At 62.3% G+C, this 57,671-nt stretch carries 48 protein-coding genes and 2 pseudogenes (1 of these 50 running past the window's edge); 17 read left to right on the top strand and 33 right to left on the bottom strand.

The window, feature by feature from the left end; all coding sequences use genetic code 11:
- Positions 1-62 precede the first annotated feature (62 nt).
- Genes AC4FWB_RS21790 through AC4FWB_RS21810 form a run of 5 tightly spaced genes read right to left on the bottom strand, consistent with a single transcriptional unit; the run spans position 63 to position 4,535 of the window.
- Positions 63-431, bottom strand: a complete 369-nt coding sequence (locus AC4FWB_RS21790) for an MmoB/DmpM family protein (protein ID WP_040968968.1) — start codon at positions 429-431, stop codon at positions 63-65.
- Between the two features lie 17 nt (positions 432-448).
- Complete coding sequence (locus AC4FWB_RS21795) at positions 449-1,507, bottom strand: aromatic/alkene monooxygenase hydroxylase subunit beta (protein ID WP_491028314.1); 1,059 nt, start codon at positions 1,505-1,507, stop codon at positions 449-451.
- A 53-nt stretch (positions 1,508-1,560) separates the two neighbouring features.
- Positions 1,561-2,619, bottom strand: coding sequence for an NADH:ubiquinone reductase (Na(+)-transporting) subunit F (locus AC4FWB_RS21800; protein ID WP_491028315.1), 1,059 nt, complete (start codon positions 2,617-2,619; stop codon positions 1,561-1,563).
- On the bottom strand, positions 2,620-2,811 hold the full coding sequence (locus AC4FWB_RS21805) for a hypothetical protein (protein ID WP_491028316.1): 192 nt from the start codon (positions 2,809-2,811) through the stop codon (positions 2,620-2,622). It abuts the gene before it with no gap.
- 50 nt (positions 2,812-2,861) lie between these two features.
- Positions 2,862-4,535 carry an aromatic/alkene/methane monooxygenase hydroxylase/oxygenase subunit alpha gene (locus AC4FWB_RS21810; RefSeq protein ID WP_210201452.1) on the bottom strand — a complete coding sequence of 558 codons (1,674 nt, stop codon included), beginning with the start codon at positions 4,533-4,535 and terminating at the stop codon, positions 2,862-2,864.
- Between the two features lie 561 nt (positions 4,536-5,096).
- Between AC4FWB_RS21810 and AC4FWB_RS21815 the strand changes: the two genes are divergently transcribed.
- From AC4FWB_RS21815 to AC4FWB_RS21830, 4 genes are read left to right on the top strand one after another with little or no spacing between them, the layout of a single operon-like run.
- Positions 5,097-5,555, top strand: a complete 459-nt coding sequence (locus AC4FWB_RS21815) for a hypothetical protein (RefSeq protein ID WP_491028317.1) — start codon at positions 5,097-5,099, stop codon at positions 5,553-5,555.
- The gene (locus AC4FWB_RS21820) at positions 5,552-5,878 is read left to right on the top strand and encodes a hypothetical protein (protein WP_491028318.1); all 327 of its coding nucleotides are present in this window, start codon (positions 5,552-5,554) and stop codon (positions 5,876-5,878) included. Before AC4FWB_RS21815 ends, AC4FWB_RS21820 begins: the two co-directional genes overlap by 4 nt.
- A gap of 12 nt (positions 5,879-5,890) precedes the next feature.
- The gene (locus tag AC4FWB_RS21825; RefSeq protein WP_491028319.1) at positions 5,891-7,018 is read left to right on the top strand and encodes a WD40 repeat domain-containing protein; all 1,128 of its coding nucleotides are present in this window, start codon (positions 5,891-5,893) and stop codon (positions 7,016-7,018) included.
- Between the two features lie 32 nt (positions 7,019-7,050).
- Positions 7,051-7,224 (top strand): hypothetical protein, encoded by a 174-nt coding sequence (locus AC4FWB_RS21830; protein WP_491028320.1) that lies wholly within the window; start codon positions 7,051-7,053, stop codon positions 7,222-7,224.
- Positions 7,225-7,781: 557 nt separating this feature from the next.
- Here AC4FWB_RS21830 and AC4FWB_RS21835 read toward each other — a convergent pair.
- The 14 genes and pseudogenes from AC4FWB_RS21835 to AC4FWB_RS21900 all read right to left on the bottom strand — a co-directional run.
- Positions 7,782-8,849 (bottom strand): annotated as a pseudogene (locus AC4FWB_RS21835) (IS91 family transposase); the annotation flags it as partial.
- Between the two features lie 110 nt (positions 8,850-8,959).
- Positions 8,960-9,232, bottom strand: a pseudogene (locus AC4FWB_RS21840) (phage integrase N-terminal SAM-like domain-containing protein); the annotation flags it as partial.
- 466 nt (positions 9,233-9,698) lie between these two features.
- The gene (locus AC4FWB_RS21845; RefSeq protein ID WP_491028321.1) at positions 9,699-10,511 is read right to left on the bottom strand and encodes a D-glutamate cyclase family protein; all 813 of its coding nucleotides are present in this window, start codon (positions 10,509-10,511) and stop codon (positions 9,699-9,701) included.
- 162 nt (positions 10,512-10,673) lie between these two features.
- The gene (sctT, locus tag AC4FWB_RS21850; protein ID WP_491028322.1) at positions 10,674-11,489 is read right to left on the bottom strand and encodes a type III secretion system export apparatus subunit SctT; all 816 of its coding nucleotides are present in this window, start codon (positions 11,487-11,489) and stop codon (positions 10,674-10,676) included.
- Positions 11,490-11,498: 9 nt separating this feature from the next.
- Positions 11,499-11,768 (bottom strand): EscS/YscS/HrcS family type III secretion system export apparatus protein, encoded by a 270-nt coding sequence (locus AC4FWB_RS21855; protein ID WP_491028323.1) that lies wholly within the window; start codon positions 11,766-11,768, stop codon positions 11,499-11,501.
- 18 nt (positions 11,769-11,786) lie between these two features.
- Positions 11,787-12,440 carry a type III secretion system export apparatus subunit SctR gene (sctR, locus tag AC4FWB_RS21860; RefSeq protein ID WP_320229837.1) on the bottom strand — a complete coding sequence of 218 codons (654 nt, stop codon included), beginning with the start codon at positions 12,438-12,440 and terminating at the stop codon, positions 11,787-11,789.
- A complete protein-coding gene (gene sctQ / locus AC4FWB_RS21865) occupies positions 12,433-13,491 on the bottom strand; it encodes a type III secretion system cytoplasmic ring protein SctQ (RefSeq protein WP_491028324.1) in 1,059 nt (352 codons plus the stop codon). The genes sctR and sctQ overlap by 8 nt, the downstream gene beginning before the upstream one ends.
- Before the next feature lie 79 nt (positions 13,492-13,570).
- Positions 13,571-14,059: a hypothetical protein gene (locus AC4FWB_RS21870; protein WP_491028325.1), complete on the bottom strand. Its 489-nt coding sequence runs from the start codon at positions 14,057-14,059 to the stop codon at positions 13,571-13,573.
- Entirely contained in the window at positions 14,046-15,404 is a 1,359-nt protein-coding gene (locus AC4FWB_RS21875) for a FliI/YscN family ATPase (protein ID WP_491028326.1), read from the bottom strand. Before AC4FWB_RS21875 ends, AC4FWB_RS21870 begins: the two co-directional genes overlap by 14 nt.
- Positions 15,401-16,021, bottom strand: a complete 621-nt coding sequence (sctL, locus tag AC4FWB_RS21880; RefSeq protein WP_491028327.1) for a type III secretion system stator protein SctL — start codon at positions 16,019-16,021, stop codon at positions 15,401-15,403. The genes AC4FWB_RS21875 and sctL overlap by 4 nt, the downstream gene beginning before the upstream one ends.
- 4 nt (positions 16,022-16,025) lie before the next feature.
- Positions 16,026-16,646: a SctK family type III secretion system sorting platform protein gene (locus AC4FWB_RS21885; protein ID WP_491028328.1), complete on the bottom strand. Its 621-nt coding sequence runs from the start codon at positions 16,644-16,646 to the stop codon at positions 16,026-16,028.
- The gene (gene sctJ, locus AC4FWB_RS21890; protein ID WP_491028329.1) at positions 16,643-17,413 is read right to left on the bottom strand and encodes a type III secretion system inner membrane ring lipoprotein SctJ; all 771 of its coding nucleotides are present in this window, start codon (positions 17,411-17,413) and stop codon (positions 16,643-16,645) included. Before sctJ ends, AC4FWB_RS21885 begins: the two co-directional genes overlap by 4 nt.
- Positions 17,414-17,493: 80 nt before the next feature.
- Positions 17,494-18,120 (bottom strand): hypothetical protein, encoded by a 627-nt coding sequence (locus AC4FWB_RS21895; protein ID WP_491028330.1) that lies wholly within the window; start codon positions 18,118-18,120, stop codon positions 17,494-17,496.
- A 20-nt stretch (positions 18,121-18,140) separates the two neighbouring features.
- A complete protein-coding gene (locus AC4FWB_RS21900; protein ID WP_491028331.1) occupies positions 18,141-18,788 on the bottom strand; it encodes a type III secretion protein in 648 nt (215 codons plus the stop codon).
- A gap of 281 nt (positions 18,789-19,069) precedes the next feature.
- On the opposite strand from AC4FWB_RS21900, the gene AC4FWB_RS21905 reads away from it, so the two are divergent.
- Both AC4FWB_RS21905 and AC4FWB_RS21910 read left to right on the top strand, forming a co-directional pair.
- Positions 19,070-19,699, top strand: a complete 630-nt coding sequence (locus AC4FWB_RS21905) for a L,D-transpeptidase (RefSeq protein WP_491028332.1) — start codon at positions 19,070-19,072, stop codon at positions 19,697-19,699.
- Positions 19,700-19,733: 34 nt separating this feature from the next.
- Positions 19,734-20,669, top strand: coding sequence for a LysR family transcriptional regulator (locus AC4FWB_RS21910; protein WP_491028333.1), 936 nt, complete (start codon positions 19,734-19,736; stop codon positions 20,667-20,669).
- Between the two features lie 29 nt (positions 20,670-20,698).
- Here AC4FWB_RS21910 and AC4FWB_RS21915 read toward each other — a convergent pair whose 3' ends face one another.
- Both AC4FWB_RS21915 and AC4FWB_RS21920 read right to left on the bottom strand, forming a co-directional pair.
- Complete coding sequence (locus AC4FWB_RS21915; RefSeq protein WP_491028334.1) at positions 20,699-30,346, bottom strand: LysM peptidoglycan-binding domain-containing protein; 9,648 nt, start codon at positions 30,344-30,346, stop codon at positions 20,699-20,701.
- 76 nt (positions 30,347-30,422) lie between these two features.
- A complete protein-coding gene (locus AC4FWB_RS21920) occupies positions 30,423-31,298 on the bottom strand; it encodes a MurR/RpiR family transcriptional regulator (RefSeq protein ID WP_491028335.1) in 876 nt (291 codons plus the stop codon).
- A 197-nt stretch (positions 31,299-31,495) separates the two neighbouring features.
- Between AC4FWB_RS21920 and AC4FWB_RS21925 the strand changes: the two genes are divergently transcribed.
- The 7 genes from AC4FWB_RS21925 to AC4FWB_RS21955 all read left to right on the top strand — a co-directional run bounded on the left by AC4FWB_RS21925 (position 31,496) and on the right by AC4FWB_RS21955 (position 37,603).
- A complete protein-coding gene (locus AC4FWB_RS21925) occupies positions 31,496-31,678 on the top strand; it encodes a hypothetical protein (RefSeq protein ID WP_126092905.1) in 183 nt (60 codons plus the stop codon).
- Positions 31,679-31,849: 171 nt separating this feature from the next.
- Positions 31,850-32,791: a SctD/MshK family protein gene (locus tag AC4FWB_RS21930; protein WP_491028336.1), complete on the top strand. Its 942-nt coding sequence runs from the start codon at positions 31,850-31,852 to the stop codon at positions 32,789-32,791.
- Positions 32,788-33,231, top strand: coding sequence for a hypothetical protein (locus AC4FWB_RS21935; RefSeq protein WP_491028337.1), 444 nt, complete (start codon positions 32,788-32,790; stop codon positions 33,229-33,231). The genes AC4FWB_RS21930 and AC4FWB_RS21935 overlap by 4 nt, the downstream gene beginning before the upstream one ends.
- Positions 33,232-33,248: 17 nt before the next feature.
- Positions 33,249-33,560 carry a tetratricopeptide repeat protein gene (locus AC4FWB_RS21940; RefSeq protein WP_245464636.1) on the top strand — a complete coding sequence of 104 codons (312 nt, stop codon included), beginning with the start codon at positions 33,249-33,251 and terminating at the stop codon, positions 33,558-33,560.
- Positions 33,557-35,725 carry a type III secretion system export apparatus subunit SctV gene (sctV, locus tag AC4FWB_RS21945; protein ID WP_491028338.1) on the top strand — a complete coding sequence of 723 codons (2,169 nt, stop codon included), beginning with the start codon at positions 33,557-33,559 and terminating at the stop codon, positions 35,723-35,725. The genes AC4FWB_RS21940 and sctV overlap by 4 nt, the downstream gene beginning before the upstream one ends.
- Positions 35,726-35,782: 57 nt before the next feature.
- Positions 35,783-37,141 carry a type II and III secretion system protein family protein gene (locus AC4FWB_RS21950; protein WP_491028339.1) on the top strand — a complete coding sequence of 453 codons (1,359 nt, stop codon included), beginning with the start codon at positions 35,783-35,785 and terminating at the stop codon, positions 37,139-37,141.
- Positions 37,142-37,153: 12 nt separating this feature from the next.
- Positions 37,154-37,603: a hypothetical protein gene (locus AC4FWB_RS21955; protein ID WP_491028340.1), complete on the top strand. Its 450-nt coding sequence runs from the start codon at positions 37,154-37,156 to the stop codon at positions 37,601-37,603.
- Between the two features lie 96 nt (positions 37,604-37,699).
- Here AC4FWB_RS21955 and AC4FWB_RS21960 read toward each other — a convergent pair whose 3' ends face one another.
- Positions 37,700-38,503: a tetratricopeptide repeat protein gene (locus AC4FWB_RS21960; RefSeq protein WP_491028341.1), complete on the bottom strand. Its 804-nt coding sequence runs from the start codon at positions 38,501-38,503 to the stop codon at positions 37,700-37,702.
- An 84-nt stretch (positions 38,504-38,587) separates the two neighbouring features.
- On the opposite strand from AC4FWB_RS21960, the gene AC4FWB_RS21965 reads away from it, so the two are divergent.
- Positions 38,588-39,628, top strand: coding sequence for an EscU/YscU/HrcU family type III secretion system export apparatus switch protein (locus AC4FWB_RS21965; RefSeq protein WP_491028342.1), 1,041 nt, complete (start codon positions 38,588-38,590; stop codon positions 39,626-39,628).
- Between the two features lie 336 nt (positions 39,629-39,964).
- Here the strand turns inward: AC4FWB_RS21965 and AC4FWB_RS21970 are convergent, their stop codons facing one another.
- Both AC4FWB_RS21970 and AC4FWB_RS21975 read right to left on the bottom strand, forming a co-directional pair.
- The gene (locus AC4FWB_RS21970; RefSeq protein ID WP_491028343.1) at positions 39,965-41,308 is read right to left on the bottom strand and encodes a cytochrome P450; all 1,344 of its coding nucleotides are present in this window, start codon (positions 41,306-41,308) and stop codon (positions 39,965-39,967) included.
- A gap of 276 nt (positions 41,309-41,584) precedes the next feature.
- A complete protein-coding gene (locus AC4FWB_RS21975) occupies positions 41,585-42,784 on the bottom strand; it encodes an NAD-dependent formate dehydrogenase (protein ID WP_491028344.1) in 1,200 nt (399 codons plus the stop codon).
- Positions 42,785-43,095: 311 nt separating this feature from the next.
- On the opposite strand from AC4FWB_RS21975, the gene AC4FWB_RS21980 reads away from it, so the two are divergent.
- Together AC4FWB_RS21980 and AC4FWB_RS21985 are read left to right on the top strand one after the other, a co-directional pair.
- Positions 43,096-43,689, top strand: a complete 594-nt coding sequence (locus AC4FWB_RS21980; RefSeq protein ID WP_491028345.1) for an NAD(P)H-dependent oxidoreductase — start codon at positions 43,096-43,098, stop codon at positions 43,687-43,689.
- Positions 43,690-44,312: 623 nt separating this feature from the next.
- On the top strand, positions 44,313-46,508 hold the full coding sequence (locus AC4FWB_RS21985; RefSeq protein ID WP_491028346.1) for an adenylate/guanylate cyclase domain-containing protein: 2,196 nt from the start codon (positions 44,313-44,315) through the stop codon (positions 46,506-46,508).
- A gap of 37 nt (positions 46,509-46,545) precedes the next feature.
- Here the strand turns inward: AC4FWB_RS21985 and AC4FWB_RS21990 are convergent, their stop codons facing one another.
- The 9 genes from AC4FWB_RS21990 to AC4FWB_RS22030 all read right to left on the bottom strand — a co-directional run bounded on the left by AC4FWB_RS21990 (position 46,546) and on the right by AC4FWB_RS22030 (position 57,045).
- Complete coding sequence (locus AC4FWB_RS21990) at positions 46,546-47,034, bottom strand: YHS domain-containing (seleno)protein (RefSeq protein ID WP_491028347.1); 489 nt, start codon at positions 47,032-47,034, stop codon at positions 46,546-46,548.
- An 875-nt stretch (positions 47,035-47,909) separates the two neighbouring features.
- Entirely contained in the window at positions 47,910-48,596 is a 687-nt protein-coding gene (locus tag AC4FWB_RS21995; RefSeq protein WP_491028348.1) for an ABC transporter permease, read from the bottom strand.
- 4 nt (positions 48,597-48,600) lie between these two features.
- Positions 48,601-49,308, bottom strand: coding sequence for an ABC transporter permease (locus AC4FWB_RS22000; RefSeq protein WP_491028349.1), 708 nt, complete (start codon positions 49,306-49,308; stop codon positions 48,601-48,603).
- 104 nt (positions 49,309-49,412) lie between these two features.
- The gene (locus AC4FWB_RS22005) at positions 49,413-50,207 is read right to left on the bottom strand and encodes a transporter substrate-binding domain-containing protein (RefSeq protein ID WP_491028350.1); all 795 of its coding nucleotides are present in this window, start codon (positions 50,205-50,207) and stop codon (positions 49,413-49,415) included.
- A 72-nt stretch (positions 50,208-50,279) separates the two neighbouring features.
- A complete protein-coding gene (locus tag AC4FWB_RS22010; RefSeq protein ID WP_491028351.1) occupies positions 50,280-52,238 on the bottom strand; it encodes a DUF2817 domain-containing protein in 1,959 nt (652 codons plus the stop codon).
- Entirely contained in the window at positions 52,231-53,718 is a 1,488-nt protein-coding gene (locus AC4FWB_RS22015; RefSeq protein WP_491028352.1) for an FAD-binding oxidoreductase, read from the bottom strand. The genes AC4FWB_RS22010 and AC4FWB_RS22015 overlap by 8 nt, the downstream gene beginning before the upstream one ends.
- On the bottom strand, positions 53,715-54,842 hold the full coding sequence (gene hisC / locus AC4FWB_RS22020) for a histidinol-phosphate transaminase (protein ID WP_491028353.1): 1,128 nt from the start codon (positions 54,840-54,842) through the stop codon (positions 53,715-53,717). The genes AC4FWB_RS22015 and hisC overlap by 4 nt, the downstream gene beginning before the upstream one ends.
- 53 nt (positions 54,843-54,895) lie before the next feature.
- Positions 54,896-56,008 carry a 2Fe-2S iron-sulfur cluster-binding protein gene (locus AC4FWB_RS22025; protein WP_491028354.1) on the bottom strand — a complete coding sequence of 371 codons (1,113 nt, stop codon included), beginning with the start codon at positions 56,006-56,008 and terminating at the stop codon, positions 54,896-54,898.
- Positions 56,005-57,045, bottom strand: a complete 1,041-nt coding sequence (locus AC4FWB_RS22030) for an aromatic ring-hydroxylating dioxygenase subunit alpha (RefSeq protein WP_491028355.1) — start codon at positions 57,043-57,045, stop codon at positions 56,005-56,007. Before AC4FWB_RS22030 ends, AC4FWB_RS22025 begins: the two co-directional genes overlap by 4 nt.
- Positions 57,046-57,172: 127 nt before the next feature.
- Between AC4FWB_RS22030 and AC4FWB_RS22035 the strand changes: the two genes are divergently transcribed.
- Positions 57,173-57,671 carry the 5' portion of a LysR family transcriptional regulator gene (locus AC4FWB_RS22035; protein WP_491028356.1) on the top strand. It continues 431 nt past the right edge of the window, so 499 of the gene's 930 nt are visible here — the first part of the coding sequence; it begins with the start codon at positions 57,173-57,175; its stop codon lies off the right edge, out of view.

The raw sequence follows: 57,671 nt of genomic DNA on the forward strand, positions 1-57,671 counted from the left end.
GGCCGAAATCGTCGTGTTGTGGGGGCCGGCGCGGTGCGTCCTGGCTGCGCGCCGGGGCTTGCTCAGATGTATTCGAAGACCTCGTCCATGTTGCCGAACAGGATCACGGTGTTGTCGTCGATGCGCACCATGCGGCCGTAGTGGGTGGAGGTGTTGACCTCGAAGATCTCCGCTGTCATCTCGCGGCCGAGATATTCGCTGATCTCGTCCATCTTGAAGATCAGCTTGCCGTTGCCGTCGATGCGGATCATGGCCGGCTGATAGGTGACGATGACCCCCGGCTTCTTGCCCATGAATTCGGCGATGGCGCGGGCCTCGACCGAGTCGTTCATGGTGACGCCGCACTGGTGCGAAATCGTCTGCTCGAAAGTGATGTCCTTCATCGACTTGAAAATGTTGGACTGCGAGGCGTCGCGTGCTGCTACTGACATGATGTTTTCTCCCCTGTTCAGCGCTTCAGGCCGAGTTCGCCGAGTATCTTGCCGATCCGTTCCTCGGATTGGGTGCGAACGTCGGTGAAGGCGACCGGCTTGGAATGCGGCATCGACCAGATCGGCTGAAGGCCGGTGGCCGCCTTGTCGGCGAGCGCGCCATGCTTGTTCACCCAGCCCTGGAAGAGCTTCCTGTTGGCCGCCCCGTGCTTCTCGTCGTGGGCGAGCAGGTAGATCAGGTCGATGGTATTGGCGAGATTGCGCTCGTAGTCGGCTTCCGCCGCCGAAATCACCGGCGGCGTAATGAAGTCGTGGTTGGCTGCCGCCGCCTGCATGAGGAAGCCGGAGCGGAACAATTCGCCGACCAGCGGCTCGAACACGATGTTGATGGCGAAGTACTGCTCGAGATAGTCGGTCGTGCCCATGATGTTCTCGACCGCCTCGCGGGTGCCCTGCCACACGCCGTCCTCGAGCCAGTGCTTCTTGCCGAGCTCGTCGTCCCAGCCGGCGATGTCCATGCCGATCTCGGCGAGGTAGAGCGTAATGTCCTGGGCGAGCCGAAGCTTGTAGGAGGAGTTGGTCAACGTCGCATTGTTGATCATCTGCGTGTAGCCGTAGCGCTGCGCCTGCATGAGCGACGTGCCGAGGCCGAACTCGGCGTGCTTCCATGCCCCGAGATGTGCCTGCAGTAGCTTGGCCCAGACCTTGTCGAACGTCTTCGGAGCGCCGGCCCGACGGGCATTGGTGATGACGCTCTGCACCATCGTCTCGATCTTCGACTGGCGCTGATAGTGCGTGCGCTCCCATTCCTGGTCAGGGGCTCGGAACGCATGCCAGTTCGAGCTTCTGGCGGCCGTGTTGTCCTTGACGTAGGCGCCCTTGCCGTTCGAGAAGTTGATGATCCAGTCCTGGATCAGGTAGCGCTCGGGGTCAGGCTGCACGTCGACCGTGACATCCTCGTAATGTGTGGCGCGCTGACCTTTCGGATCGAAGTACCGATACTTGCGGCTATCCGAATCGGCGAAGATCGCGGCTCCCGCGGCTCCCGATCCTACTGAACTCGACGTCGCTACCATTGTCTTCACTCCCTTTGTTGCAGTTGCTCTGATGTCGTCGGCTCCGGCCCGCCTCAATGGGCCGGGGTGGCGTTGGACGATGTGGTGAACCTGTCGAAGAAGATGCGTTCGGTCTCGAAGCCGTTCATGAACAGCACCGGCTGCAGCGCATCGATCATTGGCGGCGGACCGCATGCGTAGACGTCGCCCTGCCCGTCGACCGCGAGCTGCTTGAGCTTGGCGTCTACGCTCTGGTGCACGAAGCCGCGCTCGCCGTCCCAGGCCTCGCCGTTGACGTGCGACAGGACCGGGATGAAGTTCAGCTCCGGGTGGCGGCCGGCGAGCTCGGCTATCCTGTCGAGATAGAACAGGTCGCCCGGCGTGCGCGCGCCGTAGAAGAAATAGATGTCCCGCTTCTCGCCGCTCTTCAGGTGATCGTTGAGGATCGACCATACCGGCGACATGCCGGAGCCGGCGCCGACCAGGATCAGGGGACCTTGCCGTTCTTCGCGGCGGAAACAGGTTCCATAGGGTCCGACGACGGTGACCTCGGCTCCGACGCGGATTCCTCCCGAGTCGAGCTCTCCGGAGAACTTTCCTTCTGGGTATTTCTTGATGATGAAAGAGAGTTTTTGGGTTTCGTCCGGCGTATTTGCCATGGAGAACGAGCGCGTAATCGTCTCCCCTTTTTGCGTGGTGACTGTGATGTCGACATATTGGCCAGCCCAGAATTTTATCGGCGAGCCGAGCTCGATCTCGATGCCGCGGATGTCGTGGGTCAGATGCTCGACCTTCGAGATCCGGCCCTTGAACGTCTTCACCGCGATTGATTTCGCCAGTACCTCCTCGTCGTAGTTGAGGAGCTCGACCTGCATGTCGGAATAGGCGATCGACCGGCACAACAGGACGTGGCCGCTCTCTTTCTCCATGTCGTTGAGCGCGAAGGTCGAGTATTTCAACATGTCGACCTCGCCTTCGAGCAGCACGCATTTGCAGGCCGAGCACTGCCCTTCCTTGCAGCCATGCGGCAGCGCGATGCCCTGGCGGAAAGCCGCGTTCAGGACCGTTTCGCCGTTTTCGACCTCGAACTCGACGCCGACCGGCTCCAGGCGCACTGTGTGAGCGTCACTCATTTAGATAAGCCTCCCGATAGCCAGTATCTTCACTGGTGCTCTTGGTTTCTGGCCGAGCGAGCCCTTGTAGCCGGCCGTTACTTTCCTCCAGTCGTCGGCAGGTGCATGAGCGCCTGTGACGGTGAAGACGGTTGCGGCAATTGCAGCCCAAGCCGCGATGGCTATGGGCAAGGTGAAACGGGCACGTGTCATGTCGACCACCTAGCGGAACGCGGGCCGGCGGTAGCCGGCCCGCAAGACCGTCAATTGAACGGAGTAATGGTGAAGCCCGCGCGATACTCGGCGAGGTGCTTTTCCCGATCGGCCGGCGACATGGCGCGGAGCGCCTTGAGCGGCGAGCCCAGCACGTTGCCGCGCACGTCGTCGAGCGTCCACTGATCGTCGGCGCCGAAGCGCAGGTGCGGCTGCGGGATCAGGGTCTTGCCGTCGGAACGGACAAAGTTGAGGTCCTTGATCGCGTCGGCGAGGTCCCAGCCGTCATAGAGCGTCTCCCACTCGCGCTTGCCGCTAAAGCGGCCCATCGCGGGCGTCGGACGGCCCTGGTATTCGTCGGCAAAGGCTTCGACGGCGGTCCAGCGGTCGAGCTCGTGGGCGAAGGTGTGCAATTCGCCGTCGATCTCGTCGACCACGATGTCCTCGCGGATCAGGCAAGGCACCAGGCACGACCAGCAGCGGTGCGGATAGACGTAGCCGACATCGCTGTTGAACAGCAGCACCTTCTCACCCTTGTGGCTGAGCTTGGCGTACCATTTCCAGAAGTCGCCGAACTCGGCGTACCAGCCCGGATATTTGTGCTCGAACCATTCGAAGTCCTTGTCGGTCTGGGCTTCGATGCGCCAGAAGTTGACCGGCCAGCCGACCGCGAAGAACTGGCCGACCTTGTGGACATAGTTCTTCTTGGTGATGCGCTCCCAAGCCGCCTGGACGTCGTCGTGGTGAACCTTGATGCCGTATTTCTCGAGCGGCAGCATGTAGGTGCGGTAGTAGTCCTCATAGATCCAGCGGTGCCACATCTCCGCGTAAGACTCCTTGTTCTTGTCGCGGTTGGTGGTGCCGTATTCGATGAAAGTGCCGATGGCGGCGTCGACGATGGCGTGGTTCTGCCAGAAGGCGTAGCGCAGGTCGCGCTCAAGCAGGAGATGGTTCTCCGGCTCCTTCAGCGCGGCCATCAGCAGCGAGTGGCCGTTGCCGATGTGGCGGCTCTCGTCGGACTGCACCGACAGGAAGACCGTCGGCAGCGCGTAATCGCCGTTGCGGGCAGCTTCTGAGGGCATGGCGACGAAGAGCGTGTTGGTGAACGCCGTTTCGGCGACGACGGTCAGATACATGCACGCGGCCGTCATCGTGTCACCGGTGATGAAGCCTTCACCGAACTGGCGGCCGATCGTGGTCGCGTAGCACTTGCCGAAGGCTTCCTCGGTGATATCGAACCCTGCCGGGTCGATGTAGTTCTCCATGTACCACTTCTTCAGATTCATCTGGATGGTCGAGTGACGGAACTCGTCGACCATCTGCATCGTGAAGCCGGTCCTGAGGTCCTCGCCGGGCGCCAGGCGCGCCACCATCGCCATCGAGCGGGCGGCGGAAATTTCCGGGAACGGAATGATGGCGAGGAAGAGCTTCATCCACTCCACCCAGCGCGGCTCGACATTGCGGAACATATCGCCGCGAAGAGCGGCATCGAGCGCGCCGTAGACGCGATTGTCCTTTTCCTCCTGCATGGGGAAATAGGAGCGCAGCACCTGCTTCATCGGATCGCGCGGCGCCTTGGCGATCTTGTAGTCGGTCGGAAACGTCATCGCTTCCTGGACATAGGTCGGGTTCCAACCGAGGTCGGAAATCTTCTTGGTCGCCTCGCCCACGGAAATACCGCGCTGCGAGGTAATCTTGTTAAGTGTCAACGACGACATCGTCATAAGCCTCCACTAGGTTAAGCCATGGATCCCTCGATCCAGGGCATGAGACGGCACACAACGCCGCCAGTGAGTTTGCGAACGGCATGACAAAGGGTTGCGCCTTCGGGCGCGACACAAGGTCCAGCCATTCAAGTGGATCGCGGCAAAGGTTCTCGAGGTGGGCGGCGGGGCACTGCGACACCCCAGTCGCATCTTGCGATGGGCGTATCGAAGCGCGTGTGCTGCGGCTTCCTCCGGTCCTTCGTTCTTTTGGCACCGCGTCGGAACGCGATGGGCTTCTTATGCCAATAGTAAAGCAAGCGCCGTGCCAGTTTGAATTTTGAGCCCCTGGGCAGCCTTTGGCGGAGGTCGTTACTGGTTTGGTCAGCAAATTCCCGAACGACTGTAACGATATTTTACAGTTGTATATTACACATGTAATATTTGTACGTCTCTTGTGCGTTGCAATATATACTCTTAGCGACTGCGATATAAATAAAATAACCTGCGCCTATTCATTTCAGCCATTTCATACATTATTTGACGATCGATCTCGGGCGGGAGGCAATGCCGAGAAAGACGATGCCGAGCGACAATGACAGCCCAAGCCTTCCCCGGCCCAACCAGCCGGACGACGTCACCACCGAGCTCGTCAGGCTGATGCCGCGCGACCTGGTTTTTGTCATGCGTTTCATGGGTGAGAGCCAGCACCGTTTACAAAGCCATTTCCAGGATTTCATCGGGGCCGAACTTACCGCCAGCGGCGTTACCGCGGAGACGCATCCGATGATCCATCTGTTCATCGAGAGCCACGCGATCCTGCTGCGCGACTTCGTGTTTTCCGGGGTTTCGCTGTCGCGCCAGTTTCGCATCGCCGAGATCGAGCATCTCACCGGCGACACCACGTCCATGATCCGCGTCGACATATGGGATCAACTCAAGAGCCATATCGAAACCGCCGAAAAGCAGTTCCGAACACAGGTTGATGGTCTCCCAGCATTGCTGTCCGCGTTCGAAAAACCAACAGAGAAAAAGCGATGAGCCGCAGCACGAGACACGACGCAGGACTGGCCGCGCTGGTCGCTCAACGATTGGCTATCGTTGTCGATGTCTCGGCGCTCACCGCCGAAGCACAGCGGCTCAATCAAAAGCTCTCCGGTATCGAGATGGAGGTGCTGCGCCTGCAGCTCGAAATCGGGAAGCACGGCGGCAGGGCTGAACTGGTGCAGGATTTGCATGACTCTGAACAGAGTGCCGAGGCCATGAGGCATGGTATGCATCGAGAGCGAGGACCGCATTGCGGCGATCGAGGACAAGGTCGCGGATGTCGACCGCGCAATTGCCAAAGCAACGAGCGACATTAAGGGAGACAAGCCGTGAACCAGCAAACGATGCAGAATTTGGCGCTGTTCGACCTGCTGGCGCGAAGCTGGCGCCGTCCGGCCGCGATTGCCGATGCGTGCTTCAGCATCGATGGCTCCGCCGTCGCATTCACGTCCGTGGACGGATCCGTGGCAATCGGCCAAGTGGCGGATCAGGAACCGCCGGAGTCAAGGATCAGGGTCAGCGGCGATCTCGGACAGACGACGATCCGGCCCCGCGAGAGGCCGCCGGCACCCTTGATCACCTCCGCATCGCTTGGGGACGGCGACGTCCCAATCGTCGCTTATCGGAGTTCCGGCTTCCTCGTCAGCACGAGTGGCGGGGAAGCTACGCATTTGGCACCCGACGGCGAGATGGCGCCAACGCCGATCAAGATCGACGGACCGATCCTCGCTATCGCCCATAGTGCCCTGAAAGCCATGACAGCCGTCAGCGATGGACATGATGTCTTCCTGTCGCGCGCCAACGATGAAGTGGCAAGGCTGCAGCAGGCGGCGTCCTCATCGACGCATGCAATCGCTTTCTCGCCGGACGCGAAACGGCTCGCGTTCGATTCCGGCAATGGACTGTCGATCTGGGAGGTCGACGGCGGTCCCGAGCTGATAAACGAATTTTCAACTCCCTCACGCCCGGCTTCCATCCGCTGGAGCTACGACGGCTCATGGCTGGCCTGCGGGCTTGAAACAGGAGGCTTCGGCCTGATGCACCTGCCAGATGGCCGGTCGGGCGTGGTCGGCGGCTTTCCCTCGCCCGTGCGCACGGTGTGCTGGAGTGCGCAAGAAAACACGCTGTTTGCATCGGGCGCCTTCCGTATTGCTGGCTGGTCAATGGCTGCCCCGCCATTTGAGCACGCAGCTTCCGGCGCGCTGGAAACGGGTCGTGCAGCACCTGTTCCTGTTGAAACAATGGCGGCGCATCCGGTGAGAAACCTTATCGCCGCAGGCTACGCCAATGGCCGGATCACGGTTGCCCAGATCGGGTCGCGTGAGGAGCTCGTCGTGAAGTTTTCCGGCAGCGCGATCACAGCGCTGACCTGGTCCGGCGATGGACAGCACCTAGCTGTGGGCATGGTGGATGGTACCGCTGCGATCGTCACCTTCCCGGCAATGCTTTTCAAATAGCCGAAATGAACCGCATGAAGCAGGAGGATGGAATGCAGACCGAACTGACAGCCGAAGAAAAGAGCAAGGACGAATTTTTCGAACGCCTTGCCAAGTTGTCGCAAGAGATGGTGGCCAAGCATGGCAAGGATTTCAGTATGGGCGCCCTGGTGCTGGCTGCACGGTGGGTCGCCGAAAACCGGGCGGGTCCTTTGAAGACCAGTTGATAGCCGGGGCGCTCGTAACGGGTCGCCTCACAAGTCGTGCACTGGCAGCGCTCGGCGAATGTTTCCTCTTGAGCACCACCAGCGCTCGGGCATTCAGGTGAACGGCGCCAAAATCGTCAAAGCGATCAAAGATCGTCACGAGAGTTATGTGACGCTCACGCTTTCTGGCACCTGTTTTGGCGCGACCACGACCGGCAGCATCGTCATCCCTATGTCTGCTTTCCGGCGGAGGTAAGGTTTGCCTTTACGGCCGACATGCTGAAGGGTTTCGGGTGCCGTCAGGCGTACGAAAGCCTCTCATGCAGGAACCCGCGGGCAGCAGGCGGTGAGCTATGGGGATTTGTGTTTCGGGGTGTGCCAGCGTCTGTCGCGGACGTCTGCATAGAGCGCTGGTGGCTGGTCGAGCATGCGGCTTCTGGGCCAGATCGGAGAGCTTCTTGCGGTGATACCGACGGGCTTCACGTGCCTGACGACCGGCGCCATAGCGATGCGCGCATACCTTCCCATTGAGCCGCGCCGACGTGGCGCGGTCGTGCGAGGAAGCGGGCCATGCCGGGTCATGGAGTGTTCTCCCGGTTTGTTGCTGTTTGGCTCGGCGGGCCGCGTGGCTGCCTGCACCGTTCGAACACCTCGATGACGATCATACGCCCGCCGCAGCACGGGCACGGCGGGCGGAAGTCGTCCGGTTCCGTCGCAGGATCGTTCGTGACGGGAGGCGCGGCCGCGAGCAGGTGGCGGGCGAGCGCGAGGCAGTCCTTGCGAGAGCCGCCTGCGAGCAGGCCGTAGTGGCGGATGCGATGGAAGCCGCGCGGCAGGACATGGAGCAGGAAGCGGCGGATGAACTCGTCTGTGGCGAGCGTCATGACCTGCTGGCGGTCGGTGCCGTCGCGGCGATAGTTCTTGTAGCGGAAGGTGACGCTAGCCTCGTCGAAGGCGATCAGGCGGCGGTTCGAGATCGCGACCCGGTGGGTATAGCGCGACAGATAGGCGAGCACCGCCTCCGGCCCGGCGAAGGGCGGCTTGGCGTAGACCACCCAGCGCTTCTTCCTGACGGGAGCGAGGTGGCGTAGGAAGGCCCGTCGCTCGGCGAGGTGCGCTATCGATCCGAAGAAGGCGAGCCGCCCAGCGTCGTGCAGCGTGAGCAGCCGGGTGAGGAACAGACGGCGGAACAGCTTGCCGAGCACGCGCACCGGAAGCAGGAAGGTCGGGCGCGAGGAGACCCAGCGCTTCCCGTCGAGCGCGATGCCACCGCCCGGCACGATCATGTGGACATGGGGATGGTGCGTCATTGCCGAGCCCCATGTGTGGAGCACGGCGGTGATGCCGATGCGTGCACCGAGATGCTGGGCGTCCGCTGCTATCGTCACCATCGTCTCCGATGCCGCGCGCAACAGCAGGTCGTAGACCATCGCCTTGTTCTGGAAGGCGATGTCGGCGACCTCGGCCGGCAGCGTGAACACGACATGGAAGTAGCCGACCGGCAGCAGGTCGGCTTCCCGCTCGGCAAGCCAGGTCCGCGCCGCCGCGCCCTGGCACTTCGGACAGTGCCGGTTGCGGCAGCTGTTGTAGGCGATGCGCCACTGGCCGCAGTCCTCGCAAGCCTCGACATGCCCGCCAAGGGCTGCGGCACAGCTTCGTCCACGCTCAGCACGTCCGGCAGCTTGCGTGGATAGCGCATGATCACCAGCACACGGGCCAGATCCCGCCGCTTCAGCGTCACCAGGAACAGGAACCGCAACGCCGAGACCGCGCCGTTGATGGTCGCAGGCCCGACGCCGTTCTCATGCTGATACAATTGGAAGCGGCGGATGTCCTTGGGCGTCGCAGTATCGGGAGAGCGTCGGAGGAAGGCTGCGAAGCGCCGGACGTGACGAACGTAGTCCTGCTGGGTATGGGAGCCTAGGCCCCGCATCAGCATGTCTTGCTGCATGCGCTGGCGAAGCGGCGAAATCGGTGCATCGGTCGACAGGGTATCCATGGCAAGTTCCTCTCGTTGAAGGAACTCCATGGTCGGATCGCAGCTTCTACCCGCTCAAGACCAATGCCTGTCGCGCCATCTCAGAACGAGGCGCCCCTCCCGCGAAGCGGGTTCGTGCATGAGGCGCGAAGCTGTCGTGATTGAACTCGTTTGGAGCCGTTAATCAGAGCGGCCCTTGAGAATGCGGACGCTCTGAAGTCGTCGATCGCCCAACTTCAACTCTGGCTTGGTCCGCCTTTTAATTTTGGCAGCCGTGTAACGAACTGCGTAACAAGTGAAGAGAAAAGAGCAATGTTTTCAATGATATAAGGGGAGAATCGAAAGACGCTCCCTCCGCCAGCAATGTTTCTAATAATTATTTTATTTCAATGACTTAGGCGGCTTCGGCCAGTGCTCCGCAGCTGAAACAGCTCCTATCTGTGTAACAATCTGTCAGCAACTCATTCTCACGCCATGCCGTGACGCATACGGCCCCAAGACCATGTCGGGCGCGCTTTCACCCATGGAGAGCTCGTGCGTCCACGTCCGTAATCAGCATGTGACCTGGCGATACGGTGATCGAGATCGCCAGCTCTGCGCGAGCAAGGGCTTCCTGGGCGGTTATGCTGCTAGCCCAGAACACAGGAACCTCCCCGCCCATCAGATCGGCCGCATCGCCCCAGTCTGGAGCCATCATATCGTTAATTCCGAGGATCGAAGGCTCTCCGACATGGACGGGAGAGCCGTGGGCATGCCGGAAGCGTGCCGTGAGCGCGCGAACCTTGTCGACGTCGCAGCGTCTTACGGCACGCATCGAGACGACCATCGCGCCACCAAACGGGCCGACGCGGCAAGTCTCGACCCTGGTTCGGAATTTGGGCAACGCCTTGCCGCAACCGATGCGGCGAAGTTTTACGCCCTTTTCGGCCAACGCAGCCTCGACGGTAAGCGAGCTCCCGAACGCGAAAGCCGCGAAATCATCCTGCCATAGGTCGATGATGTCCGTCTTCTGACCGGTCAATTCCCCGAAGCGATAGATGTTGTATTGGGGGGCATCGGTGCGGATATCGATATCGCCCAGCGCCGGGATCAATGGACTGCCGGCTCGGCTCAGGCCCACCAGTGGACAGGGTTTTGGGTTGCGGACGCAGAACTGGTGGAAATCACTGGCAAAGCTGCGGGGCAGTATCACGACGTTGACCTGGAGCTTGCCGCGCGCAAGCCCGCCCGTATGACCCTCATAGACGCCCGTTCTGACAAGTCTGCGCAGCTTGTTCGCGTCGACTCTTCGCAAATCCTCGTAGATTGGTGAAATGGTCTGGCGAGGCATGGTGTCCGATGGATATGCACTTTTCAGAGGCACGTCGGGAAGGCGTAAGATCGTTGGCAGTTTGGCCGCTTGTCAAATTATGATAATCTTTCCAGCGCGATAAAATGCATTTATTAGTCAGCCAAGATTGGCTTATATTCTAATAATCTAATCTTCTCACTTTTATTGGCAGGCGCGGCAGCCGATCGCTTCTATTTGTCGAGCCGCCTCGCGCAGGAAGCCGAGGTCCCGGTTCATATAGAAGAGCAAAAAACTCGAATAGAGGACGAACACGAGGCTGAACACGGCTGTTTTCACGACCAGCGACAGCGCAAAAACATTGAGGTGCGGCGAGGCCCGCGCCAGGAAGGCGAGCACGATGTCGGACAGCAGCATGCTGATGATGAGCGGGAAGACCATGGTCAGCGCCATGACCAGAATGCGGTTCAGCAACCCGAGGAATATCGCAGCAGCGTCCTTGCTGAATACCGGCAGAAGCTGATCGATTGGCCAGAGACCATAGCTGTCGTAAAGACTGGTCAGGGAAAGCTGCAGGCCCCCGGCGGCAAGGTAGATTGTAACCATGATGACGGCGAGCAGGGTGCCGGTGGCACTGGTCTCATGGGTCATCATCGGATCGATCAGCGTCCCCATCGTGGAACCGCGCTGAAGGTCCAGGATATCGCCAGCAGCCTCGGCAGCCCAGAAGGGTATGCCCATCGCCAGCCCGAGCGTCACCCCGACCACCACCTCCTTCAGGATGTAGACTGCAGTCATCGCGGTCGCGATGTCAGCATTTGTCAGCTTGCTCACGATCATCGGAAAGACCGGAACCGCCAGCGCCAGGGCAACGCCGTTGCGCAGCAGCCCAGGCAGCGGCACACGCGAAAAGAGCGGCATCAGCAGCATAAATCCGGTCATGCGCGCGAGCGCGAAAGCTGCCGCCAACAGATAGAACTGAAGCTCCTTGACCGACGCGAAGAGTGGTTCGACCGCCATCCGCGGTCCTCAACGCGTGACGACGGGGAATTCGTCCAGCACCGTCGAGGCCTGCTGTGCGATTTGCTGGCCAAGCAGCGGGCCGAATACGATGATGACAAGGAGAATCACCACGAGCTTTATCGTCTGCGGCAACGACTGGTCCTGAATTTGCGTCAGCGCCTGCGCAAGTCCGACGAGAATGCCCACTGCCAGAGCCGCAATGATTGCCGGGCTTGACGCGAACAGCACCGTCAGAAGCGCGCTTTGGACTTTCGCCGCGATGAAGTCGTTGTCCATTCAGGGCCTCGGGCGGCGTCAGCCGTAACTCAGGATCAGGCCGTGCATCAGCCGCGACCAGCCATCGATGGCGACGAAAAGGAACAGTTTCAGCGGGATCGAGATGAGCACGGGCGAGACCATGATCATGCCGAGCGTCATCAGGACGTTCGCAACAACGATGTCGATGATGAGGAAAGGAAGGTAGAGCAGAAAGCCGATCTCGAACGCTCGCTTGAGTTCCGAGGCGACAAAAGCGGGAACAAGGATCGAGAGATCGTCGTCTCTGAGATTCTGGCGTGCCTGCTCCGGCCACAAGCGGTTGGTCCCGTCAAGAAAGAACTGCCGCTCTTCCGGCTGGGTGAATTTGATCAGGTGCTGCTGCAATGGTTCCCTGACCAGTTGCGCCGCCCTGGCGAGGTCGTCCGTCGTCTGGAACTGAACCTGCCCCTCCTGAAGTCGGCTCGACATCTCGCTCAGCAACGGTGTCGTGACGTAGACGGTGAGCACGAGCGCGATGCCGTAGAGCACCAGATTGGGCGGCATCTGCTGGACGCCGAGCGCGTTGCGGACGAGGAAAAGCACGACCGAGATTTTCAGGAAACCGGTCATCGTAACCACGGCCAGCGGTAACAGCCCGACGAAGCCGACCGCAATCAGGATCCCGAGGAGATTGGGCGAATTGTCAAGCATTATCGAACATGCGCTCGATCCTGACGCCCAGGCTTTCGCCAATGCGCACGATTTCCCCCCGGCCGACGCGTTTGCCGTTGGCCAAAATATCGACCGCCGGCTTCGTTACATCGGCGAGAGGAACGATAGCGCCGGGCGCCAGCTGCCTTACCTCCCCCACGGGCATTGTCGTGCGGCCGATCTCGAAGGCAAGCGCAACCGGCAACTCGTCGAGCGTCGACTCCTCCAACGTCTGGCCGGCTGGCGGCGGTGTGCTTTGGTTCATGGTCCACTCCCATTTCGATCCTGCAATTGCGGCTGGCGCGGCCAGCAGCCGTGGCCCATCGGCAGTCAAGCTGACCGGGGCAAAGAGGCGCTCGGCGATGACCAAAGCCGCCACGCCTTCTTCCTCCGCGTCATCGAAAAGAATCACGTCGTCGGGCCGCAGGCTTTGAAGCTCGCCAAGGCCGATCATCAGCGCACCGCGCCGGAGGCTGACCGGGAGCGGGAAAGCGGCCGGAACCCGCGCCTTGGCTTTCCCGATCTCGTCGAGCGCGCGGCCGATCCGCATCGCAAGCCCAGCACTCTTTGTGTTCAGAACGCAGTCTGTCGACTCGCCCTCGCCGGTCAGGACGAAAGCATATGAGGTTTCATCGGAAACGGTGTCTCCGCGCTCGATCGATGTGACCGATATCCCCTCGCCCAGCTGACCCTCGATCCATTGAAAGTCCTCTTCGAGAACGGACTCCAACAGCAGCGCGGCGTGAGCGGGTGCTAGCCGCCCCATGTCGACCAGCTCGTCCGCCATTGCGAGACCCCGTTCGACAATGGAAAGCGGCAGGCGCAATTTCCCTGCTGCGTCGCCGACGGTGAACGCAATCGTGCACTGCCGCGGTTCGGCAGCGTTAGGCGCCGGCCACACGGCCGCGATCGCCATGGTTCTGCCCGCGATCGTGATCTGCGTGGGCGCACGGCGGCGATAGAAGGCGTTCAACGCGCCAACCTCCGCCGCGGCGACGGATGCCAATGTCAACCGCTCGCCAAGGTGCGACCCCATGGCCCTGCGTTTCACGGGATTTCCCCGCGCTTTCTTCCTTGCCAGCGCCAAGGATTGAGGCATCACACCGCCACGCTCACGATCACGGTTTGGGCTATTGTTGTGGAGAGATGCGCGTTACGGCGCGCTCCTCTTCCTCTGCGAGCTCGGCCAGCGCGAGGCCGCGACGTGCGCCGCGTTTGATCAGATGTTGCAACAGCCGGTCCAGCTTCGTCACGGCTTTCATGGACTTGCGATGATCCTCACGGGCCGCCGACAACTCCACTTTGCGTCGCTGCTCGGCTATGCCTGTCTGCCTCTCGCTTTCCCGCAATTGCTCGGTTTCCCTGGCGGCGACCTCGAACCGCCCCTGGAGCTGAGAAAGTCTGGTGGCATTCACTGAATGTCCAACGAGCGAACCGAACGCTGCGTCCTCGGCCTCGGCTGTCGTTTGAAGATGCTCCGCAACGGCGGCCGCCGCCTTTCGAGACTCCCCGATCGCCCGCTGCGCGGCACCGTGCCTTTTGATGACCGCTTCCTGTGCCCGTTCTTCACGGTGGCGCCGGAGGTCGCGCAATCGAGCGATCACGTCACGGTCTTTCATTGACGATCTCCCGCATGCGTTGGCGTGTCTTCTCGATGGTCTCGTGCGTGGCGGATGCCTGACGCAGGAAGGCATTGATGGTGTCGATCTTCGCAACCGCCTCGTCCGCAACCGCATCGCTGCCCTTTTCGTATTCGCCGACGCGCAACAGCAGCTCGATGTCGGCGTAGCGGGCGAGCAACTCGCGCATGCGGCCGGCGTCGGACCGGTGCCCGGGCGGCACCACCGTGTCCATCAGACGGCTCCGGCTGCGCAGCACGTCGATGGCCGGGAAATGATTGCGCTGCGCAAGTTCGTTCGACAGAAAGACGTGGCCGTCGAGAAGCGCCTGGATTTCCTCGGCGACCGGGTCCAGCGTGCCGTCGCCCTCCAGAAGGACGCTGTAGAGGCTGGTGACGGAACCTATGTGACCGGGCCCCGAGCGCTCGAGCAGGCGCGGCAGGACCGCAAACAGCGAGGAGGGAAAGCCGCGGCGCGTCGGCGGCTCGCCTGAAGCGAGACCGATCTCGCGCTGAGCACGGGCGAACCGCGTTATGTTGTCCATTGCCAACAGGACGTGCTTGCCCTGGTCGCGAAAATATTCGGCAATGCTGGTCGCCACATAGGCCGCCTTGACGCGCTCGATGGCGGGCCGGTCGGAGGTCGCGACGACGATGACTGCGCGCGCCAGCCCTTCCGGCCCAAGCTGATGCTGGATGAACTCGCGCACTTCGCGCCCGCGTTCACCGACGAGAGCCACCACGGCGACGTCCGCGTCGGTGCCGGTGACAATGTCGGAAAGCAGAACCGACTTGCCGACGCCTGGTTCGCCGAAGATGCCGACGCGCTGCCCGCGCGCGCAGGTGAGCAGTCCATCGAGGGCGCGAATCCCGAGTTGGATTGGCTCGGAAATCAAGCTGCGTTCGAGCGGCGACGGCGGATAGGCATTGACCGGGTAGCTGCCGGCAATGCCATCCGGAGGAAGCGGCCTGCCGTCCAATGGCTCGCCGAGCGCGCTGATCACGCGACCGAGAAGCCCAGGCCCGACTGGTACCGACTGGTCCTTCCCGGTCGCAACCACCTCGGTCAGGCTTGAAAGACCCGTCAGATCGCCCAGCGGAACCAGGATCGCCATCTCGTCCATGAGGCCGACGACTTCAGCCTTGGTTGCCTTGCCTGTCCTGGGGTCCAGGAGGTCGCATATCTCGCCGATCCGCACCTCTTCCACCGTCGCGTGGATGACGGTACCGGTTACCCGTCGCACACGTCCCCTGCGGGGCCGGCTGGCATCGTCGCGCAAGCCTGAGCGCAGCCCAGGAATGATGGATGCGAGCCGGCTCTCTGTGTCGGCGGCGGGGCGCGTCATGCCGGCGCCCCGGCCTTTGACAGGAGCGCGGCGGCGATGGCATCGAGTTGCGCGCCTATACTGGCATCGATGACGGCAATGTCAGTAGAGAGAATGCACGCTTCTGCCGCAAGCGTGTCATCCCCCTCGATCTCGACCGTCATGCCGAGATCGCCCGCGCGCAGGACCGCGTGCAGCTCATCGCGAACCCTGCCAACGGAACCGGGATGGACGCGCACCTTCAGATATTTGGCGCGGCGAATTTCAGCGGTCGCTTGCCCGGCCGCCTTGGCGACAAGCATGCTGACGTCAAATTCCCCCAGCATCCGCCTGACGACATCGACGGCCAGACCTATGACCTCGGCGTCCAGCCCGGCGAGATAACGATCCACCTTGATCGCAGTCTCGCTCACCAAACGCGCGGCATCGGCGTCGCCTTGCGCCTTGCCGTCGTCATAGCCCTGCGCATATTCGGCCGCATAGGCTCGCCGAGCCGCCTCGCGCATCTGCTGCGCATCACGCCTGGCTTCGTCGAGGAAGGCATATCCGTCCAGCCATGCGCGTGCCTCGGCAGCGCGCAGAATGCGGGCGCGAGGGCGCCTGGATATATCATTGATCGCGTTGTCCGGTCCGACCATCTGTCTATCGCATCGCTCGCCGAATGATCGCCGGACCAACTTCGGCAAATGGTGCAGCCGGCGTCTGGTCGACGAGTTCATGCGGCATCAGCTTGAGGCGAACGCGCATGCTCGTATCGCGGGGCATCGCCTGACACCAGGCGCCGAGGCAGCTCAAGCCGTCGGCATGGACGCTGTCGTAGACCTCTTCCAGAGGCTCCAGAGACTGGACGGGCCCGGCCAAGTCGCGGTTGGCGACTGCAAAGGAGCAGATATCCGCGCCGAGAGCCGCTTGCAGGGCTGCCGCTTCGCGTCCATCAATGACGGCGGCAATGCTGTCGGCCCGATAGATTGCGCCCGAGCGAAGCGCAAGTTCCTCCAACTCTTCGCTCGACAACAAGGCGATCGTCCGATCCACTTCGTCGGCCGGCTCGTCGGCCGCGCAGGAAAGCCCGTAATGATCGAGGAGAAGCATCGACAGCCGCTCTTGCAGGCGCCGTGACTGACGCATTCGCTCACACGCAGCCTCGCCGATCGCGCCACCAAAGCATTCCGCGAGCCGGGCGGCGTCCGTGTAGCCTGCGGGATCGCACAGGAAGGCTTGCCATTCCGGGCTGGCGGCTTGCTTCGGATCGGTCTGGATCATGTCTTCCTCGCCGGCGTTGCAACCGCGTCGAGCGCATAGACTCCAGGCCGTCGGTACCACTGGACGTAAGCCAGGCGAGCAGCCAGCGCGAGTATGGCCGCCGCCATGCCGTAGAACAGCCACATCGCCGCTGCGACGCTGTCCGGATGCATCCAAAGGCCGAGGAACGTGGTGAAGCCCGCTTCAACGGTTTCCTGCTCGGCGGGGGGCGCGGCAACCGGAATGAGGGTCACGGAGACGTTGTCATAGGTCAGTCCCGCGACGCCTTTGGCCACCAGCATCTTGACCTGCGGGATCAGCTCGTTCATCGAAACCGATGCGCGATGCCGGATGAAGACCGAGGCGGACGACGGCACCAACTGCTGTCTCAGAGGATCATTTTCAGGCAGGACGAGGTGAACGCGCGCGGACAGCACGCCGTCGATATCCGAGATCGTCTGCGACAATTCCTGGCTCAGGCCATAGATCATCGTCGCCCGCTCTTCCACCGGCGAGGAGACAAGCCCGTCTCGTTTGAACACCTCGCCCAGTGTCTGGAATTCCTGCTTGGGCAATCCGCTCTCATCGAGAATCGCCACGGCTTCGGCAAAGCGGTTCTTCTCGACGAAAACCGTCATCTTGCCGTCCTTGCCGGCTTCGCGCTGGGCCGGTATCCCATGGCGCACCAGCGTGGCGACGACCTCATTGGCCTGCCGCTGGTCGAGGTTGGAATACAGCTCCTCCGAGCAGGCCTGCAGCGCAAGCATGCCAAAGATTACGACCGCCACGCGGCACCGGGCGCCGCATCGATCGAGGAGCGTTGACCGCCGCGGCGGGACTATTGCATGCACGAATACCCCGTCGCGTTCTACTGCTGCTTGATCAGCGTGCTGGTGGACGATGTCACCGCGGTCACGCTGCTCGTCACGACCTCGAGATTGGCGGCCGCCCACATCACCGAAATGGATCGTTCAAGGAGTTGCTCGGCGTTCTTTGCCGGCGCGTCCTCGCTTTCCTTGGCTGAAGGAGCCGTCTTGCTCTCGGCATCCTGCGTCGCGGCGGCGTTTCCCGGGGCGTTCGCCTGGCCAAGGGCCTTCTGGACCTGTTGCATCGTGCCTTCCAACGACTGCACCGCAGAGCCGAACAGCGCCGCTGGATCCCTGAACGTTCCGCCTCCCGACTTCTCCACCTCGGCCAGATAGTCGAAGAGCTTGCGTTCGACGATCGGCTCGGTCTTGTCCGATTTGGCGGATTGCCCGGCCATTGCGGGATTGGCGCCGGAGGATGCCTGCGCCACCTGTTGGCCTGCCGGCGCAGTGGCATCGCCGCGCTCAGGCGCACCGGCCTTGGCGGCATCGTGTTTTTCCTCACCGGCGCCGACCATTCGGCTGTCAGGCTGCGCCGTCGCGCCGGCGGCGATCTGCTGCTGCGAGGCCACGCTGGTGGTCAAATTGGCAAGCGTGGCTTCCAGGGCTCCAATCGGTGCGATTTGCATGAACCTGCTCCTCCGCTTGCCTAATTCGTCTTGTCGGAGGGAACATTCTGCGCCTCCGCCTGCTTTCCGCGGAAAACGCGGACCGAAGTGACCTTGCCGGAGTCCGGCTTCGCGCTCGGCGCAGCGGCAACGCCGAGCGTCTTGCGGACGATCTCGACATAGGATGGCGGTCCCGACACCGAAACGACGTCGTCTTCCCTGGAAACCTTTACCGGAAACCTTGGATCGATGACGCCCAGCCGCGAAAGCCGTTCCTGCGCATGCGCCGCTGTGTTGGCATCAAGCGGGATCATCTCCGTCTGGACCTCGGCTTCGGTCGCGACGTTCATGACGATACCGTCAAAGTGCCAGACCAAGCCGTATCGATTGCAGATCTCGTCCAGAAACTCGCGCGCCGTTCCTACCGGCATGCCAGCGCTCAGGCGCCCTTTGACAAGCTTGCTGACCCGCATAGGCGTGTGCATGTTGCGGCCAAGCTCGACCAGCGCGTCCGCCACCGATTGATCGACCGTGATGTATCTGTACGGGCCGCCAGGCCAGCGCGGTTCAGCGGCGTTCGCCTGCAACGCGTGGCCAAACGTAAGGATCGCGGCAAGGCAACCAATGGCTAAGGCCGCCTTGGCTCCCGATAAAAGATCCACATGGCAGGTACCGCGTCCCGTCAACATTGGTCCTATCGCAAGCGCATGCGCAAGACCGCATCGCCCGCTTCATGGTTTGCCCGCCTGTTCCACTCTATCGCGCGTATTGGAAAATTGGAAGTCCAATTGGATCGGATGAACATGCTCGGTTCCAAATGTTGCGAACGATTCAGAAACCGATATGGTGCGCGCAACAAATCGATCACCGGTCCGTGATCACCGGTTCGTAATATCGACGCAGGAAGGGATTGGTCTCGGTGGCCCTCGCGAACTCCGTCAGTTTCTCAGGAAGCGGGGACTTTGTAGGCTTGCGTCTGTCGATCCTGCTTGCCGCTGGTTTGATCGCCGCCACGGTTCCGGCGCAGGCGCAATCGAACAGCGGCTATGATCCAAGAAGCTGGACATACGATCAGACCAGAAACGTGCTGGTCTCCCCCTCTGCTCCGGACCAGGCTCCAGAGGGAGAAGATCAGTCCGGATGGTCGCCAGCGCCCAGGGAGATCGTGAATTTCAGCGAAGCTGAGCCAAAGGGGTCGATCGTGATCAACACCGCTGAGCGGCGCCTCTACTACATCCTCGGAGGTGGCAAAGCGCTGCGATACGCGGTGGGCGTTGGCAAGGAGGGACTGGAGTGGTCCGGCCGCGACACGATCTCGAGCAAGAAGAGCTGGCCCGATTGGCGGCCACCTGCCGAAATGCGATCCAGGGAAGCGTCGAAGGGCCGCTTGCTGCCTGCGCGTGTTGAGGGAGGGCCGAACAACCCGCTGGGCGCGCGGGCGCTGTACATCGGCAGATCGCTTTATCGCGTCCACGGCACCAACCAGCCATGGACTGTCGGACAGGCGAACTCCTCCGGTTGCATCCGCATGACCAATGAGGACGTTATCGATCTATATGACCGGGTAAAGATCGGCGCCCAGATCATTGTCCGACACTAGCCGCTCGATGCGCCCCGCTGCCTGAGATGAGTGAATGACCGCCGTGATACCTTTCAACATCAAGCAGATCGAAACCTTTCTCCTGGTGGCGACCTTCGGAAGCTTTCGGAAAGCAGCGGAGCGCCTGAACACCACGCAGCCGGCTGTGTCCACTCGAATCGCCGGGCTTGAGAAAGCGCTGGGCGCCAAGCTGTTCGAGCGCCACAGCAGCACGGTCAAGCTGACGGCCGAAGGCCAAAGGCTGCTGCCTTCAGCGCAACGGGTCCTGCACGTGGCGGAGCGGCTGCAGATCATGGCCAACTCTCTGTCCGAACCCTCAGAGACGACAGGTGTGCTGAGGCTTGGGGTGGCTGAAACGATCGTGCACACCTGGCTTCCGGATTTCCTGAAAGAACTGCAGGCGAGCCATCCACTTGTCGACGCCGATATTGTCGTCGATGCAACGACGACCCTTCGCGGCGAACTCATGTCACACCGGCTCGACCTGGCGGTGCTGATGGGCCCAGTCCTCGAATACAGCATCGAGAACATCGAGATGCCTTCATTCCCGCTCGTCTGGGTCTGCTCCCCGTGCCTGGAATTGCCCGATCGGAGCAGGTTGACGCTGGGCGACCTGATGCAGTTTCCAATTATAAGCTACGCGCGAACCACGCGACCCTACAGCGAACTTTACCACAAGCTGAACAGCGAGTTTGAGGAGGCGCCTCGTATATTCCCGGCCAGTTCGCTGGCTGCCTCGATCAAGATGACCCTCAATGGAATTGGCATTGCCTCCCTCCCCAGGGAGGTCATCCGCGACTACACCGCTAGCGGCAAACTGCGGATCGTCGACTGCGAATGGCATCCATCCGATTTGCAGTTCACCGCCTCCTATGCCTCCAACCCCTCAAATCCGCTGGCCGAGCAGGCCGCCAGCCTGGCGGCCACGGTCGCGCGCACATATGCAGCGAGAATCGCCAAGACGCAGTGAGCCGACGGTCGAGTCGAGGCCGGGCGTTCTCAGCCGATCGAAGTGGCCGGCAGGTAGATGCGATCGCCCGAGAAGATCACGTCCGGGGTCAGGATATGATCCATGTTGAGCACCACCGTCGCCGCCACATCCGCTGAATGGGCCTTGGCGATCAGGCGGATGCTGTCGCCGTCCTTGACCTCGACCCATTGATAGCCGTCTTTCTCCAGTGTCGGATTCGTGCGGCCCTCAGAATTGCTGCTGCCTTCGGGATGAACCTCGACATAGTCGCCGGAAACCCAGCCGCTATGCATCTTGCCGTCCGGTCCGAAACCTTCGACAGGTATCCAGGCCTCTCCTGACGGATCGCTCGACGGCTTCGCGGTCTGTTCGATGAATGTGCCGGGTTGCAGAACGGTCACCACGGCCGAATCTTCATCGGGCTGCGTTCGCAAATTCAGTCCGTCGTCGGCGACCACGACGAGTTGCGGGAAATCCTCCCGCGGGACGTGCGGCTCGTCTGGACCATCCGAAGGATCGTCGGGCTGCTGGGACGACCCGTCGCCGTCCGGTTTTGCTGGGTCGGGCGGAGCGGCTGTTTTCGGGTCCCAAGGCTGCGCGAGCAGGGAGTCCAGCGAGAACAGAAGCATTCCGATGCCGAAGGTGATGCCCAGTGTCCACCGATCCGCTGTGGCCCATCGTTTGTCGGATTTTGCCGCCGCGGCGATATCGGCATCGGTCCTCGGCACCGAGCGGCGATTCATCCGGTCCGTCCTTATGGCCGACGCCCAGAACTCAGCGCAGCCGAACGTGAACATGGTGCCGGCGACCGTGGCGATCGGCGCCGGCCAGGAGTGCAGCGTATAGACCGCACAGCCAAGCACATAGCCGGGACCGGCCAGATACTCAGCCAGGTTTCGGATCACCGGCCTGCCGGTGAACGATTGCAGCATCGACTTCGTGCCATAGACGACGTTGCCGAGCGAGAACGTGCTGTTGACGACAATATCCTTGCCTTGGATCATCCCGGTCGCGGCGCCTGGCGCGGCGGCGATGAACGTGGCTCCGCCGAGCGCGTTGAGGAACCGCCCGAACGGCTTGCTGCTTGCGGTTGCCCCCGGGAAGAGCGCCTGCGCGCCGAAGACGAAGCCTCGCACGCCGAATGCCACCGCTCCGGCCGTTGCCGTCCAGGTTGGGGGCAGCGAACTCCACAACACATAGGAGGTGGTCGACATGCCGCCAAAGGTGGCGAGCGCCTGGGCGTTTTCGCGCATCCTGGCGTGGCTGAGGGCCACATCGACGCTGGCCGCCTGATCCGGCGTCATCGCCTTTTTATGGGTCGCCCGGAAGGTCGTCAGCTGCAGCACGGAGAGGGCGTTCGTCTGATCCCCGCTCATCCATTCGAACTGTTCGGGCGTGAATTTGCGGAACTGGCCGGGGCTCATTTCCTCGAACTGTTTTGGCGTCACCGCTTCGATCTGCGGCTGGGTCAGCGCTTCGGTGTGGTGGATCGTGAAGGCGCCCCACTGATCGCCGGTCAGCATCGGGATCTGCTTTTCGGTCAGCCACGGCACCTGCTTTGGGTCGAGCTTCGCCACGTCCACGGAACCGACCATGGGCTCGGGGATCGCCGGAACCTGACGCTCGGTAAGGTGCTTCAGCAATCCAGCCTTGCCCAGATCCTCGAATTGCCGTGACGTGAACTTGGCGACTTGGCTGGGCTTGAACCACGGAACCTGGCGCGCATCCAACTTCGACATGTCGACGAACTCGACCTTGTCTCCCTTAATCGCCTGCAACTGCGGTTTTGTCAGGTGAGGCATCAAACCGGCTTTGCCGAGATCCTGGAGCTGCTGGCCAGTCACATTTCGCATTTGGCCCTCGGTGAGCCAGGGAATCTGTTTCTCGCCCAGGCCCGCGATGTTGACGAGGCCTATCTTTGCCTTCGGAATACCACGCAGTTGGCTCTTGGTCAGAGAAGGCAGCAGGCCGGCCTGATCCATGTCGCGGAACTGCTGTCCCGTCAGCTCGGCCACCTGCTCTCGCTTAAGCCATGGAATCTGGTTCGGCTGGAAATCGCCCATGGCGAGATTTGGCACCTGGTCGAGCGGAGTCGCTCTGACGCCATCTCGCGTGAGCGGTCCATTGTTCGGAGCCGGTTGCCCTTGGTTTGCCGGAGCCGGACGGCCGGTCTCACCTGGGGGATTGGTATCGGCGGAGGTGTAATGGTCGTACAAGTCATCGGCGTACTGGCTATAAAACTCCTCGTACGTTCCGTCCGCAGTGCTTGGCTCCTTGTCCCCGAACAGCGCCGCCATCTCCTCAACGGCTTGCGATCGATCAATCTCGCCGGCCTTGTAGCGAGCAAAGATGTCGGCTTGGGCCGAATTCCACTCGGCGCCGAGGATGGCAGCCGGCTTGCCGCCATTGACCGCAAGCTCGTCGGCAGCAGCATATTGAACAAATCCCGCCTCGCCCTCAACGCTCAGATAGGCAGAGACCACTGCATCCTTATAGGCCTGCCGATCTGGAAAATCGTCGGGATGAAGATCGATTGGAGCGTCCGCAACGTGGGATAGCTCGTGGCCGAGCATGTCGACGAATTCGGCAAGTACGGTATCGCTGTTCGCATCGGCTGCGCGGAATGTCTCGGCATCGACAAAGACTACTCCCACGTCGCTGACATATTGCGATCCTGTCGCCGTCAGATCGTCGCCGGAATTGGCGTCGAAAATCCGCAGATCGTGCCGCGCCGAATTGACGATGCGTACGCCTTCGGCGTGCGCCCCGCGCAGGAGGTTCATAAGCGTCGGCGACCGGCTGAGCTGATCGATAAGATTGGCCTTGGTGACTTCCGGCATGCCGAGGTTCTGAGGGAGCATGTCATCGAGCAGGCTCGCCGCTTCCCGACGATTGGCCGCGATTTCGGTCTGCGTCAAAGGCTTGGCGGATGACGGGCCCAATGACCCATCTGCTGCAGAACCCTGCCCTTTCGGCGCTGGCTTCGACGCAGGGCGGGTGCCTTCCGCCCCACCCTCCGGCGGCCTCGCTTGCGAGGAGAGGAACGTCAGGACGCCGTCGGCAACGTCCTGGCGCATGAAACCGCCATCGACGATCGAAGCGCCGAAACCGGTCTTGAACTGCTCGATAGCGGCAAGCTGATCCGGCCGCGCCGTTTCCTGAAGCTCATTCAGCAACTTGTCCAGGGAGGACTTGCCTCCCTTTGGAATACCGGTCGAGGCGCCGTCGCGTGACGATTCCACGGCACGGGCAAGCCAGGCGGGAACCGTCAACTGCTGGGATTGTCCGTCGGCGCGATCGAAGGTGAGCGTCGCGGTTTCGTTCTTGGCAATCGAAGGGGCGGTCTTGGCCGCCTTCGACTTGTACTGGACCCTCACCTCGGCGCTGTAAGTCACCGCGCCTGCCGGCAAGGGAGGCGTAGACCATGAAAGCGTATAGCGCGTCGCCGGTGTCCCATCGGAACCATAGAGATTCCGATAGATATTGCCGGCGCTCGGCATATAGCGCGACTGCGGCGAGCCGTCTGAGCCGATGCCGGCCGGAAGCCACGACTGTGCCGTTGATTTCACCTTGTAGGCCGCGGATGTCGCCATCCGGTCGGGATTGAAGCCCAACACTCCGGGCAGGCTGTTGTGATCGTTGAAAATGACATCGACCAGCATCGCTTCGGGATTAACGGCGCGAACCCTCTCGCCAGTCAGCAAGACCATGTCTGCGGTGGGCGCCTTGCCCGGTATGGCCGAAAGCCGGAATCCGCTCAGCGTCGGTTCATCGACGAAGGAAACAGTGTTCGACGGATCGATCTGACCAGACTTCACGAGGTCACGGATCGAGCCGACGCCATCGCCGTGTTCGATGGCCGCGATGAGTTCGGATGCCTTCGTCAGATCCTTGACGGCGAACTGGACCTTCAGGCTTGTCGATCCAAGGGCCGACTGGATCTGGTCGTATGCCTGCTTCGACACGATGTCGCCCGGCTGGAGCGTGTCCTTGACAGGTAGCTCCGGGCGTTTCTCGAAGCCGATACGCGGCATCTGGTCAACCGCCGTGACATGGTTGGCCACGATCGGCAGGCGTATGCCGACTTTCGTCTCCGTCATGACACGGTCGAACGGAAGCGCCCCTTGCAGCGTGACGTGGCCGGCGCTGTTTTCGGCCGGCACGCCGAAGAAATCATGCTGGCCTGGCGCGAGCATGACCTCCTCGCCTTTGAGCGAAGGCGTGTAGCTCATCTCGATCACGATGCCTTCGCCATCTGGCGTTGCTCCGACAATGGCAGCATCCAGCGGCTTGGCGTCGTAGCCGGTCGCATCGCTGAATATGGCCCTGCTCGCCTCCGCCGAGAGATCGCTGCTGCGAACCGGGAAAGCAGTTTGATTGGAGACCGGCCAGACGCCGGCCTGAAGCGCCGTGATGTTCCTGTATTCCCTTGCCCGGTAAGAGACGACGCCCTGGGTGCCGAGCGCGTCCTTGAAAGGAGTCAGGCTGCGTTGGCTGACGCTATCGACGATCGACCATCCGATCATGCCGAAATCGGTCTTGGTGCCGACGCCGAAGCCAACGGCCGCGACCGTCGGCGAGCCTATCCCGAAGGCCTGGCCGGTGTTCAACCGCATCCGGAAGGTGACTCCCACGCGAAAGTCGGGCAGCACGTCCCGAAGTGGCGTGCGCGGTATCTGGACGCCGTCCGGGCCATAGCGTTCGGCTAGCTCGCGGCTGGAGTAATAGCTTTTCTCCTGCTCGTAGCGGCTCACAAGCTGCTCGGAAGTCAGGCCGTCGAGATAGGCCGATGGCGTGCTTGGATCCTTGCCGCTGGTGTACACGTATCCGCTCGTGTCGGGTTCGGGCATGCCGGTAAAGCTGCGCGTCTGCGGGTCCCACACAAGATGCACCGGACCGTCTGTCACGGTAGGCTTACTCGACACGATGATCGGATCGCCGTCAGCGGGATTGGGTGGGCTTCGCTCGGCCGAGCCATCCGGATCGCGACTCGGCATCGTCGGGTCATCGCCGCCGGCGTCGCCCGTCTTGATCACTTCCCCGAGTATCACGGGATGGCTGGGATCATGGAAGACCTGTTCGCCTGTCGGCCTGTAGACGCCGTCAGGGCCAGCCTCGTAGACATTCATGGGACGTCCGGAGGAGCCGGGCTCAAGCGCCGGTGGCGACTGCCACGGTCCTTTTCCGCCGGGCGGCTGCTGGCCGCCATTGCCCGGCGGTGGGTTGGCTCCGGGACCGCTGGCACTCGCCTGCGTGCCCGTTCCCGGCCGCAGCGTGCGCAGACCGTGGATGCCAAGCCCCGTGCCGGCGATTCCGGTTCCGAGACCCGTCAGCGCGTTGGCGAACTGGAGACCGTTCATCTGGCCCCCATTGGCGGCGAGGTCGTAGGCGGAAGTCGCCAGCAACGGCGCGCCGACGATCACGGAGCCGACATCCATGCCCCATGCGACTTTGTTGAGCCCGGCGGAGGACTGCATGTAGGTGCGGGTCTCAGTTGCCAAAGCCCAGTTCGACCGCGTTGCGCCGATGCTGCCGGCGAAGGCGCGGGGACTGGCAGCAAGCCCTGCCAGGAACGTCTCGCTCTTCGCCGCCATGCCGATGGTGCGCAGGCCGCTGGAAGCCATGGGCAGCGCCGTGGTCGCTGCGCTGGCAATGTTCGTCAGTGACTCGCTATCGTACCATTCGCCGCCATGATCCAGGTGGTTGACCTCATTTATGACCGCTCTGGTCCCGAGATAGGCCGCGCCGGCATAGGCCAGGGGCGCGGCGACCGGCGCGGCCGGCGTGAACGACAAGATGGTGGCAACGCCGGTGCCGATGCCAACCAGCGGATCGACGACCTTGTCCCAGACCGAGACGTTGCGCGCTTTCACCACCTCGAGCGCGATCTTACCGTCGGCTCCCGCTTTCATTTCCAGGTCTTTGGGAACGACGAGCTTGCCGTTCTCGCCAAACTGGCTGTTGTTGTCCTGGAAATCTCCGAGATCGTCGAACTTCTTGCCGGTCGCGTCGACATAGTGCGTGTTGCCGTCTCCGTCGCGCACCGCAAACAGCACGACCTGCTGCGTCCCGACCTTGTCGTCGACATAGAAGATTGGCACCTTTCGCACGTAAGGATTGTCGCCGCCGATGTCGCGGATTTCCTCGGTCACGTTCTCGACCGCCTCGCGACCATCCTCGGTCGAGCGATCCAGGCTCAGTGCTTTGGCGACCGTTTCATCAAGGGCCGCGCCAGGCTGTTGCTTGAACTCGGTGTCGTAGCCGCTGCCGAGCAGTTGCTGGAACCGCGGCTGATACATGGCGTCGAGCGTCAGCTGCTCGTGCTCGTCCAGATAGGTCTTGTCGACAGTGCTGTTGTCATCGGCCAGCAGAGACGGCTCGCTGAGCCGAAGCTCGTGATAGTCGTTGAAGCCTTGCAACTGTCGGCGCAGATCCCCGATTTGACTTATCTGAAGCTTTGTCGCCTCCAGCCTGAGCTTGGCGACCGCCAGTTCGGGATCGACCCAGCGGCCACTGGCGTCGTCATCTTTGGTATCAAGGTCGATCCAGATCGCTTTCCCGCCCTGGGTCAGCGCGTCGATCCCATCCTGCTTATAGTTCTGGGCAACGTCCGGCGCCACCTTGATCGTCTGTCCGCCGACAGTGATCTCGACCGGCTGCACGCCGTTGGGCAGCGTGCCTTCGGGAGCATCGACCGATCCCGGCTTGTGATGCGTCAGCGCATTGTCGAAATTGGTCTGCAGCGTCGGCAGCTTGGCATTCAGATCGGCGAGGCTGTCACCGAGCTGACGGTCCAGGACGTCGTTCAGGCTCTTTGCCGCCTGCTCCTCGCTGGACCTCACCGATTGCAGACCGTTTGCCGTGCAGACTTTCGCGTTGGGATCGTAGCCGGCCAGCAGCGTCTGCCAGTCCTTGTTGAGTTGGCGATCGCGATATTCGCCCCTGACATTCTTGTCATTCAAGCTGTAGGTCAGCTGCTGTTCAGTAGTTCCCTCGTCGAAATGGTTGACTACCCAGAGCTGGCCGTCACGGATCTCGAGCGTCGAGTTCTTGTAGTGCCCGAGGTAGTCGCCACTGATGCGATTGTACTTCTCGTCAAAGTTGAATTTCTGTTCACCAAGATACTCGGTAGCCAGCTTCTGCTCGAGGTCCGTCTGCCGCGCGTTGACCTGCGTGGCGTTGGCATGAGCGTCGAAATAGTCCTGATAGGCCTGAGCCAGTTCGAGCTGGTTGCCTGCCGTCGTCTGCAGGGCTTTGAGGTCCTTGTATTCCTTGGAGTCCGCGGGGACGCCGGCGAGCTCGGCCTGCCCGACCAGGTAGTCGATGGTCAGCTTGTCGCCCTTGCTCAGATGCAGGCCGACCTCGGAAAACAGCTTGTCGACGGCGCTATGGTCGGCGACGTCCTGGTCGTATTTCGGATGGAGATCGGGAGTGCCCCGCGCGCTGACCGACGGCGCATTCGGATCGCCCAGAGGCTTCAGCTTGCCTTGCCCGGCAATGGCATCCTTGAGGACGCGCCCGGCATTCTCATACTCGCCCCGGGCATCCTGCGCGTTCTGCAGAAGGGTGTTGGCTTTGGTCAGCCGCGCCTGGGCATCGGCAAGGGTGCCCTTGGGTTTCTGCGGCGTCCATTGCAGACCGTTAGGCGCCAACGCCTTGTTTATGATGGTCTGCGCGCCATCCAGTGCATCCTTGTAGGCGGGATCGAGCATATCGACGTTGAGCTGCTCCTGCCGCTGGCCGGCCAAAGCTCGCGTTTCAGTGACGCGCGACAGTGCGACGTCGTGGGTAATGATAGCCTGGGCGACCTGCGGATCGACCCAGGTCCAGACGCCGTCGATCTTCATCGGCGTCCACTTTCCGCCGGAGGGTGCGTTGCCCTGCGGCGGATCGCCAAACGGATCGACAACCCTGTTCTGCCCGTTGAGCTTGGGCTTCGCGGCAGGGCCTAAGGGGTATTTGTCGATCAGAGCCTTTTTGTCTTGTCCGGCCTTCTCGGCGGCGTCGATGAGACTGGGCAGCGTCTCGCCCGCCAGAAGCCCTTCGACGAAGGTCTTCACGACCTCGCCCTCTTTTGCCTCCTTGGGATTGCTGCTGTGGGGGTTGACCGCCAGCAGCGTCCTGGCCAGGGCTTCCTGCGTGCTTCCGGCCTCGATCTTCAGGTCGGTGCCGGTGGTGTTGTTGTGCAGCGTCATGCTGCCATCGGGCTTGGTGGTCAGCGTATAGCCGTTGAAGGTGACCTCGACCGTCGTGCGGGTGCCGTTGTCGATCGTGATCTTCTCGCCGTCACGGATGATGTTGGGATCGCGAGACGAATCGAAGAGCTGCGGATTCGTTCGCCTCAGATCGTCCAGCGTCACGCCATATTGCTTGGCAATGAGGGTGAGATTGTCGTCCGGCTTGACCTTATACTCGACAGGCTTGCCGCCATTGATCTTCTCTGTCGTGGTCTTCGTCACTCGACCGTCCTTGTCGGTGACGGTCTTGGTCTCGGTTCCGTTGCCATCAATGGACAGCGACGTTTCCTTGCCGTCGGTCGTGGTCGTGACCGTGCGTACGTCGTGCTGATAGTCGTGAGAGTAGACGGTCTTGTCGCCGGAGCGTGGATCGACGATCTCGACCGACTGTGCGTCGCTGCTGCTGGTAGTCTTGACCCGATAACCGGCGGCCTGCAGTTCGGCGAGCACCTGTTCGCTGGTGAGGCCGTTTTCCTTTGCGATCTGGTCGATGCTTTTCCCATCGGCAAGGTCGCGTTTGATGTCCTGCGTGGTGGATCCGCCCGGGTCCTGGGAGGCCGCCAGTATGGTCTTGCGGCCGTCCGGACCGGTGACTGTGGTTACGGGAAGGGCGGGCCCCTGGCCCGGCGTCACCGTTTCTACCGAGGCGCCGTTTGGCAGCGATGTCCGCTCGGTGACCGTGCCCGTGCCGAGATCGTCCTCATAGCGCGTCGTGATGGCGCCGGTGTCGGGATTGTAGCTGCTGGTCTCCTTGCGGCCGAGCCCGTCCCGGACCGGTGTGGTGGTTGCCGCGCCGTTGGGCTGCTGCTGGATGTTCGTATAGTAGCTGTCGTGCTGGTAGTCGTAGTACTGCGTGACCGTGCGGCCACTGGCATCCGTGATCTTCGTCGTCTGCACGTCGCCATTGCCGCTTGTCGGGTCGGTGGTTGACACGGTCATCCCGCCAGACCTCAGCGCGGCGATGACCTGTTCACGCGTCATGCCGCGGGCGGATGCGATCTGGTCGATGCTTTTGCCACCCGTGACGTCGTTGACGATGTTGCGGGCCGTCGCCGCTTCCGCGGCATTGTCTTCGGGCTTGCCTCCATCAAGCTTAACCTGCGTCACGCCAGGCCCTAGAAGGTCCGGCTGCTGGTAGAGGGCGGGTACCACCGTCGTGCCGTTGCCGGAGGTGCTGGTGCTGGCATTCACGATTTGGAGGTTCGGCGCTGTCGGAGCTACAGGCGGCGATTGAAGGGAATTCAGTTCCGAGTTCACCTGTGACAGCTGTTGGCGAGCCTGTGCCGCCCAATCACGCTCCCCCATCCTGTTGGCAAGCCGGATCTGCTCCCGCAATTGAGCGGCCTGCGCTTCCAGCCGCGCTATCTGCGCGGCGTTCGCCTTGGCATCGACCTTTTGCGGCTGGACCGGCGGCTTGGCGGGCGTTATCGGACGAACCATCTGAACGACCTCCGGAAATCACTGTTGGCGGCAGCCCGGCTGCCGTCACGCCCGCCCGATCGCAACCTTTGAGATGCTATCGGGGAGGCTTCCAATAAATGCCGAAAGCGGCAAGCTGCTCTTCCGACTGTCTTACCCGCTCCGCAGCATTGGTTTCTGACCGCACTGCCGTCAGCGCCGCCAGGATCTCGACGGCCGCGAATGCCGGCGCCATGCTTCGGAAAAACGACTGCGAATTTGATGTGACGATGATTGTTTCCCGCGCGGTCCGGGTCAGCGGCGACACGCTGCTGTCGGTAATTGCCACCACGCCTACGCCCTGCCGTGCCGCCTGGCGCGCCACCTCGATCGTCATGCGGTCATAGGGTGCCATGCCCACGGCGAGCAGCACGTCGCCGTCTCCCGCGAGTTGGAGCGCATCCAGCCCCTGTCCGGCCATATCGCCGACAAGTGTCACCTTGCGGCCGTTCCCGGCCAGGAACGAAATGATCTGAACGAAGTGACTCGCCACTGGGTAGGCGGAGCGTAGGCCAAGGCCGAACAGGTTGCCTGACCTCACGACGAGATCGGCCGCGGCGATGAATTGCATCGCGTTGCCATATTCGCCAAGGCTGGACATCTGGGCCGCGAGAATATCGGCAACGACCCCCGCGGTCGAAAGTCCCGAAGCGTCGTCCTTCCCAACGCCCTGTCGCGCCGGCTCACCGGCAGCCGTCTCGCGTAGCGCCCGCGCATAGAGGCTGCGCATGTCCTCGTAACCATCCAGTCCAAGCCACCGCGCCAGCCGCATCATGGTGCTGTGCGAAACGCCAGCCTGATGCGCCTGCTCGCGCATCGACATCAGCGCGACATCCTTGGGATGATCCAGCACGAAACGCGCGGCTACCCGCAATTGCGGCGGCATGTTCTCGAACCGTTCGACCAACAGCTCGGCCAAAGGACCTTTTTCCATCCTGATATACCCCATTCACCCATCTTGCAGGTTACTCCCTGAAAGCCGGCAATGCAACAGTTGGAACCGAAATGGCTAATGCATTCCAAATGGACTTTCATTTTGGATCGCGCTGCCTTAAGCTGTCCTGGCAACCTGCGGACGACCGCATGCGGCTCCGGAGGTTGCGACCTGAATAGTCCCTTGAGGAGACAATGATGGCTGCAACCCCTCCCATTACCTCCGGTTCTGCCGGATCGCCGGAACAGAACCTTGACAAGATGATCAAGCACCAGGAGCGCATGTTTGGCCTGGAGATCACCAAGGAGATCGCGAAATCCCAGCATGACATGCTTATGAGCACGGCAAGGACGCTCGGCCAGTCGGCTGAAAAGGCCTAACGGCGGGATTCTCGAGTCCCCATTACGCCGCCGCAAGCAACCGGCGGCGTATGAATCTTTCAACGCGGACCAGGCTGGATTTCAAATCACATCGGCGGGAGATGAAGTGGCATGACCGCTAATTCTATCGGTAGGCCTGGGGACTTGAGTCCAGCACGCTGGGTCCGCTCGATGATTGTCCCCGCCCCTGCGTCGGGATCTTCCATTGCGCTCAGCGTCACTCATGGATTTCACGCCGGCGCGGAACTCAGCCTGATCGAGCCTCTCTATACGATCGGATCGAGCACGGAGTCCGACATTGTCCTCAGGGATGCTGGCATAGCGCCAATCCACGCCAGGCTGCGGCGCAAGGGTGGCCAGATCGAAATCGAGGCAGTCGGCGGCGACGTGAAGCTCGCCACGGGCGAGACCATCCGCGAGGGCCATGGCAGCCGTTGCAGGCTGCCACTCGGGATAACGCTCGGCGATGCCCATATCCGGCTGGCCAGCCCGCAGCGCCCGCCAAATCGCTGGTCTGTTTCCAATCGTCCCTTCCTCGTTGGAGGCGCGGTCCTCTTTGCGGTGTTCGTTGTTTCCATCGCTGCGAACGGCTTTTCGTTTGCCAAGCCGGATTTTGGCGAGAAGGCCTCCGCTCCCAGCGGAGAATTGACCAGAGTGGCCTTCGCAGGTGACGCGGGGCAGAATGTGATGGACGATTCGTCGTCCGAACAAATGCAGAGCGCTGCCGAAGCGGAAAGCCAGCTCAAGCAGCGTCTCGATCAGTCCGGCATAGGTACATTGACTGTCCAGCGGTCGCCCGGACGCCTCGTGGTCTCGGGTCTGATCCCGAATGACAAGAGCGGTGCCTGGACGGAAACGCAATCCTGGTTCGACCAGACGTTCGGCGCGCGCACTCCCCTGGTGTCCGACGTGATGATCGGCAACGCCGAACAGGCCCCGCGTCTGACGCTGCAGGCGATCTGGTATGGCGAGCGGCCTTATGTCATCGCCGCCGACGGCGCCCGCTATCATGAAGGTGCGTTCACCAATGACGGCTGGACCATCAAGCAAATCGGCGAAACGGAACTTGTTCTGACCAAGGGCGGCGCCACGGTCGCGCTGAAATATCCGTGAGCCGCCGGCTCGAAGGGCCGCGATTCGACTCGGCAGCGAAGGACACCGCTGCAGGCCGCGAGTTGCGGCAGGCGGAAGGCGTGCGTGGCCAGGCCATCTATCGGCGTCGGATGAACGGCGCCGGCAGGACCACAAGCCGCGCCCAGGGGGCGAAATCAGCCGCGGGCACGGAAAAGCCCGATACCGCAGAATTCCAGCAAGCTCACGGTTCGGCCGGTGAATCGCTTGATGAGATACTCGTCAAGTTCGTCATGCCCGCCATTCCCGAGCCAGCCATCCTGCGTCGGTCAGTATCCATTCTCCAGCATTTCGTGACGCAGCTCGTTCCGGATCTCGACGGCGGCGAACAACTCAAGGCCCTCGCCAGAACGCTTATGGAGGATGAAATCCAGCGTCATCGCGATCTGCTTGGCAGGATGCAGGAAGGAATCGAAACCTGACTGATCCGCGTGACACGGTGCAGCTGCTGCACGTCCTGGGCTATCTCTACGGGTGTCACGGGCAGGCAAAGCGGGGCGCGGCATACCTGCTCATCGCCGCGCAGCTTTCGCCGGGAAATGCCGGCGTGCTGCGGACATTGGCGCATCTGCTCATCCTCGACGGCGAAGCCGACAAGGCGCTCGCAACAATCGCTCGGCTGGAGACCCTCGAGGGAATGGACCATCCGACGCTTGGGTTGCTGAAGAGTCGCGCCCTGCTCGCCGCTGGCCGCAAGACGGAGGCGCACGACGCCATGCGAAGCTTTCTGTCGCGACGAGGCGCCGAATGACCGTCTCGGAGCGCCTTCTGCAATTCCTGGCAAGGCTGTCTCGCCGAAGCGACCTCGTCATTGCGCTCTTGATGCTGGTCGCGGTGGTGATGATGATCATCCCGCTGCCGACATTTCTCGTCGACGTTCTCATCACCGCCAATATCGCCATCAGCGTGCTTATCCTGCTGGCTTCGTTCTATGTCTCTCATCCGCTCCAATTCTCCTCGCTGCCGTCGGTCATCCTCATCGCCACCCTGTTCCGGCTGGCCATCACGATCACCACCACGCGACTGATCCTGCTTCAGGCCGATGCGGGCGAGATCATTACCGCCTTCGGTACGTTCGTCGTTGGCGGCAGCATCGCGGTCGGCCTCGTCATCTTCCTGATCATCACGGTCGCGCAATTCATCGTGGTTGCGCGCGGCGCCGAACGCGTCGCCGAAGTGGCCGCGCGCTTCACGCTTGATGCGCTGCCCGGCAAGCAGATGAGCATCGACGCGGAACTGCGCAACGGCGACATCGATCAGGCGGAGGCACGCCACCTGCGTCGGCAGCTCGAACGCGAGAGCCAGTTGTTCGGCGCGATGGACGGCGCCATGAAATTCGTCAAGGGCGACGTCATCGCCGGCATTGTCATCATTCTGGTCAATCTGATCGGCGGTTTCGCTGTCGGAACCCTGCAGCACGATATGTCGCTGGGAGAGGCTGCCGCGACCTACTCCCTGCTCACGGTGGGCGACGGGCTGGTCGCCCAGATACCGGCGCTGCTCGTCGCCGTGGCCGCCGGCACGATGGTGACGCGCGTTGGCAGCGCCGACGGCACCGGCGATCTCGGTCGGCAGATAACCAGCCAGCTCCTGCGCGATTCCCGCGCGCTCGCCCTCGCGGCGGTGATCATGGTCGGTCTCGCCATCGTGCCGGGCTTCCCTTCCATCGTCTTCCTTGTCCTCGGCGCAACGTTTGGCGCCGGCGCTTATGCAATCAATCGCCGCACCGTCCGGGAGCCGGAGCCCGACGACATCGACCAGGTTGCCACGGCCGAACAGGCGCGAGGCTCGGCGTCGCTTTCGGCGACACCCGTTACGGCACTGCCTTCTTCTTACCGCGTCATCGTACGCCTCGGAGCCGAACTCGGGCGCGAGATCACCGAGCCGGACTTTGCCGCGCTTGCGGACGGTGTGCGCCGCGAACTCTTCGGCGATCTCGGCATCGACGTTCCGCCTATCGGCCTTCAGGTCGACGAGACGCTTTCGCCGCGAGATATCCGGATCGATCTGGAAGGAGCACCTATCCTGGATGCGGAAATTCCGGCCGACCGCGTTCTTGTCGAAGCGGATCCGATGCATCTCGATTTGCTCGAAGTGACCTACGAAAAAGGTCTTTCGATTGCCGGTCAGCGCAAGTTCATGTGGGTTGACGTCCACCACGTATCGGCATTGAACGAAGCCGGCCTCAGTTTCTCTACGCCCGCGCAAACGGTGGCCAAGTGGACCGGAAATGCGCTTCGCCTCTACGCCGGCCATTTTGTCGGAATCCAGGAAACCCGCAGGCTCCTGTCAGACATGGAGCCGGACTACGCGGATCTGGTCAGGCAGGCACAAGAAATCGTTCCGCTGCAGAAGATCGCAGAAGTGCTTAGGCGCCTCGTCGACGAAAATGTGCCGATCCGCAATTTGCGCCTGATCCTCGAAGCGCTGATCGAATGGGGTCAGCGCGAACAGGACGTCGTTCTGCTCACGGAATACGTCCGCACGTCCCTGAAACGCCAGATCAGCTTCCGCGCCGCGGGTCGCGACAACATCATAGCGGCTTACGTTCTGCAGCGCTCGGCCGAGGATACCCTCAGGAGTGCGGTGCAAAGCACTTCGACCGGCACGTTCCTGAACCTTTCGGACGATGACGCGCAGGCCTTGGTGACCGAAATCGAGCGAGCCTTGTCGCAGAGTGACCAGGGTGTCTCGCCAGTCGTGCTCGCCGCGATGGATGTGCGCCGTCATATGCGAAGCCTACTCGCTCACAACGCCATCGAGCTCCCGGTTCTGTCCTTCCAGGAGCTTGCCCAGGAATTCAACGTCCAGCCGCTGGCGACCATAGCCGGCCGCTCCGGCAAAGGCCGCGCACGCAATGTCTCCCAATCGCTTCCGCCGGCCCAGGCGAATGCCGGACAGGAAGCGGCCTCGTAACGCCGGAGCGGCGGAAGGGGACATCGGGGGAATCCACATGCTCAGGAGAGGAACGGCATGACAATCCACGATACCGCAGCAGGCGTTCGATCCGCCGCTTTCGCCAGGCGGATGGATGTGCGCTGGCTCGCTGTCGCGGCTACCTGCTTTCTGCTGGCGTTCTTGTCCATGCTTGCCGACGCCACGGCGCAGAACGCATCGCCACTCCCAAGCAAGCCGACGCTCGCTCTCCCTGTCGGGCAGGGGCGCTTGTTGCGGTTCAACGAACCGGTCGAATCGGTGCTAATTGCGGACACCACGATCGCAGACCTGCAGATCGTGTCGCCGAGCCTGGTCTATGTTTTTGGCCTCAAGCCCGGCCTGACCAATCTCATTGCGGTCAAAGCCGATGAGCAGATCGAGGCAACGGCTCAATTCCGCGTCACGCCCGATGTCACGCCTGCCAATGAGGCCAAGCAGGCAATGCAGCCAAACTCGGCGACGAACCTCCACATCTTCGGAACCCGCATCGTTGCCACAGGCGAAGCACGGGGCATCGATGAGGCCAGGGATCTGGACAATGTCGCACGCACGTTCTCGCCCCCGGAACAGCCACCTCTGAACAACATGACCGTTCAGGGTTCGCAGCAGGTCAATATCCGGGTTCGCTTCGCGGAGGTGTCGCGCACGGAGCTGCAGTCCTACGGCGTCGACTGGTCCGTCGGATACAAAAGCGGCGGCTTCGAATTCAACATGTTCCAGGACAATGGCGTGCCTTCCGGCGACGGGAATTTCGGCTTGCACATGGACCAGGCACACGGCGTCAACTTCGACGTCCTCATCGAAGCGCTGCAACGCAACGGCGTCGTCAAGATACTGGCCGAGCCGAACCTGACTGCCGTGACCGGTCAGACCGCGAATTTTCTCGCTGGCGGCGAAATTCCGGTGCCGATTGCGCAGGGAACTGACGTCACGACCATTCAATACAAACCTTTCGGCGTGTCCCTCGGCTTCACCCCGACACTGATCGGCCGCAACCGCATCGCGCTCCATGTCCAGCCGGAGGTCAGCTCCTTGTCGGATGCCGGCTCTGTAAGCGCCAACGGCTTCGCCATGCCGAGTTTCGTGGTGCGACGGGCGGACACGACGGTCGAGGTGGCGAGCGGCCAGACCTTCGCGATCGCGGGACTCTTCCAGCAACGGACCTCGCGCAACCTGGAGAAGTTTCCGGTTCTCGGCGATGTGCCGGTGCTTGGCCCGCTTTTCCAGTCACAGCGCTTCCAGCGCGAAGAGACGGAGCTGGTCATCCTGATCACGCCCTATCTGGTCGCGCCGGTGCGCGACAGCCTTGCCACGCCGCTCGATCGTCCGGCAGCCAAGCGTCACAGCCGCAAGCGGGTCAATGACGCGTCCGCGATGGGCCTGATCGTCAAGTAAGGGGAACATGCCATGACGTCGCCCATTGCTCGCTACACCGTTCTTCCAGTGCTGCTTCTGTCGGGTTGCATGAACAGCCCACGAGAGCCGCAGGATTATTCTCCGGGCTACAGCTATGTTTCGACCGATACCGGCGGTTCCGAGAAGGGCGTCGCTGGCTCCGTCCTTGCTCCGAACGCATGTCTGGCGGAACCGGCCGATGACGACAACACGCCCGCCGCGACCAAGCTTACGATCGTCTCGGGCGTCGGCTCCCACCTGCCGGCCGGCTGCGCTAACGCCTACAACCTCCAACGCATGGCCGAAAGCCAGCGGGACCTGGTTGAGGGCCGGCAGATGGGGAAAGCGGCGGCCGCGCCGAGCGCGAGGGCAGCGCGACGCTACCTCGACGGTGAAGAAGCTCCCACCGGCGGAGCCAACAGCGCGCCACCGACGCCGCAGACAACACTCCCTGTCGAGTAACGGCAGATGCGGCTTTGCCCGCCCGGCCCTGCTCCCGCTACTTGCTTTCGCAACGGGCCCGACAGAAAACCCCTTCGGGCCTCGCGGTCCTATCAGCTAGCCAAGGATAGAGCCGAGCGCCTTTGCTCTCGCCTGCGTGCTGCCCTTCGCCCGTATGGCCTTGGCACGCGCGAGCAAGGTGCTGACCTCCTTGGTCGTCAGGCCGATCGGCGGCGAGGCCTTGACCTGGTCTTCTTCACCAAGAAGCCCATACACCACCACGATATTGCGCTTGTGATGCAGTTGCGCGTTGGGTGCGGCGGAGACCTTCTGGGCCAGCGGACGCGCGGCGGCGGAATTACCCTCGAGCGCGGCCGCCAGCACCATGTTGGTCTCGATATCGAGATCGCCCGGCGCAAGCTTCAACGCCTGCGCGAAGGTCGCTTGCGCCTCCGCGGTCTGGCCCGCGAATGTCTGCGCCACGCCAAGCCGATTGTAGGCGCTGCTGGTATTGACCAGCGGCGCGGCCTGCGCGAGGGCGCGCATGCCGGCATCGACATCACCCGTCTCGATCATCGCCGAGCCAAGCCCGAGCATGGCCTGCCCGTCATTGGGAGCCTTGGCAAGCGCCGCCTGATAGGCTTTGGCGGCCTGGTCAGGATAGCCAGCTCGCATGTAGGCCTCGCCCGCCTTGACCAGCGCGATCGGCTTGGCGTCCGGCATCGCCGCCGCGCGCTGATAGAGCGCGATTGCGGTATCGCTGTCTCCGCGCGCGTCGATATCGTCCGCAAGCTTGATCAAGCGCTCCGACTGCGAGGACGGAGCCTGGGCTTTGGCCTTGTCGGTATCGGTTTTGGTCGTCTGACAACCGGTCAATGCCAGCATGACGACGACTGGCAAGAATACGACATGCTGCCGCATATCCACCTCTCCGTATTCAAGCCCGCCTCACCTTACACAGGACGCCGGCCGGCTGGAACCACACCAGTGCGATAAGATTGCGACATGGCCGAAGAAGCTGAGGAAAAGAAATTACCGGCATCCGACAAGAAGCTTCGCGACGCCCGGCGGAAAGGTCAGGTTTCACAGAGCCGCGACCTGGTTTCGGGCTTCACGCTCCTTGCAGCTCTTGCCTACCTCTATTTTGCCTGGCCGATGCTCGTCGAGCACGTTTCGGAGCTGGTGCGGATCGTGACGGAGCCCGGCAGCACATTCGCGGAGGTCAGCATGCGAGCCATGCGCCATTGGCTCTGGACCTTGATGCTCATAACCCTGCCGATGGTCGCGATCGTCGTGGCACTCACCACTGTCTTCGGCATGCTGGGGACGTTCGGGCCGGTCTTCTCGTTCGAGCCGCTCAAACCGCAATTCGATCATATCAATCCGGCGAAGGGCCTGCAGAAGATCCTGTCGCTCCGCAACGTCATCGAGTTCACCAAGGGCTTGGTCAAGGTGGTGTTTCTGGCGAGCCTATTCGTACTCATCCTGACCGCATGGCTTCAGCCGCTCTTCGATGCGCCAGGCTGCGGATCTTCATGTCTCGAGCCGGTTGTCCAGGCGATGCTGACGCCATTTGGAGTGGCGGCCGCCCTCGCCTTTATCGTTATCGGCTTGATCGACGTCCCCATTCAGCGCTGGCTGTTCCTGCGCGACATGCGCATGACCACCACCGAGTACAAGCGCGAACACAAGGATCTCGAGGGAGATCCGTTGATCCGGCATGAGCAGCAGCGGCAGCGGCGCGAGGCGGTGATGCAGCCCGCGAGGCTCGGCGTCGTAAACGCGGTCATCGTCTTTGTGTCCGGCGACCGCGCTGTGGCGCTTCGCTACATCAAGGGCGAAACGCCCGTGCCAACGATCGTCGGCAAGGGCCGGGACCACGCAGCCAACGAGATGGCCGCTCAGGCACGCCAGGCCGGTATTCCCGTCGTCGAAGATCCTACCCTCGCCAAAACACTCTTCGAGCGGACGAATGTCGGTGCTTACATTGGCCAGGAGATGTTCTCGCCAGTCGTTCGCCACCTTGTCCGGCTCGGACTCACGTGAAAGCGACTTCCTAGAGGAAACCGGCCACTGGATCGGCAATGCCCAGGGGTCTGTGCGCGTTCCTGACTTTCAGTCGGGGCTAGGGCACAATGGCCGCCCTGGTTCGGCAACGCCCGTATCAGATATCGCCGAGAGCAACATCATACGCCTTGTCTCAGGCTCCGTTTGATCGCCAACCATAACTATAAGGATTTGGAATCGCAGCGGTTCTCATGGCCGCTGGCGACTTGCAGCGGAGCCGGCGATGACCACGAAGACTCCCACCAGAAATATCTACACGGACGCCAAGGGCATGACGCTCTAAGCGTTCGACAAGGACAAGTATCGGATGTCTCTCTAGCGTCCGACTCGATCGCGTATCGTTACCTGTAGCGGCATGCCATCCTTCGGCAGTAGTACGACGCGCCAGACCGGCATGGGTTCCCGCACGGGTGTGCTTTCGAAACGAGCGGCGCGGACTAGTGTGGCCAGCATAGCTGTTGCCTCTATGAGCGCGAAGGCAGCACCGATGCAGATCCTAGGGCCGGCACCAAACGGCATGAACTGATAGCGTGAATAACTGGCCTCACGCTCTGGCGTGAAGCGGGACGGATCGAACCGATCCGGGTCATCCCACAGTTTGCGGTGGCGATGGATCACGTAGATCGGCAACCCAACAAGCGTGCCGGCCCTGATGTGCTCGCTGGCTAGCTCAGCATCCTTTGCCGAGTAGCGCGTCATTACAGGCAGCGGCGGATAGAGCCGCATTGACTCCTTCAACACCTGTTGGACAGTCACCAGCTTGTCAATGTGCTCCCCAGTGACAGGGCCGGAGGGCACGACCTGCCGGATTTCCTCGAGGACGCGGGCTTCCCACTCCGGGGCACGTGACAGGAGATAAAGCGTCCAGGTCAGCGTCATGGCGATGGTGTGGTGGCCGGCCAAAAGAAACGTTAGAAGATTGTCGACAAGCCGCTCTTCCGTCATCGTCTGGCTGGTTTCCGGGTCGACCGCGCTGAGCAGCCGGGTCAAGAGATCATTGCGATCGTCGGGCGAAGTATGGTGTGCGTGAATCATATCGGCAACAACGGCCCTAAGACGGGTCTCCCAATAGCGCATGCGGCGGCGACCAGGGCGCGGCAGCCAGAGCGGCAAGCTGAGCACCGCATAGGCCGTCGACCAGGAAATCCCCTCGACATAGTCGGCGGTTCCCCGTTTCATCGTTTCGCCAATGCGGGCGCCGCCGCCCGGCAGAAGTATGTTGGAGATGACATGGTACGTCGCGCGCAGCATCTCGGCATCAATCGCGTGGGTTGAGCCTGGCGGTGCAGCGCTCCATGCTTTGATCGCCGACTCCGCACCCGCGACCATGGCGGGTACGTAGCGGACGATCTCACCATATCGAAAGAGAGGCGCTACTATCTGGTGCTGCCAGCGCCAGTCCCGCCCTTCCGACGTCAGAATACTGTTGCCGAACAAGCCACCTAGCACACGCCGCAGGAGCGGGTCCTGGGGGAAGTCATCGCAGTGGTCGACCAGTACGATTTTAACTAAGGCCGGATCCGTCACCCAGACGATGGCAGGGGGGCCGCGCATGGCGGCTAGAGGCTCGCGGTAGACGGACTCGGGAATGGTCAGCAGCGGATTGCGGAGAAACTTTATGAAGGACTGTGGCAGATTCAAAGGCTTCGGTGGTGGCATCACTCGCGGCGGGTACAAATGCGCGCTGCTCGCCTCAATAGGGCAAAACCTGCTCATAGAATGGTATTGTAGCATAATTCACGAACCGCCGGCACGAAGCTAGGCAATCCGCGTAATGCGGCGTGAGGTTCTGACGCCGACCGGCGCGCTGAGCTGTTGCTTTTCATTGTTCCCAGAGGGGTCAGTCGGCCATCACAGCGGGTCTCAAATCGGCCGCGACTGGCGCCTCCGTAGCTCGCGGCGGTCCGGATGGTGTCCGGAACCGCCGGCCCTCGATCAGGTCTTAAAATGTGCCGCCTCTTCAGAACCGCGCGTCGCGTCTCCCGCGCTGTAAGAATGCGCGCCGGCGCCGGCGAGCTTGCCGCCGTCGACGATCAGATATTCCTCGCGGATCGGCTTGCCTTCGAACCAGCATTCCAGAATCTCCCGCGTGCCGGCGGCATAGCGCGCCTGGGCGGACAGCGATGACCCCGAGATGTGCGGCGTCATGCCGTGATGCGGCATCGACCGCCAAGGATGGTCTCTAGGCGCAGGCTGCGGGAACCAGACGTCGCCGGCATAGCCTGCAAGCTGGCCGGTCTCGAGTGCGCGGGCGACCGCGTCGCGATTGCAGATCTTGCCGCGTGCGGTGTTCACCAGATAAGCGCCGCGCTTCATCTTGGCGATCATCTTCTCGTCGAAGAGGTTTTCCGTCTCCGGATGCAGCGGCGCGTTGATGGTGACGACATCGCAGACAGGCACCATTTGCGCCGCCGTTTTGTGGAAAGTGACGCCAAGCTCCTTCTCAACCGCCTCGGGAAGCCGATGGCGATCGGTATAGTGCAGCTTGACGTCGAATGGCTTCAAGCGGCGCAGCACCGCGCTGCCGATCCGCCCGGCGCCGACGGTACCGATGTCCATCCCCTCGACATCATAGGAACGCGCGACGCAGTCCGCGATGTTCCAGCCGCCTTTCACGACCCACTGGTAGGAAGGGATGTAGTTCCGCACGAGACCGAGGATCATCATGACCACATGTTCGGACACGCTGATCGAGTTGCAATAGGTCACCTCGGCAACCGTGACGCCGCGATCCATCGCGGCCTGGAGGTCGACATGGTCGGACCCGATGCCGGCGGTGATCGCGAGCTTCAGCCTGGATGCCTTGGCGATGCGCTCTGCTGTCAAATAGGCGGGCCAGAAAGGCTGCGAGATCACGATCTCGGCATCCGCGAGCTCATGTTCGAACACGCTGTCAGGACCATCCTTGTTCGAGGTCACCACCAGGCTGTGACCCTGGCTCTCGAGAAAGGTCCGGAGGCCCAGTTCGCCAGACACGCTGCCGAGCAGGACTCCCGGCCGAAAATCGATGGCCTTCGGTGTGGGAAGCGTCTGGCCTCCCGGATAGCGTTGAAGCTTCGGCAGGCCATCCCGCACGTAGCTTGTCGGATATCCGTCGACCGGATCGTCATAGAGGACGCAAACGACCTTTGCCATTTCCATCTCCCTTCAGCTGAAAGCGAAGAAGAAGGCGCTCGACTCCATCAAAGCTGCTGGTCAAGGCTGACGACCAGCAGGGCGATTTGCTCTGTTGACCTATCTGTGGCCTGCAGGTTCGCTCCCGGCGCTCCCACGTTCGGAAAAAATGGCACCATTCTAATAAAGGTGGAGGAGCAGGACACGGTTTCAAGTACGGCGGCTGGGTTGGCGGCGGGAATGTCGCGTGCGATCAGACGAAGCGTTCGCAGCGGTCCGAAGAAGCGCCGATCGCCGGCACCCTCGACGCGAACGATTTCAAGGAACGGGCTGTGAGCATTCGCGATCTTGCTCGACGCTCGCTTAGGCGTGCGTCCGCAGCCGGCCTGCCCCCGCTGCCAGCGATCCTCAAGGGATGGGTAGACCGAGTGTTCGCGTCGGGAGGGCGCATCTACGGTGGCGGCAAATGGTATGACCGCGGCGTCTTCGCAGGAAAGCGCGCGATGTGTTCCGTCACGATCGGCGGACCGCCGCCGATCTATTCCAGCCGCGGCCTGAACGGCCCAATCTCCGAGATCTTATTTCCGATTAATCACGGGACGCTCTACTTTGTCGGCTTCACGGTGATCGAGCCTTTTCTTGTGCACGCGCCAGCGCGCATCAGCGATGGTGAGCGCCAAGTGTACATCGATCGTTATCGCGAACGCGTCCTCAACCTCGCTCATGCTCCGACAATCACGTATCCGAAGCTCTCGGACTTAAGTCGATTGAAAAGGTCCCCATGCAGGTCACCTAGACGAGACATGCACAATCGCCCATCGTGGCTGACCAAAGAAAGAAGCCTGAGGTTGGAGAGCGGTGCTAAAGGTCGCCAATGGGGCAACCGGTCAGGCAGCATAGCTGCTTGCGACGTCGGCTTTCAGTAAGCGGCAAATGCGCCCCCAACGGCCGCAATCAGGCGCAAAGCAGTCATTCCTCTCGACGTAGATGCGCTATGGGTTAAGTCGCGCATATCAAGCATCCGATCGGCAATCCAAAATGACCCAACGCCAACTTCCCAACGGGTCCGAAAAACGTTCTCGGATGCAATCCGCTTCAACTTTGGTTTTGGGGGTTCGAGTCCATGGCGTGGGCAAAGAAAAAATAGACCAATAAAATCAATATTTTAAATGAGTGTTTTGGTGGGCTCGGAGGGTGTGTTCAAGTTGTTGGTTTCATAGCCCTTTTCGTGGGCACAACTCAGACATCCTTCCCGGATCGTTCCGTAACCGTTGTCGGCCGAATCAGCTGCCGCCTATGCCGACTTCGTGCCAGTTCCTGCCTTCATGTCATCGCAGGCAAGACGTCCCGAATGGATCACATCTTCGCGTTGCGCGACGACGCGATCGCGCCACTTCCCGACATAGGCAATCTCGCGAGCGTCACAATCCGGCCTATCGTCAACCTTCCTTCGAGGAACTCAGATGGCGAGTTGGTCCGAAGCAGACTCGCTATCGAACCGTTTTGGCCCTAGGATTCGGCGCGTCGTAATCGCCGGGGGCAACCTGCAATGGAACGCCGGCTCGCCGCAATCCTCGCCGCGGACGTGGTCGGGTACAGCCGCCTTATGGAGCAAGATGAGGCGGGCACCTTCACGCGCTTGCGCGCGCACCGCAAGGAACTGTTCGAGCCTGAGATCGAAAAGCACAATGGCCGCATTTTCAAGCTGATGGGCGACGGCCTTTTGGCCGAGTTCGGCAGTGTCGTCGATGCGGTTGAGTGTGCTGTCGTCCTTCAAAGAGGCATGGCGGAGCGTAACGCTGACGTCCCGACGCATCAGCGCATTCTCGAGCGCATCGGCGTGAACCTGGGCGACGTGATCGTTGAAGGCGAGGATCGCCATGGCGACGGGGTCAACGTCGCTACACGGCTGCAGCAGGTAGCCGAGGCGGGCGGCATCTGCGTGTCTCGGACCGTCGCCGAAACTGTGAAACACAAGCTCCCGTTGCAGTTTGAGTCGCTTGGCGAGCATCGCGTCAAGAACATTGCCGAGCCTGTGGCGATGTATCGGGTGGTGCTCGACGGCAGGGCGGCACGACCGCAGCCGCTCAGGTGGCCGATACGCAGGTTTGGACGATGGTCCTTCGCTGCGGCGACCGCATTCGTATTGGCGATCATTGCCGCCGCAGTCACTTGGAACGGATATTGGCGCGAACCCACATGCGCTTTGGCACCGGAGAAACCATCGATCGCGGTGCTTCCGTTCGACTATGTCGGCGAGGATCCGAAGCGGTTGCGCATCGCCGAGGGGATCGGCGAGGATGTCATTGGGAATCTGTCGCGTTTAGGCGACCTCTTTGTCATCGCGGGAAACTCCACCCGGATTTACAAGGGTGGTGTTGTCGACGTCGCGAAGGTCGGTTGTGATCTCGGCGTCACTTACGTCCTCCAAGGCAGCCTGCAAGACTCTGGGGCCAGGATTCTCGTCAAGCCACAGCTGGTCGAGGCCACCAACAAACGCCTTGTCTGGTCGGAGACTTTCGACCGAAGCCCAGATGATGTCCTCGGCGTCCAGGACGAACTGACTGCGAGCATCGCAGCAAGGCTCCTCGGCTACGAGCGGGACCTACCCGAAGAAAAAAGAAACAAGCTCCTGCGCAAGCCGCCAACCGACAACCTCGAGGCTTACGACTACTATCTGCAGGCTGAAACACTGGGCCGCGGTTGGGGTACGACCCAGAACAAGGCTCTCGCACTGTACCAGAAGGCGATCGCGCTCGATCCGAAATTCGCCGACGCCTATGCCGGCTATGCCCGGATCGTTGCCGATGTCTGGCTCTATCAACTCGAAACTGTCAGGCCGATCCCGGTCGCTCGCAAGGAGGCCTACGAGTCTGCCAGCCGGGCACTGGCACTGGATGCCGAGAACCCGAGGCCCTATTTCATCTTGAGCACTCTGCAATCGGCGGACGGCCGACATGATCAAGCCATCGACTCCGCACGCCAAGGCATTTCGCTCCAGCCTAACAACGCCGAGGGTTATGCTTATCTCGCCGGCGCCCTGACCTTCGCGGGGCGACATTCCGAAGCGTTGGAAGCGATGGAAGCTGCGCTCCGGACAGATCCGAACCCCCCGCCGCAATTCCGCGCCGAATTCGGCTGGGTTCTTTTTTACAATCACGACTATGAGAGAGCGCTACAAGAGCTGGAGAAGGCTCGCGAGGGCGGCGTGCGCTATCTCGAGACAATAGCCGCGGTCTACGTCAAGCTCGGCCGGCCTGCCGAAGCGCGCGCCACGGTGCGAGAAATGCTCACGGTCGACGACACGGTAAACCTTGAACTCCTTCGGGTGCAGTATTCGCACTTCAAGCGCAAGGAGGACCTGGATCAGTTGATCGACGCCCTGCGGGAGGCAGGGGTGTCGGAGTGGCCGTACGGCTACCGCGGACAGCCGGAACTCCGTCTCAACGCCAGCGAGGTCACGGCCTTGACCTTCGGCCGGAGGTGGAAAGGCCAGCGCCTTCACGTTGGTCAGTTCGTGCAGGAGGTTAGCCAGAACGGGACGCTTGCATACCGTGATCAAGGCAATCTGTTAACAGGTAGCGCTTGGGTAGACGGGAACGCGCTTTGCCTGCGAAGTGAGGCCGTGCTCATGGACCGCAAGCATTGTGGCGGTGTATACCGAAATCCCGTTGGAACGCCCTCAAGGTGGGACGAGTACATGTACGCAAGTCCCCGCGGTATCTATAGATTTACAGTAGAGTGAAGTAGCTTTCAAATCCAACGCAAGCCATAGTATTCGGCTAGTCGGTCAGATGGGCCTTGATGACCCCCCACTGGGAATCGGCCTTTTCGATCTCCTCGCCAGCATGGCTTTCCCACTCCAGCAGCCCCTCTTGCGAGGCATTGAGGTAGAGCTTGCCCTCGACGATCCGCCACGCCTCGGGGTTGGCGTTGGCCGTGGACCCATCGACCATGGCGTCCGAACAATACCCGCCATATTGAGGAGCATATTTGACCGGATCGGCCGCGAACAGATCACGGTGCTTGGCACTGGCAAAGTGCCAAGTGGCGCCGAGCCATGTGTAGCTGAACTCATCCGATCCTCTGACCGCCTTGGCATCGGTGAAATAGGCGACCGTATCATAGCCCCGGATCGCAATCCCGTCTGACTGATTGATCAAATCCTTCGCGCGAGCCAGACTGGGCACAGCGAGCAGGCCTATAAACAGCGCCAGAAGCGTTGGCGCCAGAATAAGGCGACACAAAGCCTTTCGAGACAGACCCAACACTCCCAATCGCCGCTCTGAGTTCAGCGATCTACCAGGGCAGCAGACATATCCCATGCTCGAAGTATGCGCCGCTCGCGCGGGTAAATCAATTGACCAGTGAACAGCACCACCTCCATGATAGTTTGTGCAAGGCGGAGGTACGGGAATAGCTGCCTATTTAGGTACGGCGTGAGACGTGCGGCGCGCGGGAGCGCTGCTGGCGCGATTGAGTCGCTTCAGCGACCATGCTGAACTGCAGGATCCCATCCATGCCGGACCTTCGTCGGGTAGTCAGAAAGGTCAGCAACGGGTCAGAACTTCCGGTTCGGCAAGGACGCGTTTTCATGGAACTGGGTCATTTTGTGTCGCCACGACGCAAGCCTCGCGTGTCGACCATGAAGCCTGCAGCGCGCCCCCTATGGACTTCCGCTTCTCGGTGACCGAGGGGGGTTCGAGTCCAAACTGCGCGATCAGCACAAGTCAAAAAATTAAATAAAATCAATAAGTTAAGTTGTTGGTGGGCCCGGAGGATGTACTGAAGTTATTGACTTTATTGCGTTTTTCGCGGGCAAAAATCGGAAGCCTTCCCGTATTGTTCCGTATGGTCCGCCACTAACGACCGCTAGCCAGGATAGGACCGCTCAAAAGCGGCGGGGGGAACTGCTGCTTCGGCCCCAGAGCTTCCCGACGGCGGTCGCGTCATCGCCGACATCTGCCGAAATCCGAAATCCCCATAGCTCACCGCCTGCGGCCCGCGGGTTCCTTCCTCGGGGACTTTCGTACGCCTGCCGGCGCCCGAAACTCTTCACGAAAGCAGAACGTCCGCCTTCAGGATAGTCGGCCAGAAAGCCGACCGTTGGCCAACTGCAGTCTGATATTCCGCAATCGTAGTCGCTTCACCGTGTCTGGTGGCGATTGAGATGGCGCTCCAGCAGGCGCACCAGGGTGATCAGCAGCAGATTGGTCGCCAGGTAGAACGCGCCGGCAATGGCGAATATCTCGAATACCGCAAAGGTCTGGCTCATCAGCCGCTTGGCGTAACCCGTGACTTCCAACACGGTGATCGTCGATGCAAGGCTGGTGCCTTTCAGGGTCAGCACCAGTTCATTGCCATAGGCAGGCAACGCCTGGCGGATGGCGAGCGGAAACTCGATGCGGCGGAAGCGCAAGGCGCGCGACATGCCGCAGGCCTGCGCTGCCTCGACGAGCCCCGCCGGCACCGACATCAGGCCGCCGCGCAAGATCTCCGACGTGTAGGCGGCGGTGTTGAGCGCCAGCGCCAGCACCGCGCAGCGCGCGCCATCGCTCACCACCCACCACAGCGCCGCGTTGTCTTTGACGAAGGAGAGCTGGCCGAGGCCGTAGTAGAACAGGAAAATCTGCACCAGCAGCGGCGTGCCGCGAAAGACTGTGCTGTAGCCTTTAGCAAAGCCGGAAACGAGCCTGTTCGACGACAGACGCATGATGGCGAGCCCAAGGCCGAGATTGAAGCCGATCAGCACCGACAGGAAGGTGAGGATGGCGGTGACCTTCAGCCCCTTCAACAGCACCGGAACCGCCTGCTGGATGAGTTCGAGGTCCATCGGATTACTTTCTTGAGCGGAGCCTGAGCACACGTCCGGCCTGGTCGATGCCGGCCTGGCTGATCAGTGTGATCGCGAGATAGACGATCGCCGCGATGAGATAGAAGATGAAGGGGTGGCGGGTTGTGTTGGAACCGATGAAAGCCGTGCGCATCAGCTCCTGAAGGCCGACCACCGAGACAAGGGCTGTGTCCTTGATGGTGACCTGCCAGACATTGTTCATGCCGGGGATGGCGATGCGCAGCATCTGTGGCAGGATGATGCGGCGGAAGATGCGTAACCCGGGAATGCCTAGTGCACGGGCCGCCTCGATCTGGCCTTGCGGGATGGCGGCGAGCGCGCCACGCACCACCTCGGTGGAATAGGCGCCCGAGATAGAGCCGATGGCGATGACGGCAATGACGAAGGCATAGCCGCTGTCGGCAAGACCGGCATAGCCGAAGGCCGCCGCCACTCGCGCCACGAACTCGACCGAGCCGAAGAACAGCAGGTAGATGATGAGCAGTTCCGGTACGCCGCGCACCAGCGCCGTGTAGCCGTCCACGACATAGGTCAGCGGACGCACGCGCCCCCATTTGATCAGGCCGCAGATCACGCCGACGACGAAGCCGCCCAGCATGGCGGCGATGGCGACGGCGATAGTGATTGTCGCACCACGCAGGATGGCGCCGACCCAACCGCCTTCCCATACTTGCCAAAGACCAAATTCCATGAGGCCCAAGCCTTCCGATATCAATTCGCCCGGACGTTGCCGTCTCAGGATCGGGTCGAGACGACCGCCCGCGCCTGGTCGCGCGGACGGTCGCCTCCGGGTTCTTACTTGCAAGGACGGGAAATGTCCGACTTGAACCACTTCTCGCTGGCCTTGCCGATCGAACCGTCGGCAACCAGCTCGCACAGCGCCTTGTCGATGTCGGCCTTCAGCGCGGTGTTGTCCTGAGCGATGCCGACGCCGATGCCTTCACCCAGTGATGGGTCGAAGGTGCTCTGGATCTTCACGTCGACGAGCTGGAAGTTCTTGCCGTCCGGCTTGTCGAGGAAGTCCTGCAGCGCCGAAGCATCGGCGAAGGCGGTGTCGACGCGGCCGGACGCCAGGTCGATCTGCATCTGGTCGAGCGTGTCGTAGGTCCTGAGGTCGGCATTGGGCACGCGCTTTTCGAGGAAATGCGCATGGGTGGTGCCGGCCTGCACGCCGACCTTCTTGCCGTCGAGCGACTTGAGCAGCGTGTCGATGTCCTTAATGCCGGCGAGGTCGGAGTCCTTCGGCGCCACGAACATGTTGGCGAGCTCAGCGTAGCCGACGCTGAAGTTGATCTCCTTCTTGCGCTCGGCGGTGATCGACATGCCCGAGATGATGACGTCGAAGCGCTTGGCCTTCAGCGCCGGGATCAAACCGTCGAAGGCCTGCACGACGAAGTGGCATTTCTTCTCGAGCTTGGCGCACACCAAGGCGCCGACATCGGCGTCGAAGCCGGTGACGTTGCCGGAGGCATCGGCCATGCTCCAGGGTGGATAGGCGCCTTCGGTACCGATTGCGAGGTCGCCCGCTGCGAAAGAACTATTCATTCCCGCGGCGAGGAAGGCGAGCAGTGACAAGACTTTCAGTTTCATTGAGTTCCCCATTGTTGAACGTTTGTGGTGTGCATCGGGCTTGCGCCCTGTTGCTCCTTGATTGCGCCCTGGTCAGAGCGTCCGGGCCAGGAACTGGCGCAGGCGTTCCGAGCGCGGATTGGCGAACAGCTCCGCCGGCGCTCCCTCCTCCTCCACCTTGCCGCGGTGGAGAAAGAGGATCTTGTGCGAGACCTCGCGCGCGAACTGCATCTCGTGCGTCACGAGCATCATGGTGTTGCCCTCCTCGGCGAGCTGGCGGATGACGCGCAGCACCTCGCCGACCAACTCGGGATCGAGCGCGGAGGTCGGCTCATCGAGCAGGATGACCTTGGGCCGCATGGCGAGAGTGCGGGCGATGGCAGCCCGCTGTTGCTGGCCTCCGGACAGCTGGCCGGGATACTGGTCGTGCTTGTCGGACAGGCCAACCTTCTTCAGCAGCGCATGAGCGTGCTCGACCGCCTCGTCGCGGCGCTCCTTCAGCACGTGAACGGGCGCCTCGATGATGTTTTCGAGCACCGTCAGGTGCGGCCACAGGTTGAAGCTCTGGAACACCATGCCGACGCGGGCTCGGATGCGCTCGACCTGCCGCATGTCGGCCGGATGAGCGCGTCCGTCCGAGGTCTTCTTCATCCTGATCTCTTCGCCATCGACGATGATGCGACCGCCATTGGGTTGCTCGAGCATGTTGATGCAGCGCAGGAAGGTGCTCTTGCCGGAACCGGATGAGCCGATCATCGACACGACCTCACCGGCGCTTGCCGAAAGGTTGACGCCGCTCAACACCTCGACCTGGCCGAAGCGCTTGTGGAGGTCGAGCACCTCGACCGCCGGTGGCGGCCGCACCGCCGCGGCCGCCGGGTGCGGCTGGACGATGCTGGTCACCGCGACCGGTTGCGGCCTGCCCTCGTTGGCAGCGTCCACGGCCTTGAGATCGGCCAAGGCACGATCGAAATAGCGCAGGCTGGTGGCCAACGCGTTCCACTGCCAATCGGCATCCTCAGGGATAAAGGCGGCGCGCAACGTCGCCTTGATGCGCTGGCCGAGCGGCGAATCGACCTTGCCATAGAGGTGCAGCCAGTTGTCGGCCTGCACCGCGTCCATGACCGCGGCGCCGTCGAGCGTACCGCATTCGACAACCAGCGGCAGCACGCGTGCATCGGGCATCGCCTTGCGCACGGCCGCCGAGACATAGCCGGTCGCGGTGGCGGCGATGCCGGTGTCGGTCTTGGCGTCCCGGCCGGTCAGCACCACCGAAAGCGCCGGGCCAAACACGGATTTGCCCCACGCCAACCCGTCATGCTCGCTTTCGGCGACCGAGAGCAGGGCCGGATAGCCATAGGACCCGGCGCCGGTATGCATGTCGAAGACCACGACATGACGCGCCCGTGCGGCGAATGTGGTCAGAATGTCGTTGAGCGTGCGGTTCGACCAGACCGGTCCGGCACCGCCATAGAACAGACCGTCCGGAAACTGGTACTGACCCGCCTCGACGATGGGCGCGATGCCGGCATGGCCGCCGAGCCGCTTCCTCGCCGCTTCCAGTGCCTCGTCGGCCCGGACGCGGTCCGGACCTTCCCATTCATGGCAGACCAGCGCTGCGTGAAGATCGGCATATTTTTCGTTCTTCGGCGCGCCGGCCTGCCAGTCGATGAAATTGCGGTTGAGGTCGACATTGTCCTCGTTGACGCGTCGCGACCAGCCCGTGCCCCAGGGGTTGATGAGGTGGACGGCGAGGATTGCCGTATCGTCCGGCAGCCGCCACGGTGTGTTCTCCTCCAGCCAGGCCGTCTGGCAGGCCGAGCCGAACTGGCCCTCGACGCCATGCGTGCCCGAGATCAGCACCATCAGCCTGGGCGCGCTGCGGCGGCCGATGAAGGCGACATCGGTGGCCAGCACTTCGCCGGCCGGGCCGTGCAGGGGATGCACATATTCCGTCAGCTCGGCACCGGCGCGCTGGGCGGCGTTGCGGAAACGCTGGCGAAGTTCGGCAAAGCCGACCGAATAGGAGCGCGCCGCGGCTACATCACGCATGGGTTTCTGCTCCGTTCTGGTTGCTGTCGTTGGCGGGCAGCGAGGCAAGGGACAACACCTTTCCCGGGTTCATCAGCGAATGGCCGTCGAGCGTGTCCTTGACACGCCTCATGAGCCTCAGCTTGGTCTGGTCGGCGGTAGCGATCAGCGAGTGAATGCGCTTGGAACCCACCCCGTGCTCGGCCGAAAACGAACCGCCGAGGGCGGCAAGATCGGCGTAGAGCACCGCCTCCACCGCCGCCGCGAGTGGCTGCGGCAGGGGCCCGCGGCGGTTGAGCACGATATGCAGGTTCCCGTCGGCGAGATGCCCGAAGACGTAAGGTTTCAGTTCAGGGTCGATAATGGCCAGCCCCGCGAGGATCCTCTCGACATATCCGTCGATCTGCGAAAGCGGCACCGACACGTCGTAGGAAGGCGCTGCCGCGTGGGCTCGGTAGATGACGTCGGTGTCCTCGCGAAGTCCCCATAGCGCCTCTTCCTGTCGCTTCGAGCCGGCGACGATGCCGGTCGTTTCAGGATGGCGCTCCAGAATATCGCCGAAGAGCTTTTCGAACTGCGCGCGCAGCGCTTCCTCGCGCCCGCCGCCGAGCGCCAGCAGAAGATAGATCGGCCGGTCGAGCTCAAAGTCGGGTTCCGACCAGCCACGCGCGGACGCGGTGAGACCAATGAACGACCGCCACAGCGCCTCGGCCGCGCGAAGCTGGCCCGTTTCGCTGTCGAGCGCCAGGCGGATGAGGTCCAGCGCCGCCGTGACAGATGGCAGGCCGAACAGCGCCGTTGCCGTCGCGCGCGGGGTGGGATCGAGCTTGAGCACCGCGCGCGTTACGATGCCGAGCGTGCCTTCCGCGCCGATGAAGAGATGCTTGAGGTCATAGCCCGCGGCATTCTTCACCACCCGGGTCATGTCGCGATAGACGCTGCCGTCGGCCAGGACCGCCTCGAGGCCGAGTACCCGGTGGCGCATGACACCGTTGCGGAAGGCCATGACGCCGCCGGCATTGGTCGAGATCATGCCGCCGATGGTGGCGCTGCCGCGCGCCGCAAGGTCGATGCCCGGTTCAAGCCTATGCTCGGCCGCCGCCTGCTGCAGCGCCTCCAGGACTGCGCCCGCCTGGACGACGGCCGTGCGCTCGAGGGCGTCCAGCCGCTCGATGCGGTTCATCCGGTCGAGCGAAAGCACGATCTCGCCGGGTTCGGAAACGCTGCCACCGACCAGCCCGGTGCGTCCGCCCTGGGCGACGACCGGCACGCCGTGCCGGTTGCACAGGCGCATCACCGCGGCAACCTCATCAGTCGAAGCCGGGGCGACGATGATGCCGGCGCCGAGATTCTCGGGGTTGGCGCCTGGATCGATATCGGCGGCCGCGCCCATGCGCAAATGACGCGCGCCGACGACCGCGCGGATGTCGTCAAGAAGCGCATGCGGGACTGCCGCGGGCGCGTGCTGCAATCCGGCTCGGCTGACGCGCTGGCCGTTCATTGGCGCGCGATCCTTGCGAGCGCGCCGATCAGGCGGTCATTGTCGGCGGGTGCGCCGATTGTGGCGCGCAGATAGGTTTCATAGCCCTTTTCGCGCCACGCCTTGACGATGATGCCTTCCTGGAGCAGGGCGCTTGCAAGGGTCGCGCTGTCGCCGCCGCAATCGAAGAACAGGAAATTCGTCTGGGAGGACGCGACCTGGAATCCGAGGTCCTCGAGGACAGCGCCAACGCGTGCGCGTTCGCCGCGCAGGCGTGCGACCGATACCTGCATCCATGCCTCGTCGCCGAGCGCCGCGATGGCCGCGGCCTGCGCCGCGGCATTGACATTGAAGGGTGTCTTGGCAGCCGCGACCACGCGCGCCAGTTCGGCGTCGGAACAGACGGCATAGCCGACGCGCAGCCCCGCCAGCCCGTAGGCCTTGGAAAAGGTGCGCAGCACGACAAAGGAAATGTCGCTCTCCCGCAACACCTCCAGTCCGTCGGGGCAGGAGTCGTCGGCGAATTCGAAATAGGCTTCGTCGAGCACGAACAGCGTGCCCGGCCTGACCGCCGCGATCAACCGCTGCAGCGATCTCCGGTCGAGCGCCGGGCCGACGGGATTCCATGGCGAGGACAGGAAGACAACGCGGGGACGAGTGGCGATGGCCTGCTCGAGTGCGGCGAGGTCGAAGCCGAGGTCGTCGGTCATCGCCACTTTGGTGACGACCGCGCCCTGCGCCAGCGGCTCGATCTCATGCAGGCCGAAGCTCGGGATCACCGTGACCACGCTTGCTCCGGGCACAAGCATGGCGCGCGAAACAGCGGCGATGAGCTCCTCCGAACCGTTGCCGGCGACAATGGTGTCCGGCTCGACCGCAAGCTTTCGCCCCAAGGCAGCGCGCAGGGCTGCGCAGGCGGGATCGGCGTAACGCCACGGCTCCAGCGCCGGTGAGGCCAGGGCCGCGAGGACGGCCGGCGAGCATCCGTCCGGGTTTTCATTGCTGGCGAGGCGCGCAATGTCGTCGCGGCCCGAGATCGAACGGGCGACCGCGATGTTCATGCCGGCATTGTAGGGCGGCAGGGCAGCGACATTCGGGTTGAATGCCAGGCGATTTTGCGAAGCGGTTTTGGCTGATTTATCCACGCCGATGCTTCCGTTCTCAAGGGGAGTGCGTACTGTCACGGGCTTCCATCCCGTCAAAGGTCCAGGACAACTGATCCTCTTGGCTTGGAGCAGCACAGCAGGACTTCGCCGAAGGCCAGTTCGTCCAACGGCTCCTCGAAATAGGCGACCTCGCCTGAAACCAGGTGCGACTTGCAACTGCCGCATATGCCGGCACGGCAGCTGAAATCGGGGGAAAGACCCTGGTCCTCGGCGAAAGCGAGCAGCGATTCGGCGGTCGGGTCCCAGACGGCCGTGCGGCCCGACTTGCGGAACTCCACCGTCATGGCTCCCGCAGGAACCGCCGCCGGTGCCGGTGGCGGCGTTACGCGAACCGGTTCGGCCGGTGTTTCCAGCACGGTCGCCGGGCCGAAGAACTCGTAGGCGATGCGCTGCCGAGGCACCCCGAGCCCACGCAGCAGGCCGTGCACGGCCTGCATGAAGGGCGAAGGGCCGCAGAGATAGAAGTCGTAGTCGTCGAGCGGCAGCAGCCGCTGCACCAGCTCGCGCGTCACCACGCCCTCGCTGTGGTGGCGGCCTGCGGCCTTGTCCTCTCCGGTCGGGCAGCGGTAGCAGAAATGCGCCGTGATGCCCCGCCGCGAGGCGGCCACCGCTTCGACCTCGTCACGCAGGGCGTGCACGTCGCCGTTGTCGCAGGCGTGGACGAAGAATACCTTCCGCTCCGTGGCGGCCAGCGCAAGCAGCATCGCGACCAACGGCGTCAACCCGACGCCGCCGCTGAGCAGCACCGCGGGCCGCTTGCTGTCGCCATCGAGCACGAAGTCGCCGCGCGGCCCCTCCGCCAAAAGGACGTCACCGACCTCGACACGATCGTGCAGATAGCAGGAGCTGACGCCGTCGGGCACATCGCCGTTCGGAGCTGCCTCGCGCTTGACCGTGATGCGGTAGCTGCCCTGCTGCCGCGGCGAGCACGACACGCTATAGTTCCTGAGCACGAAGTCGTTGCCGCCTTGGACGGGCATGCGGAAGACGAGGAACTGGCCTGGCTCGAAAGGCCGCCAGCCTTCCGCTTGCACCGGCTCCAGATGGAACGAGGTGATGGTGGCGCTTTCACGCACCTTGGCCACCACCTTGAGTTCGCGAAATCCGCTCCGGCGTGCGCTGACGGCGGCGCTGTAGGCGTTCATTCGGCGGCTGCCAGCTGCTGTTCCTCGGCCGCGATAAGCCGGGCCAGGTTGCGGCGGAAGCGCAGCGGGCCAACGTCGATCTTCAGGTCGAGATTGGGCGTCCGCATGTTGGCCATGCCCTTGTGCACGGCATTGAGCACCACGCGGTCCTCGTCGAAGGCTCCGCGCACAGACTTGGCGAACTGGCGCGAGATCTCCTCGTCGTCGGGCGCGAAATTGCGCATCTGGAACCAGTAGTACCTGGTGTGGTTCTCATCGACGGGGGTCATGAAGTTGTAACTGTCCATCAGGAAGACATCCTCATGGTAGGGCTTGCCCTCGCCGCCGGTGTTGGCCGGCACGAAGATCGCCTTGATGATGGCGTGGCTGGGATAGCGTACTTCGTAATGCTGCTTGCGGTCGCATTTGCCGGAGAATTTGAGGTAGGGCGCGTAGAACGGCGCTGGCTCGACGTCGACCATCCAGCGCCAGACGGTGACGCCATCCTCGCCGACGGTGGTTTCGAGCGGGGCTTCTTCGGCGGCGGCATTGCCGAAGGAGCTCTGGTGAACCCAGGCGACGTGCGAGGGATCGAGCAGGTTGTCGGTCATGTAGAGATAGTTGCATTCAAGCATCATCGACTCGCCGCGATTGACGCCCCACGCGGGATCGTCCCAATGCTCGACCTGGAAGATTTTGGCCGGATCGGCCTTGGCCGCGTCGCCCATCCAGACCCAGAGCAGGCCGTAGCGCTCGGCAACCGGATAGCTGCGCACCTGTGCCACATGCGGGATCTTCTCCGCGCCGGGAACGCGAGTGCAGGTGCCGGTGCAGTCGAAGGTCAGGCCATGATAGCCGCATTCGACATCGTCGCCCTTGATGCGCCCCATCGACAGCGGCAGCTTGCGGTGCGGGCAGGCGTCCTCGAGCGCAGCTACGACACCGCTGGTCTTGCGATACAGGACGATGTCTTCGCCGAGGACCTTGACCGGCTTCAGTTGATTGCGGCCGACCTCGTGATCCCACGCGGCAACATACCAGCAATTCCTGAGAAACATGACCGCTTCCTCCCCTGAGACACCCGTCCTTCGGGAAAGGTTCTAGTGTCGCTGCTGCGACGCAAAAAGTGCTTGCAGCTGGCTTGTATTTTAGAAAAACTAAAACAAATATCCGGAAGCAGCCGTCGTGAAGACCCCGCCACCCTTGCGCGCGATACAGGCGTTCGAAGCCTTCGGACGTCTCGGCAGCGTTACGCGCGCGGCCGAGGAGCTCGGCGTTTCGCCCGGCGCTGTCAGCCAGCAGATCCGCAAGGCTGAAGAAGTGCTTGGCATACACCTCCTGGAGCGACGTGGCAGGACGCTCACGCTGACCTCGTGGGGGCGGCTCTACCACACCACGGTGTCGGAGGGCTTCGATCGTATCCGGGAGGCTGGAGAACTGCTCGAGCGGGCGCGCACTGAGAGCGCGCTGACTGTTTCATGCCTGCCCTCGCTCGCCAGCAAATGGCTGGCGCCCCAGCTTTTCGACTGGCAGGCGCACCATGTGGGAGCGACGGTGCGACTGATCGGCGCCGAGGCCGAGGCGCGATTCGGCGAGGAGCAGCTCGACTTTCGCATCTCCTATGGCGCAAAGAATCGCGACTACGACCACTATGTCGAACTGTTCACCGACTGGGTGGTGCCGG

Source organism: Mesorhizobium sp. LEGMi-168a, from assembly GCF_058312955.1.

Coding starts and splice junctions, on each gene's coding strand:
- AC4FWB_RS21790 (WP_040968968.1), bottom strand. CDS start 431: ATGTCAGTAGCAGCACGCGACGCCTCGCAGTCCAACATTTTCAAGTCG.
- AC4FWB_RS21795 (WP_491028314.1), bottom strand. CDS start 1,507: ATGGTAGCGACGTCGAGTTCAGTAGGATCGGGAGCCGCGGGAGCCGCG.
- AC4FWB_RS21800 (WP_491028315.1), bottom strand. CDS start 2,619: ATGAGTGACGCTCACACAGTGCGCCTGGAGCCGGTCGGCGTCGAGTTC.
- AC4FWB_RS21805 (WP_491028316.1), bottom strand. CDS start 2,811: ATGACACGTGCCCGTTTCACCTTGCCCATAGCCATCGCGGCTTGGGCT.
- AC4FWB_RS21810 (WP_210201452.1), bottom strand. CDS start 4,535: ATGACGATGTCGTCGTTGACACTTAACAAGATTACCTCGCAGCGCGGT.
- AC4FWB_RS21815 (WP_491028317.1), top strand. CDS start 5,097: ATGCCGAGCGACAATGACAGCCCAAGCCTTCCCCGGCCCAACCAGCCG.
- AC4FWB_RS21820 (WP_491028318.1), top strand. CDS start 5,552: ATGAGCCGCAGCACGAGACACGACGCAGGACTGGCCGCGCTGGTCGCT.
- AC4FWB_RS21830 (WP_491028320.1), top strand. CDS start 7,051: ATGCAGACCGAACTGACAGCCGAAGAAAAGAGCAAGGACGAATTTTTC.
- AC4FWB_RS21845 (WP_491028321.1), bottom strand. CDS start 10,511: ATGCCTCGCCAGACCATTTCACCAATCTACGAGGATTTGCGAAGAGTC.
- sctT (WP_491028322.1), bottom strand. CDS start 11,489: ATGGCGGTCGAACCACTCTTCGCGTCGGTCAAGGAGCTTCAGTTCTAT.
- AC4FWB_RS21855 (WP_491028323.1), bottom strand. CDS start 11,768: ATGGACAACGACTTCATCGCGGCGAAAGTCCAAAGCGCGCTTCTGACG.
- sctR (WP_320229837.1), bottom strand. CDS start 12,440: ATGCTTGACAATTCGCCCAATCTCCTCGGGATCCTGATTGCGGTCGGC.
- AC4FWB_RS21870 (WP_491028325.1), bottom strand. CDS start 14,059: ATGAAAGACCGTGACGTGATCGCTCGATTGCGCGACCTCCGGCGCCAC.
- AC4FWB_RS21875 (WP_491028326.1), bottom strand. CDS start 15,404: ATGACGCGCCCCGCCGCCGACACAGAGAGCCGGCTCGCATCCATCATT.
- sctL (WP_491028327.1), bottom strand. CDS start 16,021: ATGGTCGGACCGGACAACGCGATCAATGATATATCCAGGCGCCCTCGC.
- AC4FWB_RS21885 (WP_491028328.1), bottom strand. CDS start 16,646: ATGATCCAGACCGATCCGAAGCAAGCCGCCAGCCCGGAATGGCAAGCC.
- AC4FWB_RS21895 (WP_491028330.1), bottom strand. CDS start 18,120: ATGCAAATCGCACCGATTGGAGCCCTGGAAGCCACGCTTGCCAATTTG.
- AC4FWB_RS21900 (WP_491028331.1), bottom strand. CDS start 18,788: ATGTTGACGGGACGCGGTACCTGCCATGTGGATCTTTTATCGGGAGCC.
- AC4FWB_RS21910 (WP_491028333.1), top strand. CDS start 19,734: ATGACCGCCGTGATACCTTTCAACATCAAGCAGATCGAAACCTTTCTC.
- AC4FWB_RS21915 (WP_491028334.1), bottom strand. CDS start 30,346: ATGGTTCGTCCGATAACGCCCGCCAAGCCGCCGGTCCAGCCGCAAAAG.
- AC4FWB_RS21920 (WP_491028335.1), bottom strand. CDS start 31,298: ATGGAAAAAGGTCCTTTGGCCGAGCTGTTGGTCGAACGGTTCGAGAAC.
- AC4FWB_RS21925 (WP_126092905.1), top strand. CDS start 31,496: ATGGCTGCAACCCCTCCCATTACCTCCGGTTCTGCCGGATCGCCGGAA.
- AC4FWB_RS21930 (WP_491028336.1), top strand. CDS start 31,850: ATGATTGTCCCCGCCCCTGCGTCGGGATCTTCCATTGCGCTCAGCGTC.
- sctV (WP_491028338.1), top strand. CDS start 33,557: ATGACCGTCTCGGAGCGCCTTCTGCAATTCCTGGCAAGGCTGTCTCGC.
- AC4FWB_RS21950 (WP_491028339.1), top strand. CDS start 35,783: ATGACAATCCACGATACCGCAGCAGGCGTTCGATCCGCCGCTTTCGCC.
- AC4FWB_RS21955 (WP_491028340.1), top strand. CDS start 37,154: ATGACGTCGCCCATTGCTCGCTACACCGTTCTTCCAGTGCTGCTTCTG.
- AC4FWB_RS21960 (WP_491028341.1), bottom strand. CDS start 38,503: ATGCGGCAGCATGTCGTATTCTTGCCAGTCGTCGTCATGCTGGCATTG.
- AC4FWB_RS21965 (WP_491028342.1), top strand. CDS start 38,588: ATGGCCGAAGAAGCTGAGGAAAAGAAATTACCGGCATCCGACAAGAAG.
- AC4FWB_RS21970 (WP_491028343.1), bottom strand. CDS start 41,308: ATGCCACCACCGAAGCCTTTGAATCTGCCACAGTCCTTCATAAAGTTT.
- AC4FWB_RS21975 (WP_491028344.1), bottom strand. CDS start 42,784: ATGGCAAAGGTCGTTTGCGTCCTCTATGACGATCCGGTCGACGGATAT.
- AC4FWB_RS21985 (WP_491028346.1), top strand. CDS start 44,313: ATGGAACGCCGGCTCGCCGCAATCCTCGCCGCGGACGTGGTCGGGTAC.
- AC4FWB_RS21995 (WP_491028348.1), bottom strand. CDS start 48,596: ATGGACCTCGAACTCATCCAGCAGGCGGTTCCGGTGCTGTTGAAGGGG.
- AC4FWB_RS22000 (WP_491028349.1), bottom strand. CDS start 49,308: ATGGAATTTGGTCTTTGGCAAGTATGGGAAGGCGGTTGGGTCGGCGCC.
- AC4FWB_RS22005 (WP_491028350.1), bottom strand. CDS start 50,207: ATGAAACTGAAAGTCTTGTCACTGCTCGCCTTCCTCGCCGCGGGAATG.
- AC4FWB_RS22010 (WP_491028351.1), bottom strand. CDS start 52,238: ATGCGTGATGTAGCCGCGGCGCGCTCCTATTCGGTCGGCTTTGCCGAA.
- AC4FWB_RS22015 (WP_491028352.1), bottom strand. CDS start 53,718: ATGAACGGCCAGCGCGTCAGCCGAGCCGGATTGCAGCACGCGCCCGCG.
- AC4FWB_RS22025 (WP_491028354.1), bottom strand. CDS start 56,008: ATGAACGCCTACAGCGCCGCCGTCAGCGCACGCCGGAGCGGATTTCGC.
- AC4FWB_RS22030 (WP_491028355.1), bottom strand. CDS start 57,045: ATGTTTCTCAGGAATTGCTGGTATGTTGCCGCGTGGGATCACGAGGTC.